The 57,671-nt window shown below is 34.7% G+C and carries 48 protein-coding genes (1 of these 48 only partly in view); 22 read left to right on the top strand and 26 right to left on the bottom strand.

The window, feature by feature from the left end; translation table 11 throughout:
* Positions 1-613: 613 nt before the first annotated feature.
* Positions 614-919 (top strand): hypothetical protein, encoded by a 306-nt coding sequence (locus QLS97_RS08055; protein WP_282715746.1) that lies wholly within the window; start codon positions 614-616, stop codon positions 917-919.
* Between the two features lie 83 nt (positions 920-1,002).
* Positions 1,003-1,482, top strand: a complete 480-nt coding sequence (locus QLS97_RS08050; RefSeq protein ID WP_282715744.1) for a hypothetical protein — start codon at positions 1,003-1,005, stop codon at positions 1,480-1,482.
* 140 nt (positions 1,483-1,622) lie between these two features.
* Here QLS97_RS08050 and QLS97_RS08045 read toward each other — a convergent pair whose 3' ends face one another.
* From QLS97_RS08045 to QLS97_RS08035, 3 genes are all read right to left on the bottom strand, one after another.
* Complete coding sequence (locus QLS97_RS08045; protein ID WP_282715743.1) at positions 1,623-2,975, bottom strand: NAD-dependent succinate-semialdehyde dehydrogenase; 1,353 nt, start codon at positions 2,973-2,975, stop codon at positions 1,623-1,625.
* 258 nt (positions 2,976-3,233) lie between these two features.
* Positions 3,234-5,345, bottom strand: a complete 2,112-nt coding sequence (locus QLS97_RS08040; RefSeq protein WP_282715741.1) for a response regulator — start codon at positions 5,343-5,345, stop codon at positions 3,234-3,236.
* A gap of 245 nt (positions 5,346-5,590) precedes the next feature.
* Positions 5,591-6,547: an aldo/keto reductase gene (locus tag QLS97_RS08035; RefSeq protein ID WP_282715739.1), complete on the bottom strand. Its 957-nt coding sequence runs from the start codon at positions 6,545-6,547 to the stop codon at positions 5,591-5,593.
* 305 nt (positions 6,548-6,852) lie between these two features.
* Between QLS97_RS08035 and QLS97_RS08030 the strand changes: the two genes are divergently transcribed.
* Positions 6,853-7,911: a type I restriction endonuclease gene (locus QLS97_RS08030; RefSeq protein WP_282715738.1), complete on the top strand. Its 1,059-nt coding sequence runs from the start codon at positions 6,853-6,855 to the stop codon at positions 7,909-7,911.
* 120 nt (positions 7,912-8,031) lie between these two features.
* On the opposite strand, the gene QLS97_RS08025 is transcribed toward QLS97_RS08030, so the two are convergent.
* From QLS97_RS08025 to QLS97_RS08010, 4 genes are all read right to left on the bottom strand, one after another.
* Positions 8,032-9,573 carry an acyl-CoA carboxylase subunit beta gene (locus QLS97_RS08025; RefSeq protein WP_282715737.1) on the bottom strand — a complete coding sequence of 514 codons (1,542 nt, stop codon included), beginning with the start codon at positions 9,571-9,573 and terminating at the stop codon, positions 8,032-8,034.
* 177 nt (positions 9,574-9,750) lie between these two features.
* Positions 9,751-11,193 carry an acetyl-CoA carboxylase biotin carboxylase subunit gene (accC, locus tag QLS97_RS08020; RefSeq protein WP_282715736.1) on the bottom strand — a complete coding sequence of 481 codons (1,443 nt, stop codon included), beginning with the start codon at positions 11,191-11,193 and terminating at the stop codon, positions 9,751-9,753.
* A gap of 94 nt (positions 11,194-11,287) precedes the next feature.
* The gene (locus tag QLS97_RS08015) at positions 11,288-11,773 is read right to left on the bottom strand and encodes an acyl-CoA carboxylase biotin carboxyl carrier protein subunit (RefSeq protein WP_282715734.1); all 486 of its coding nucleotides are present in this window, start codon (positions 11,771-11,773) and stop codon (positions 11,288-11,290) included.
* A gap of 99 nt (positions 11,774-11,872) precedes the next feature.
* Entirely contained in the window at positions 11,873-14,065 is a 2,193-nt protein-coding gene (locus QLS97_RS08010; RefSeq protein ID WP_282715732.1) for a B12-binding domain-containing radical SAM protein, read from the bottom strand.
* A gap of 142 nt (positions 14,066-14,207) precedes the next feature.
* On the opposite strand from QLS97_RS08010, the gene bshC reads away from it, so the two are divergent.
* From bshC to QLS97_RS07995, 3 genes are all read left to right on the top strand, one after another.
* Positions 14,208-15,800, top strand: coding sequence for a bacillithiol biosynthesis cysteine-adding enzyme BshC (bshC, locus tag QLS97_RS08005; protein WP_282715730.1), 1,593 nt, complete (start codon positions 14,208-14,210; stop codon positions 15,798-15,800).
* A 16-nt stretch (positions 15,801-15,816) separates the two neighbouring features.
* Positions 15,817-17,088, top strand: a complete 1,272-nt coding sequence (locus QLS97_RS08000) for an acyltransferase family protein (RefSeq protein WP_282715728.1) — start codon at positions 15,817-15,819, stop codon at positions 17,086-17,088.
* 118 nt (positions 17,089-17,206) lie between these two features.
* Positions 17,207-17,626, top strand: a complete 420-nt coding sequence (locus QLS97_RS07995; RefSeq protein ID WP_113634352.1) for a nucleoside-diphosphate kinase — start codon at positions 17,207-17,209, stop codon at positions 17,624-17,626.
* 106 nt (positions 17,627-17,732) lie between these two features.
* Here the strand turns inward: QLS97_RS07995 and QLS97_RS07990 are convergent, their stop codons facing one another.
* Together QLS97_RS07990 and QLS97_RS07985 are read right to left on the bottom strand one after the other, a co-directional pair.
* Positions 17,733-18,029, bottom strand: a complete 297-nt coding sequence (locus QLS97_RS07990) for a DciA family protein (protein WP_282715726.1) — start codon at positions 18,027-18,029, stop codon at positions 17,733-17,735.
* Positions 18,010-18,450, bottom strand: coding sequence for a lipocalin family protein (locus QLS97_RS07985; protein ID WP_282715725.1), 441 nt, complete (start codon positions 18,448-18,450; stop codon positions 18,010-18,012). Before QLS97_RS07985 ends, QLS97_RS07990 begins: the two co-directional genes overlap by 20 nt.
* 240 nt (positions 18,451-18,690) lie before the next feature.
* On the opposite strand from QLS97_RS07985, the gene QLS97_RS07980 reads away from it, so the two are divergent.
* Complete coding sequence (locus tag QLS97_RS07980; protein ID WP_282715722.1) at positions 18,691-19,767, top strand: serine hydrolase domain-containing protein; 1,077 nt, start codon at positions 18,691-18,693, stop codon at positions 19,765-19,767.
* A 2-nt stretch (positions 19,768-19,769) separates the two neighbouring features.
* On the opposite strand, the gene QLS97_RS07975 is transcribed toward QLS97_RS07980, so the two are convergent.
* The 12 genes from QLS97_RS07975 to QLS97_RS07920 all read right to left on the bottom strand — a co-directional run bounded on the left by QLS97_RS07975 (position 19,770) and on the right by QLS97_RS07920 (position 27,984).
* On the bottom strand, positions 19,770-19,946 hold the full coding sequence (locus tag QLS97_RS07975; protein WP_282715720.1) for a hypothetical protein: 177 nt from the start codon (positions 19,944-19,946) through the stop codon (positions 19,770-19,772).
* An 8-nt stretch (positions 19,947-19,954) separates the two neighbouring features.
* A complete protein-coding gene (gene ftsY / locus QLS97_RS07970; protein ID WP_282715718.1) occupies positions 19,955-20,935 on the bottom strand; it encodes a signal recognition particle-docking protein FtsY in 981 nt (326 codons plus the stop codon).
* A gap of 128 nt (positions 20,936-21,063) precedes the next feature.
* Positions 21,064-21,216 (bottom strand): DUF4295 domain-containing protein, encoded by a 153-nt coding sequence (locus QLS97_RS07965; RefSeq protein ID WP_073370281.1) that lies wholly within the window; start codon positions 21,214-21,216, stop codon positions 21,064-21,066.
* Positions 21,217-21,291: 75 nt separating this feature from the next.
* A complete protein-coding gene (gene rpmG, locus QLS97_RS07960) occupies positions 21,292-21,474 on the bottom strand; it encodes a 50S ribosomal protein L33 (RefSeq protein ID WP_017495179.1) in 183 nt (60 codons plus the stop codon).
* 27 nt (positions 21,475-21,501) lie between these two features.
* The gene (gene rpmB / locus QLS97_RS07955) at positions 21,502-21,738 is read right to left on the bottom strand and encodes a 50S ribosomal protein L28 (RefSeq protein WP_024980263.1); all 237 of its coding nucleotides are present in this window, start codon (positions 21,736-21,738) and stop codon (positions 21,502-21,504) included.
* 72 nt (positions 21,739-21,810) lie between these two features.
* Positions 21,811-23,064 carry a competence/damage-inducible protein A gene (locus QLS97_RS07950; RefSeq protein ID WP_282715716.1) on the bottom strand — a complete coding sequence of 418 codons (1,254 nt, stop codon included), beginning with the start codon at positions 23,062-23,064 and terminating at the stop codon, positions 21,811-21,813.
* Positions 23,065-23,235: 171 nt separating this feature from the next.
* Entirely contained in the window at positions 23,236-23,580 is a 345-nt protein-coding gene (locus QLS97_RS07945; protein ID WP_282715715.1) for an Hpt domain-containing protein, read from the bottom strand.
* Complete coding sequence (locus QLS97_RS07940) at positions 23,580-24,191, bottom strand: fumarylacetoacetate hydrolase family protein (RefSeq protein ID WP_282715713.1); 612 nt, start codon at positions 24,189-24,191, stop codon at positions 23,580-23,582. Before QLS97_RS07940 ends, QLS97_RS07945 begins: the two co-directional genes overlap by 1 nt.
* Before the next feature lie 42 nt (positions 24,192-24,233).
* Positions 24,234-25,010, bottom strand: a complete 777-nt coding sequence (locus QLS97_RS07935; protein ID WP_282715711.1) for a 3'-5' exonuclease — start codon at positions 25,008-25,010, stop codon at positions 24,234-24,236.
* Between the two features lie 145 nt (positions 25,011-25,155).
* Positions 25,156-26,448, bottom strand: a complete 1,293-nt coding sequence (locus QLS97_RS07930) for a dihydrolipoamide acetyltransferase family protein (RefSeq protein WP_282715710.1) — start codon at positions 26,446-26,448, stop codon at positions 25,156-25,158.
* 84 nt (positions 26,449-26,532) lie between these two features.
* Positions 26,533-27,696, bottom strand: a complete 1,164-nt coding sequence (locus tag QLS97_RS07925) for a glycosyltransferase family 2 protein (protein ID WP_282715708.1) — start codon at positions 27,694-27,696, stop codon at positions 26,533-26,535.
* A gap of 45 nt (positions 27,697-27,741) precedes the next feature.
* Complete coding sequence (locus QLS97_RS07920) at positions 27,742-27,984, bottom strand: hypothetical protein (RefSeq protein ID WP_282715707.1); 243 nt, start codon at positions 27,982-27,984, stop codon at positions 27,742-27,744.
* A gap of 303 nt (positions 27,985-28,287) precedes the next feature.
* Here QLS97_RS07920 and QLS97_RS07915 point away from each other — a divergent pair, with 303 nt between their 5' ends.
* Together QLS97_RS07915 and QLS97_RS07910 are read left to right on the top strand one after the other, a co-directional pair.
* Positions 28,288-30,150: an ABC-F family ATP-binding cassette domain-containing protein gene (locus QLS97_RS07915; protein ID WP_282715705.1), complete on the top strand. Its 1,863-nt coding sequence runs from the start codon at positions 28,288-28,290 to the stop codon at positions 30,148-30,150.
* A gap of 204 nt (positions 30,151-30,354) precedes the next feature.
* Positions 30,355-30,858: a GNAT family N-acetyltransferase gene (locus tag QLS97_RS07910; RefSeq protein ID WP_282715703.1), complete on the top strand. Its 504-nt coding sequence runs from the start codon at positions 30,355-30,357 to the stop codon at positions 30,856-30,858.
* A 779-nt stretch (positions 30,859-31,637) separates the two neighbouring features.
* Here the strand turns inward: QLS97_RS07910 and QLS97_RS07905 are convergent.
* On the bottom strand, positions 31,638-33,188 hold the full coding sequence (locus QLS97_RS07905; RefSeq protein WP_282715701.1) for an SDR family NAD(P)-dependent oxidoreductase: 1,551 nt from the start codon (positions 33,186-33,188) through the stop codon (positions 31,638-31,640).
* Between the two features lie 169 nt (positions 33,189-33,357).
* Here QLS97_RS07905 and QLS97_RS07900 point away from each other — a divergent pair, with 169 nt between their 5' ends.
* Complete coding sequence (locus tag QLS97_RS07900) at positions 33,358-34,137, top strand: O-methyltransferase (RefSeq protein ID WP_282715699.1); 780 nt, start codon at positions 33,358-33,360, stop codon at positions 34,135-34,137.
* 54 nt (positions 34,138-34,191) lie between these two features.
* On the opposite strand, the gene QLS97_RS07895 is transcribed toward QLS97_RS07900, so the two are convergent.
* Positions 34,192-34,866, bottom strand: coding sequence for a hypothetical protein (locus QLS97_RS07895; RefSeq protein WP_282715697.1), 675 nt, complete (start codon positions 34,864-34,866; stop codon positions 34,192-34,194).
* Positions 34,867-35,245: 379 nt separating this feature from the next.
* Here QLS97_RS07895 and QLS97_RS07890 point away from each other — a divergent pair, with 379 nt between their 5' ends.
* From QLS97_RS07890 to QLS97_RS07865, 6 genes are all read left to right on the top strand, one after another.
* Positions 35,246-35,932, top strand: a complete 687-nt coding sequence (locus tag QLS97_RS07890; protein WP_282715696.1) for an ABC transporter ATP-binding protein — start codon at positions 35,246-35,248, stop codon at positions 35,930-35,932.
* A gap of 153 nt (positions 35,933-36,085) precedes the next feature.
* The gene (locus tag QLS97_RS07885; RefSeq protein WP_282715694.1) at positions 36,086-36,943 is read left to right on the top strand and encodes an ATP-grasp domain-containing protein; all 858 of its coding nucleotides are present in this window, start codon (positions 36,086-36,088) and stop codon (positions 36,941-36,943) included.
* Between the two features lie 29 nt (positions 36,944-36,972).
* A complete protein-coding gene (locus QLS97_RS07880; protein ID WP_282715692.1) occupies positions 36,973-37,542 on the top strand; it encodes a cob(I)yrinic acid a,c-diamide adenosyltransferase in 570 nt (189 codons plus the stop codon).
* 162 nt (positions 37,543-37,704) lie between these two features.
* The gene (locus QLS97_RS07875) at positions 37,705-37,926 is read left to right on the top strand and encodes a DUF2795 domain-containing protein (RefSeq protein ID WP_007138072.1); all 222 of its coding nucleotides are present in this window, start codon (positions 37,705-37,707) and stop codon (positions 37,924-37,926) included.
* 85 nt (positions 37,927-38,011) lie between these two features.
* Entirely contained in the window at positions 38,012-41,353 is a 3,342-nt protein-coding gene (gene secA / locus QLS97_RS07870; RefSeq protein WP_282715690.1) for a preprotein translocase subunit SecA, read from the top strand.
* 422 nt (positions 41,354-41,775) lie between these two features.
* Positions 41,776-44,037 carry a DNA methyltransferase gene (locus tag QLS97_RS07865; protein WP_282715688.1) on the top strand — a complete coding sequence of 754 codons (2,262 nt, stop codon included), beginning with the start codon at positions 41,776-41,778 and terminating at the stop codon, positions 44,035-44,037.
* A 416-nt stretch (positions 44,038-44,453) separates the two neighbouring features.
* Here the strand turns inward: QLS97_RS07865 and QLS97_RS07860 are convergent, their stop codons facing one another.
* Together QLS97_RS07860 and QLS97_RS07855 are read right to left on the bottom strand one after the other, a co-directional pair.
* Entirely contained in the window at positions 44,454-45,275 is an 822-nt protein-coding gene (locus tag QLS97_RS07860; protein WP_282715686.1) for a haloacid dehalogenase type II, read from the bottom strand.
* 125 nt (positions 45,276-45,400) lie between these two features.
* A complete protein-coding gene (locus tag QLS97_RS07855) occupies positions 45,401-46,063 on the bottom strand; it encodes a TrmH family RNA methyltransferase (protein WP_282715684.1) in 663 nt (220 codons plus the stop codon).
* A gap of 187 nt (positions 46,064-46,250) precedes the next feature.
* On the opposite strand from QLS97_RS07855, the gene QLS97_RS07850 reads away from it, so the two are divergent.
* The 5 genes from QLS97_RS07850 to QLS97_RS07830 all read left to right on the top strand — a co-directional run bounded on the left by QLS97_RS07850 (position 46,251) and on the right by QLS97_RS07830 (position 53,547).
* Positions 46,251-46,943 (top strand): SIR2 family NAD-dependent protein deacylase, encoded by a 693-nt coding sequence (locus tag QLS97_RS07850; RefSeq protein ID WP_282715682.1) that lies wholly within the window; start codon positions 46,251-46,253, stop codon positions 46,941-46,943.
* Positions 46,944-47,011: 68 nt separating this feature from the next.
* Positions 47,012-48,358: an adenylosuccinate lyase gene (purB, locus tag QLS97_RS07845; protein WP_282715680.1), complete on the top strand. Its 1,347-nt coding sequence runs from the start codon at positions 47,012-47,014 to the stop codon at positions 48,356-48,358.
* A gap of 183 nt (positions 48,359-48,541) precedes the next feature.
* Entirely contained in the window at positions 48,542-50,782 is a 2,241-nt protein-coding gene (locus tag QLS97_RS07840) for a cation:proton antiporter (RefSeq protein WP_282715678.1), read from the top strand.
* Between the two features lie 256 nt (positions 50,783-51,038).
* The gene (locus QLS97_RS07835) at positions 51,039-51,644 is read left to right on the top strand and encodes an NAD(P)H-dependent oxidoreductase (RefSeq protein WP_282715676.1); all 606 of its coding nucleotides are present in this window, start codon (positions 51,039-51,041) and stop codon (positions 51,642-51,644) included.
* Between the two features lies 1 nt (position 51,645).
* Positions 51,646-53,547 (top strand): monovalent cation:proton antiporter-2 (CPA2) family protein, encoded by a 1,902-nt coding sequence (locus tag QLS97_RS07830; RefSeq protein WP_282715674.1) that lies wholly within the window; start codon positions 51,646-51,648, stop codon positions 53,545-53,547.
* An 80-nt stretch (positions 53,548-53,627) separates the two neighbouring features.
* Here QLS97_RS07830 and guaB read toward each other — a convergent pair whose 3' ends face one another.
* Complete coding sequence (gene guaB, locus QLS97_RS07825; RefSeq protein ID WP_282715673.1) at positions 53,628-55,100, bottom strand: IMP dehydrogenase; 1,473 nt, start codon at positions 55,098-55,100, stop codon at positions 53,628-53,630.
* Between the two features lie 141 nt (positions 55,101-55,241).
* On the opposite strand from guaB, the gene QLS97_RS07820 reads away from it, so the two are divergent.
* Positions 55,242-57,671, top strand: partial view of a cation-translocating P-type ATPase gene (locus QLS97_RS07820; protein ID WP_345956939.1) — the 5' portion only. The gene runs 93 nt beyond the window's last position; 2,430 of the gene's 2,523 nt are visible here — the first part of the coding sequence; it begins with the start codon at positions 55,242-55,244; its stop codon lies off the right edge, out of view.

The following is a 57,671-nucleotide window of genomic DNA, read 5'->3' as shown; positions in this document are numbered from 1 at the left end:
GTTTTAATTAGTAATCTAGTTTGGTTATTATTTTGGTCTTAGTTTATTCTTTTTAAAAAAATTTCATGCTTATAATCAAGAAAACAGCTTTTATATTTGCTTTTTTTAATGTGAAATTTTCTTGTTTCTGAAGCGAATTTATTAACTTTTATTTCACTTGAATTACTATTTGCTACTTTTTTGCCTTGATTCGAAAAGAATTATTAATAACGAAAAATGATCAAAAAATAATGGATATTCCGTATTTTAAAGCATCAATTTTAAAAATTCAATAATGTATTTTTTACAAACAACCCCTATTTATTTTGATTAAACACTAAAACAAAACATATAAATCGCTTTTTTAAGTCGTTTAAAACTAAATTAAAAAACACACCCCTGTGAAAAATACATTAAATTAAAAAAAATAAATTTTGCAATAAAATACAAAATCGTTGATTTTTTTTAAAACTAAGACCTCTATCTAAAGCTTTTTTTATTATGGAAACACAATTCATAACACACTAAAAAAATAATTGAATTAATAATTTCAACTACTAAATCACGCTATTACTAACTCTTAATTTATGAAAATTTTAATAGCGTATAAATTCCTTTTTGTTATATTTAAAATATGATTCATTTATTAATTAAGTTTTCGGTTTTACTATTATTTGTCGCTTTTTCCTCTGTATGGATAAGTGACAAATTTTCCGTTCTTTCTAATGAAAATAAATATGATTTATACGAGCAATCTGAAAAAAATTCTGAAGAAAATAATTTAGAGAGCAAATCAAAAACACTTTTTATAGCTACAATTGAAAGTATCAATTGTTTAGAATACTACTCTTTTGAAAGTAAGAAAATCAATTCTTTTGATTTATTTAATATTAAAGAGTTTGCTTTAAAAAATTTCACTCCTCCGCCAGAAATAGTTTAATCCATATTTCTTTACTAAAAACATTACTAACATATGTCCCAAATTAAAAATGGGTTCCTATACATATACTATTATACAAACACATGAAAAATTTATTTATAGCATTTACTATTTTTTTTACAACTTCATTAATTGCGCAAACACATCAAATTATCAAACATGATGGCGGAACAATTGATATAAACTTTATTAAAACAGAAAATAATTTAGTTTACTACACGCTACCCAAAAGTGTTCAAGAAAAGACAATCAGTCAATATGCAGTAGCACAATTGAATGAAAAGTCAAAAAGTGATTCTGAAATCATATCTAAAAAAATTCAACTAAATGGAAAATCCGATTATAAAAAAGTTGTTGTATTAAAAAAACATCAAACAATCGGATTGAAAGAATCTGGTATGATAACTAGTTTTTACGGAGGAACGAAGGGAGAATCGCCTTTATCGTTTTCTGATAACGGTGAGAAACGATTAAAAGAAAATGCCGCACTTAAAGGATCTCAATTTATCGTGATTCTTTCTAATAAACCAAAAGACTTAAAAGCGGCTATCTATACCTATTAATAAAATGCAAATCAAGCAATGAATCCATAGCTTGACACTTTTATAAATAGAAATAGAGTGAATAAAAAAATCGAGAACAGATTTGTTATAAATACAATTCCTGTTCTCGATTCTTTAATTATAATAAATACCAAATATTATTATTCGATAATCAATGATTTCATATTCATAAATTCCTTGATTCCTATTGTTCCCAATTCTCTTCCGTAACCTGATTTTTTTACTCCTCCAAAAGGAACTCTGGAATCTGATCGTACTAATGAATTAACAAACACATTTCCGGCTTCTATTTTTCGTGCCAGTCTATACGCATTTTCACGGTCTTCAGTCCAAATTGCAGAAGCCAAACCATATCTATGATTATTGGCAATAGTCACAGCATCATTTTCATCTTTAGCTCTAATAATAGTTGCTAACGGTCCAAAAGTTTCTTCCTGAAAAGCAATATTATTTGAATCAACAAAATCAATTAGTGTGGGTTGGAAATTACAATTTTCCCGTTCCCCGCCTACTATTAATTTTGCACCTTGTTGCAATGATTTCTCCAATTGAATTGCTAATTTCTCCGCTAAATCCAACCGAGCGAGCGGCCCCATATTAATTCCTTCCTGTAATGGATTTCCTTGCTGCAAGGCTTTTACTTTTTGGGTAAAAAGCACCGTAAATTCATCTGCCACTTTCTCAGTAACAATGAATCGTTTGGCACAAATACACGCCTGACCTGCATTTAACATTCTAGATTGTGTCGCAACCGTTGCCGCTTTTTCAAGATTTGCATCATTCAAAACTATAAAAGCATCTGAGCCTCCCAATTCCATGACAGATTTCTTGATATGCTTTCCTGCCAATGAAGCCACAGATGAACCCGCCATTTCGCTTCCGGTCAAAGTAACTCCATGCACAATATCTGATGCAATTACACTTTCGACCTGAGGAATATCAATTGTAATTTGTTGAAAAACACCTTTAGGAAAACCAGCTTCCAAGAATGCATTTTCAATTGCTTTGGCACAACCAATAACGTTTGATGCATGTTTTAAAAGAGTTACATTCCCAGCCATAATTGCCGGAGCTGCATAACGCAACACTTGCCAAAAAGGATAATTCCACGGCATTATTGCAAAAACAGCTCCCATTGGATCATAAACGGACATGCTTTTGAAAGGAGTGTCATAATATTCATCTTTCAACATTTGTTCCGCATTTTCGGCATAGAAGTCACAGTTTCCAGCTGATTTTTCCACTTCAGAAATACTTTCAGATAGCACTTTGCCCATCTCATTGGTTATTAATAAACCTAGCGCTGCTTTCTTTTCCCTCAGAATGTTAGCCAACTTTTTCATCATATCCGCTCTTTGCTCAAATGTGGTTTGCCTCCAATTTTTAAATGCTCGCTCAGATAATTGCAGTTTTTGATTCAATTGCGCATTCGTCAATACCTCGTGTTCAGCTATAATTAGTTGAGTAAACGGATTTATCGATTTAAAAATCATGTGTTTGTAATTTAAATTTTTTGAAATATAAGTTTTGGTAAATTAACTAGCAGTTTGAAATTATTTCCAACATCGATTAACTATTCATCTTTCCTTACTAATGTTTTAAATCTAGTAAAATTACAGCTATTAATAGGCGGAACCGTTTAAAAAAATCACAAGAATAAGACAAATCTCTTTCTGAAATTTTGAAAAATTTTAGAAATAAGTAAAGACAACACAGTTAAAAGCAATAATTCAAGTTTAAGTATCCTGAATTTATTTATTGCTTTCCATAAAAACAGTATCCAGCAGTTCGAATACTTTTTCCTTATCTAATGGTTTTGTGATACAGTCCATAAAACCAAATTGCATCATTTTCTCTTTATCTTCAAATGAGGAGTAAGCAGTTTGGGCAATAACGGGAAGTTCTGGTTTTATCACTTTTATTTTTTCGTAAGCTTGATAACCATCTAAAACAGGCATTTTTATATCCATAAACACCAAAGTAATGTTTGGATTTTCTGTACAAATATCTACTGCTTCCTGTCCGTTTTTAGCTCTTATAACGGTATGATTTTTTGATTCTATAATTTTTTTCAGCAGCAAGAAATTAATGGTATCATCTTCTGCAACTAAAATAATTTCATTGTCATAATTCCTGTAAAAAGATTTTACTTTTTTGGGTTTTATTGCTTTTACCGTTTGATCTAATTTTAATGGTATTGTAAATGAAAAAATGGAACCCAACCCAATTGTAGAACTTACCTTTATTTCTCCGCCCAACATTTCTACGTAAGCTTTTGTAATTGACAAACCCAATCCTAATCCTGATAATTCGATAGATCCATCGCCTTCTATTCTTCTAAACCTATCAAAAATTACTTTTAAATAATTTTCGCTGATTCCCATACCAGAGTCTTCTATCTTAAATTCTAAAACTTCTTTTTCTTTGTTTATTGAATATCCAAAAGCGACGAAACCTCTATCGGTAAATTTTAAAGCATTAGTAATTAAATTAACTATAATCTGTTTCAATTTTGTTTCGTCTGTTAAAATATTTCCTTGAAGTTTATCCGGATTTTCAAGAATATAAAACTGGATTTCTTTGTCTTTAGGAATCGTAATCTTAATGGAATCATACAATTCTGTAATGCACTTTTCTAAATCTAATCCTTTATAATTAGGCATAATTTGTTTTGCATCGATTTTAGACATTTCGATAAGGTCTTCGATAATCGAAACCAGACTTCCACCGCTATTTTTTATAATTTTCAAATACTCTAATCTCTCGGCTTCCTTCAAATCTGAATCATGAAGTAAATCACTAAATCCCATTATAGCATTCATAGGAGTTCTGATTTCATGCGATAAATTAGCCAAAAAAGAGGATTTTAAGGTATCACTTTCTTCTGCTTTTTGTTTAGAAATTTCTAATTGTTTCCGTTGATTGCTGTTTTCTTCAAATAGGTTTCCAATGTATCCAAACTCCCCATCAGATCTTTTTAAACTATTTATATAATTTACATTACCCGTTTCCAAAATACTTTTAATTAACTTTAATGGATTATAAACCCATCTTTTCGTATAATAAACGTAGACAAAAATGTTAATCAAGGAAACGAGAACAACAATAAAAAGAATCTCTTTTGTGTTTGTATAATTTAAATTGAAAGGTCTTCTAAAAAGCAATTTGGCAACAACTTCATTTTTCCAATCTTTTAAATCTAAACCTACAATAACAAAATCATCTTCATTTGCAATTACATAATCACTTGAAGCTAAATTTACTTTTGAGCTGCTTATATTTCCCAAAGCATTAAAAAAGGGCTCGTCTAAAAGTCTGGCCATAAAAAAATAGCCGGAAGGTTTCGTTTTATTCTTTTTAGGATCATTAGAAGGATGAATTGTCGCACCAAAAACCTCAACAATACCTTCAGGGATTTTTATATAAAATCTTTTAAGTTTAGACTTATAAAGTACTGACATCATCTCTTTTGGAATAAAATCAAGACTTTTAATCTTTGACGAAGCTATTTTATTTATTAGTTTTTGATCTAAACCATAAATACCAATGTAATCAGCTTCATACGATTCAAATTCACTTAAAATATATTTATCATACCACTTTTCATCTTTTGTTTTTGTAAAATGGACCAACTCATCCCAATAGGTAACATCAATAATAGTGGCTGTAGGCGTTTTAGAATTAAGTCTAAACAAAGACTTAACTTCCTTGTCATATTGATTGTAAGTGGTTTTGTAAAAATGATGTTCTTCTTGAACAGTATAAAGATAGAGCGAGATGTAAATTAGAAAAAAGAAAATACTTGTTGAAATTATCAACAACAGTAGTTTAGAATACGTATTTAAATTAATCAATCTCTTCATGAAATACACTCAAATCTAAAAAATAAAACTAAAATACAATTTCCATTTTTGTAAGATATATCACTTTTTTTATTTGGCGCAAGTTAACATTTTTTTATCATAAAAAAAACTCCATCTATGCAAGACGATGGAGTCTATTGCAATAAAGGTTTATTTATCAACGGAATACTTTCGCAAAAGCGATCAAACCTCGATTCTTGCTCTTCTAAATCTTTAATTTTCTATTTCCGATCAAAAATTTCTAATTATCCTAAAATATTCTCAATCTCCAATAATTCAGCTGCGGAAAAATCCAGATTTTGCAAACTGTTTATATTATTATTTAATTGACCTACAGAACTAGCACCAATCAAAACAGAAGTGATTCGGTTGTCTTTTAATAGCCAAGCCAAAGCCATTTGTGCCAATGATTGGTTTCTTTGCTGTGCAATGGCATTAAGCTGAATGATTTTTTGGATTCTTTCCTCCGAAACCTCATCTGTTCTTAGATGCCCGTTAGGATTAGAGGCTCTCGAATTTTCCGGAATCCCTTTCAGGTATTTATCTGTTAAAAGTCCTTGTGCCAAAGGCGAAAAAGCAATACAACCCACTCCTTTTTCTTCGAGAACATCTAATAAACCCGCTTCAGGTTCTCGAACAAACATCGAATATTTCACTTGATGAATCAAGCAAGGTGTTCCTAATCGTTTCAAAATCTCGGTAGCTTCTCTGGTTTGCTCTGCATTGTAGTTAGAAATCCCCGCATATAAAGCTTTTCCGCTTCGTACGGCATAATCCAAAGCCATCATAGTTTCCTCCAAAGGCGTTTCCGGATCAAAACGATGCGAATAAAAAATATCGACATATTCCAGATTCATACGCTTCAAACTCTGGTCTAAACTTGATAACAAATATTTTCGGGAACCCCAGTCACCATAAGGACCGTTCCACATGGTGTAACCAGCTTTCGTCGTAATCACGATTTCATCACGTAGGTTTCCTTGAAAATTATTTTTCAATATTCTACCAAAATTAGTCTCTGCTGAACCAGGAACCGGACCGTAATTATTGGCCAAATCAAAATGGGAAATTCCTTTATCAAAAGCGGCTTTGACAATGCTCTCCCCATTTTCAAAATTATCCACCGAACCGAAGTTGTGCCATAATCCTAAAGATATTTGTGGCAGTAATAAACCGCTTTTCCCACATCTGTTGTATTTCATTTAATTGTCTTTTTAATTAATTCTAGTTTAATTTTTTAGTCAGCTGCGAAAGATACTAAAATGTCAAATGATACTAAAAATACACCAACCGGTTTTTAAAGCAATTCACTAATTAAAAAATTATCACTCATTTACGGGAAACCGTAAAGTATAGCAAAAAAAGAGGTTTTAATTTGTTTAACAATAAAAGCATTTCATTTAACTAAATCTATTTTAGTTATTTATACACAAAAAATGCAAAGTCACTAAATATACTGATTAGCATAATTATGGTTTAAAATTAACAACAAATACACTATAAAATCATGGATTTAAAAGACCAAATTAAAGTAATTGCAGACAGAACAAAACACAAAGACCAAATACAAACTGAAGAAGCCACAAAAAATGCATTTGTGATGCCATTTTTGCAAAGTCTAGGTTATGATGTTTTTAATCCCTTAGAAGTTGTTCCCGAGTTTATAGCAGATATTGGAATTAAAAAAGGTGAAAAAATTGACTATGCAATTTTTAAAGATGGAAATCCAACAATACTGATTGAGTGTAAACATTGGGCACAAAACTTAAACATTCACGACGGACAACTATTACGATATTTTCATGTTTCAAAAGCCAAATTTGGAATTTTGACAAATGGAATAGTGTACCGATTTTATTCCGACTTGGTTTCTCCAAACAAAATGGATGAAAAACCGTTCTTGGAATTCAATATTACAGATGTTAAAGACAATCAAATTGAAGAATTGAAAAAATTTCATAAAACCAATTTTGATGCTGAAAGCATTGTAAATACTGCAAGTGAATTAAAATTCATGAACGAACTAAAACATATTTTAAATCAGGAGCTTACAAATCCAACACCCGAATTTGTAAAACATTTTGCAAAACAAGTATATCCAAGTGTTGTAACAGCTAAAGTTTTAGAACAATTCACAGAATTAACAAAAAAATCTATTCAGCAACATATTAGCGATTTAATAACCGAAAGATTAAAAACTGCATTATCAAAAGAAGATGAAAAAAATAGTGAGGTTAACATTTCAACAGAAAAAAATTTAGAAGATATAAGTAAAGTAAACACAACCGAAGAAGAATTAGAAGGTTTTATGATTGTTAAAACAATTTTGCGTCAAAAAACTTCTGTTAACCGAGTAACTTTTAGAGATGCTCAATCTTATTTTGCTGTTTTCCTTGACGACAATAATCGAAAAGCAGTATGCAGACTATACTTAAATGGAAGTAGAAAATTTATTGGAACATTTGACGAGGTAAAAAAAGAAACTAAAAACGAAATTAGAAATTTAGATGAAATTTTTAATTATTCTGAACTGCTATTAAAAACAATAGAATCGTATGAAAAATAAACGAAAATTTTGTTGAGACTAGAATAATTCCAACAGACGAGAATTTTGAAGTGAAATATCTAATAAAATTTAACAAAAAAACCACCTATATCAGGTGGTCTTTTCAATTTTCATAAAATGCTACAAAGGAATATTCCCGTGTTTTCTATTAGGAGTAATGCTTACTTTATTTTCGAGCATACTAAATGCTTTTATCAGTTTACGTCTAGTGTCTTGCGGTAAGATTACCTCATCTACAAAACCACGTTGTGCTGCTGTATACGGATTCGCGAACAAATCAGCATATTCCGCTTCTTTTTCCAAGAGTTTTGCTTCATGATCTTCGGCTTCATTAATTTCTTTCTTGAAGATAATTTCAGAGGCGCCTTTGGCTCCCATCACGGCAATTTCAGCAGTTGGCCAGGCAAAATTCATGTCGGCACCAATGTGTTTGGAGTTCATTACATCATACGCACCACCATAGGCTTTACGTGTAATCACGGTTACTCTTGGCACGGTTGCTTCGCTAAAAGCATACAACAGTTTCGCACCGTGAACGATAATCCCGTTCCATTCTTGATCGGTTCCCGGTAAAAAGCCGGGTACATCCACCAAAACCAATAACGGAATATTAAAACAATCGCAAAAACGGGTAAATCGAGCCGCTTTTTTCGAACTGTTCACATCAAGACAACCAGCTAAAATCATTGGTTGGTTTGCTATAATTCCAATGCTTTTCCCTCCCAATCGAGCAAAACCTACCAGGATATTTTCGGCATAATTTTTATGAATTTCAAAAAACGAATCTTCATCAATAATTCCACCAATCACTTCGTGCATGTCGTACGGTTTGTTGGGATTATCCGGAATAATAGTCGCTAATTTGGTACGAACCTCATCATTGAGTTCGTAAGGTAAATTGTGTGCTTTTTCTTTGTTGCTTTGTGGCAAATAACTCAACAAGCGTTTCAAATCCTCCAGACATTCCACATCATTTGTCGACGTGCAATGTGCCACACCAGATTTAGTAGAATGCGTACTCGCCCCACCCAATTCCTCCGAAGTCACGGTTTCGTTGGTTACGGTTTTTACCACATTTGGTCCGGTAACAAACATGTAACTGGTATCTTCAACCATCATAGTAAAATCAGTCATCGCAGGAGAATATACGGCTCCACCGGCGCAGGGTCCCATAATCGCAGAGATTTGCGGAATAACTCCTGAAGCTTGTACATTTCTATAAAAAATATCGGCATAACCTCCCAAAGAACGAACACCTTCCTGAATACGGGCTCCACCAGAATCATTCAGTCCAATCATGGGCGCTCCCATTTTGACTGCCATATCCATGACTTTACAGATTTTCTCGGCATGGGTTTCAGATAATGAACCACCAAAAACCGTGAAATCCTGTGCGAAAATATAGACCAATCGTCCGTTTATGGTTCCGTATCCCGTAATGACACCATCACCGTAATACAGTTCTTTTTCCATTCCAAAATCAGACGTTCGGTGCGTCACCAGCATCCCGATTTCTTCAAAAGAACCTTCGTCCATCAAATACTCGACACGTTCTCTCGCTGTTAGCTTTTTATTGGAATGTTGTTTTGCAATTCTATTTTTACCTCCACCCAAATGAGCTTCGGCAATTTTATCGTTTAGTGTTTTTATTTTAGATTCCATACTTTATTGAATTGGATACTATTGTTTTTTAAAATTTCGTCACTTCGAGTGGTTTTGAACAGTAATGCGGTAGCTTTACTGTTTAAAATTGTATCGAGAAGCCTTATGAAATGTAAAGTTCTCGATACTTCCCAAAGGTTTTTTGTTCAAAACCTTTGCTCAACTCGAACTGACGTTTTAAGAGTTTAATAAGCGTACTATTTTTTGATCTTCAAAATATTGTTTCAAAGCCACCAAAGCGGCGATTTCGGCTTCTTGCGCCATTTGTTTTTTCAACACATCGGCATTGTAATAATTCTTCACGAAATGCGTGTCAAATTTCCCGGAACGAAACGCTTCGTGTTCAAAAACAAATTTCCCGAAAGGCAGTGTCGTCTGCACACCTTCCACATGATAATCTTCAATTGCCTTAATCATAATTTGAATAGCCTCTTCACGGGTTTCACCATAAGTGATTAATTTGGCCAACATCGGATCGTAATAAATAGGAATATCCATGCCTTGCTCAAAACCATTATCCACACGAATTCCTTCACCAACAGGCAATTGATACACGTCTAAGTGGCCTACACTCGGCAAGAAATCATTCATCGGATCTTCGGCATACACACGTAATTCCATCGCGTGTCCTTTTATTTTCAAATCTTCTTGTTTGATTGTCAATGCTTCTCCTCTTGCCACTCTGATTTGCAGTTCTACCAAATCGGTTCTGGTAATCCATTCTGTAACGGGATGTTCCACCTGCAAACGGGTATTCATTTCCAAGAAGTAGAAATTATTATTTTCGTCCAATAAAAATTCAACGGTTCCAGCTCCTAAATAATCACAGGATTTAGCCACCAAAACAGCGGCTTCACCCATTTTTTTACGCAATTCCGGTGTTAAAACCGAAGAAGGCGCTTCTTCAATTACTTTTTGGTGACGACGCTGGATACTGCATTCTCTTTCGAATAAATACAACACATTCCCATGACTGTCTGCCATAATTTGAATTTCGATATGTCTTGGCGAACCCACATATTTTTCGATAAAAACGGAACCATCTCCAAAAGCAGCAATGGCTTCACTAATGGCGCGATCCATTTGGGATTCGAAATCAGCTTCACTTTCTACCACACGCATTCCTTTTCCACCACCACCTGCTGATGCTTTAATCAGTATAGGGAAACCAATTTTTTTAGCAACTACTTTTGCTTTTTCGACATCAGTAATGGCTTCGTCAAAACCGGGAACCATTGGAATATTGTATTGTTTAACGGCATCTTTAGCCGCTAATTTACTTCCCATGATTTTTATCGCTTTCGACTTTGGACCAATAAAAATGATGTTGTTTTTCTCCGCTTCTTCGGCAAAATCCGCATTCTCACTCAGAAATCCATAACCTGGATGAATGGCATCTACGTTTAAGGATTTCGCAACCTCTATAATTTTACTTCCTAATAAATACGATTGGCTCGAAGGCGCTTCTCCGATCCAAACCGCTTCATCGGCAAATTTTACGTGCGGTGCATTTCTGTCGGCAGTAGAATATACTGCTACGGTTTTAATGCCCATTTTTTGTGCGGTTTTCATCACCCTAATGGCGATTTCCCCTCTATTGGCAACTAATAATTTTTTCATTTTTTATTTTTTAACCGCAGATTCGCTAATTTTAAATCTCTTCCTTTGAATAATTCAATATTCTATTTTTAATTAGCGAATTAGCCGTATTTTATTATTCAAACTCAATTAACAACTGTCCTTTATCCACAGCATCTCCCATAGCAACCGAAATGGTTTTGATAACGCCATCTCTCGGGGAAAGAAAACTGTTTTCCATTTTCATGGCACCCAAAATAATCAGGTTGTCGTTCTCTTTTACAGTTTGTCCTACCACAACACTGATTTCTAGAATCAATCCGGGCATAGGTGCTTTGATAAAATTGACTTGTTTGGTAAGTCCCGTTTCGAATCCCATTTCCTTAATCAAAATATCCAAAGGATTTGAAATGGCAACGGTATAGGTGTTGTTGTTTACCTTGACGGTATAGTTTTTTTGAAGAAAATCAGAAGTGACGATTTCCGCTTGATAAGGTGTGTTTTCGTGTAAAATATGGAACTTGTTCGTCTCCACACTCACTACATCTAGTTGTGAAACACTTTCCTTTTCCAAATCAAAATGAAAAGTGTCGTTTACATTAACTTTATAACCAATACTCATTTGTTTCTATTTTAGAATCGTAAAAATAAGTAAAAGAAAACGTTTTCGTAAACCTAAAATTAAGTTTTATGCTAAATAGATATAGTTAGAGAGAAAAACTTATAATACTAATAATCCAAACTCTCTAAGGGTTTTAATAGGTTTTGAGTACCAAAATAATTCAAAGTCTTCAAGATGTGATTCGAAATTAGCTTTAACTTCTTGGTAATTATAAATTTTAGCATTCGAAACGGAAATTTTTAGCAGCATTTCAACCAACCATTCTCCTTCCTTTTTATTGGTTTGAATGGAGAAACTTTCTTTTTTATCATGAAAAGTCAAAGTCATCATTTCCCAAGAATTCCCTTTTTTAGATTTTGTAAAATGTTCAATAAATGGCTTCCCACCTAACCAAACGATTTTAGCCGTAGGTTTGATATTGAAATCATCGTCTTCCTGTAAGGCATCAAAAATAAAATCGGGTGAAATTTTAGTCTTTGGAATTTTAAACTCAAACCAATCCTGCAATTCATAATCAAAACAGATTCCGTGCATAAAATTGAATAAGGATTTCTTGAGTCCAAAACTGAATTTATCATGATCGATTCCTGTTGCATCGGTATAATTAATATCGTTATTGGCGAAAGTTCCAATTGCTTCGGTTTCTTTTATTACACCAAATTTCTCCGGATACAAACCCACTGGACTGTGCGCGGTCATCGCAAATTGATGCCAGAATCCCGATTGTAATACCCCAACTTCAAATAATTGACGCACCATTTCGAGACTATCCACCGTTTCCTGAATGGTTTGTGTAGGATAACCGTACATCAAATACGCATGAACCATAACGCCTGCTTCAGTGAAATTTCGGGTCACTTTCGCAACTTGTTCTACCGTTACACCTTTGTCTATTAATTTTAACAATCTATCGGAAGCGACTTCGAGACCGCCAGAAACGGCGATACAACCGGATGCTTTTAGAAGCAAACACAAGTCTTTGGTAAAGCTTTTTTCAAATCGAATGTTGGTCCACCACGTCACTGCTAATTTCCTGCGAAGGATTTCGAGAGCCAAAGCGCGCATCAAAGCCGGAGGTGCGGCTTCATCAACAAAATGAAATCCATTCTCGCCTGTTTGGGCAATCATTTCCTCCATTCGGTCGCACAATAAATTGGCAGCAACGGGTTCGTAAATTTTGATATAATCCAATGAAATATCACAAAACGTACATTTCCCCCAATAGCAACCGTGCGCCATGGTGAGTTTGTTCCAGCGGCCATCGCTCCACATACGGTGCATTGGATTCACAATTTCGATAACCGAAATGTATTTATCCAAAAGTAAATCAGAATAATCGGGAGTTCCCACTTGCGATTGTTTGTAATCGTGTTTTAGAGAATTATTTTTGTAAACTACTTTTCCTTCTTCCAATAGAAAGGTTCGTTTGTAGGAATTGTAATCTGGATTTTCAATATTGGAAATTAATTCTTCAATTGGCATTTCACCATCATCCAACGTAATAAAATCGAAAAACTCAAACACTCGGGCATCTGAAAGCGAACGCAATTCGGTATTGGGAAAACCACCTCCCATCGAAATCTTGATATTTGGATGATGCTTTTTCACCCATTGGGCGGAACGAAAAGCCGAATATAAATTCCCTGGAAACGGAATCGAAATTAGGAATAATGTAGGTTGAATAGTTTCTATTCGTTCTTTTAGAATAGAAAGAAGTAAATTATCAATATAAGTAGGTTCCTGCTGTAAAGCTTCGTACAATTCGTCAAAAGAATTCGCACTTCGTCCCAAACGTTCCGCATAGCGGCTAAAACCAAAATTAGCATCAACACATTCCACAATAAAATCCGAAATATCTTCCAGATACAAAGTCGCTAAATGCTTGGCTTTGTCTTGTGTTCCCATCGTTCCAAAAGCCCAATCGAGTTCTTCCAATTGTGCAAAACGGGACGCTTCCGGCAAGAAATCTTCCTGACATATTTGAAGTGCCAAGGTTGGATTTTTCCCTTGTAAAAAAGAAATTACGGGATCAATCGTTTTAAGGTATTCATCTTGTAAAGCGGAAATTCTTTGGCTATTGGGTGTTGGGTATTGGGTTTTGGATCTTGAGTAATTAAACAAATCTTCAAGTCCTTTTTTCGAAAACAATTTCAAAATCACTTCAATACCCAAATCCGCCTGCACAGACTCAATGTTTTTGGTGTTCAGAAACCCTTTGATATATGCGGTTGCCGGATACGGTGTATTCAGTTGGGTAAAAGGAGGCGTGATTACGAATAATTTGGTTTTCAAAAGGAATAAGTTTGGTGCAAAAATAAAGGTTAAAAATGGATTCTTAACAATTTAAAAATAGACATTTCCTAAACATATCTTAAACCAAAAAAACATAACTTTACTTTTTCTTACTTTAGCGACAAATTTAGAAACTCAAAACATGCCAACCGACTGTATCAGCTATCAGAATTCCGGATATTTTTCTGCTCTAATGAATGATTATTTAGAGGAAAAAAGCAATCTTCACTCTTTATACCATCGTTTTCCCAATCTTGGAAATTTTGAATCGCAAATTCAGGAGAAGCAAGCTAATTTTGATGATACTTCCAGAGCTACTTTAGTTTCTGTTTTGCAAAAACAATACAATACCGTTGAAACTTCGGCTTTAACAAATCAAAATATTGCCTCTTTAGCAAATTCCAATACATTTACCATTACCACTGGTCATCAATTGAATTTATTCAGTGGGCCATTGTATTTTTTGTACAAAATTATTTCAACCATTAATTTAACAACCGAATTAAAAGCAAAATATCCTGATTCAAATTTTGTCCCAATTTATTGGATGGCAACCGAGGATCATGATTTTGAAGAAATCAATTATTTTAATTTTAAAGGTAAAAAATTCCGTTGGAACAAAGAAAGCACTGGTCCTGTTGGTAGATTATCTACTGAAGGTTTAGCTGATTTCCTTGAAGTATATGCGCTGGAATTAGGTTCCAGTACAAATGCAAATACACTCAAAAAACTATTTGAAGATTCTTATCTCAATCACGATAATTTAGCCGATGCTACGAGATTTTTGGCCAATGCCCTTTTTGGCGCGTATGGCTTAGTCATTTTGGACGCAGATAATCAGGATTTAAAACGCAACTTCATTCCTTTTGTAAAAGAAGAATTATTGCAACAGTCATCCCATAAATTAGTATTGGAAACTGCTGAAAAATTAAAAGACTACACGGTTCAAGTCAATCCACGGGAAATTAATTTGTTTTATATCGAAGATGACATCAGAGAACGCATCATCTTTGAAAATGATACTTACAAAGTAAATCACACTAAAATCGAGTTTTCTGAAAGTGAAATTCTAACACTTTTAGAGAATCATCCAGAGAAATTCAGTCCTAACGTGATTATGCGTCCGTTGTATCAAGAAGTTATTCTACCTAATTTATGCTACATTGGCGGAGGCGGAGAAATCGCATATTGGTTAGAACTAAAATCCTTTTTTGCTGCTGCAAAAATAACTTTTCCAATCCTTCTACTTAGAAACTCTGTTCTATTAGCAACCGAAAAGCAAACTAAAAAAGCAGACAAATTAGACTTGAATTGGGCCGATTTATTTTCAAAACAGGATGATTTAGTGAATACTAAAACCAAACAATTATCAGATTTCCCAATCGATTTAACGCATTTGAAAACCCAATTGCAAAAACAATTTGAAGCGCTTTATGAAGTAGCAAATAAAACAGATAAATCTTTTATTGGAGCTGTAAAAGCACAGGAAGTAAAACAAACTAAAGGATTAGAAAATCTGGAGAAACGTTTGCTTAAAGCACAAAAAAGAAAATTAAGTGATGTTTTACAACGCATCACAGACTTGCAAAACGAATTATTTCCCAACCAAAGTTTACAGGAACGCCAAACTAATTTTTCGGAATTTTATTTAGAAAATGGTGACAATCTGATTCCAACATTGGTGAATCAACTCAAGCCTTTACAGTCTAATTTTGATATAATTACACTTCCTTAAAACCACCCAAAAACTAATGATCAAAGAACGCCTGATTTCACTGGATGTATTTAGAGGATTTACTATTTTATTAATGACCATTGTCAACAATCCAGGAAGCTGGGCGACAGTCTATCCTCCTTTATTACACTCTGATTGGAATGGTTGCACTCCCACCGATTTAGTTTTTCCGTTTTTTATTTTCATTATGGGCGTAGCTGTTTCTTTCGCAATGCCTACAAAAACTTTTGACAGTACAACTTTTAATAAAATAATGGTTCGCTCACTGCGCATGTTTTGTTTAGGGGTCTTTTTTAATTTTTTTGGAAAAATACAACTCTTCGGACTGGAAGGAATCCCGTTATTAATAGGACGATTAATCATAACAATTGGCGTAGGCTATGCACTTATGGGAAGTTTCAATCCAAAAGTCAAAACCTATTTAGCCGTTGCTATATTTGCTGTTTATGTATTCTTAGCTTACAGTGGTATTGAAGCTTATCAAGACGTGAGACTTCCCGGCGTTTTACAGCGCATTGGAATTGTATATTTTATAATATCTCTTTTGTATTTAAAAACTACCCAAAAAACACAACTTATAGTAGCTTCAACAATTTTATTAGGATATTGGGCAATAATGACACTGATTCCTGTTCCTGGAATTGGTCTAGTAAACCTTGAAAAAGGAACTAATTTAGCATCATGGATTGACAGTATTTTATTAAAAGATCATGTATGGGCAGTTACAAAAACTTGGGATCCAGAAGGAATTCTAAGTACTATTCCTGCAATAGCTTCCGGAATAATAGGATTGCTTATTGGTCAATTGCTAAATCGTCCATTACCAAAACTGGAAATTGCAAAAAGAATGGGAATCGCTGGGATCATTCTTATTATTCTTGCACTTTTATGGTCTATCGTATTTCCACTAAACAAATCATTGTGGACGAGCTCTTTTGTTTTATACACATCCGGTTTGGCAATACTTTCTTTGACTCTTTTTTATTATGTAATTGATATTGCAAACTATAAAAAATGGACAAAGCTATTTCTTATTTGGGGCGTAAATCCAATGATTGTATTCTTCTTTTCGGAAATAATCCCACAAGGATTGGAAATGATCCAATTTCAAAATCCTGAAATACCAACAGAACAAATCAATCTTCAAAATTATCTGTATAGTTTTTGGATTGCACCGGTTTTCAATAATCCTATGACGGCATCCTTAGCCGGAGCTTTGATTTATGTAACTATTTGGTCTTTCATTTTAGGGCTTTTTTATAAACATAAATTAATCTTTAAGGTTTAATTTTTAAAAAATCCTAATTAATCTTAAATAAACTCCTTTTAATTGGTGATTTATTAAAATAAACACATAAAAAAAGTTTACTTTTGCACCCAATTCGAAAAATTTAAAAAACAAAAAAATGGCTACTAATAGAACATTTACAATGATCAAGCCTGATGCTGTTGCTAACGGACACATCGGAAACATACTTGCAATGATTACTAATGCAGGTTTCAAAATCGTTTCTTTGAAATTAACGCAATTAACTGTTGCTGATGCTCAAGCATTTTATGAAGTTCACGCTGCAAGACCTTTCTACGGTGAATTAGTTGAATTCATGTCAAGAGGACCAATTGTTGCTGCTATTTTAGAAAAAGATAACGCTGTTGAAGATTTCAGAACTTTAATCGGTGCTACAAACCCAGCTGAAGCTGCTGAAGGAACTATCCGTAAAGCTTACGCAACTTCTATCGGAGAAAATGCAGTTCACGGTTCTGATAGCGATGAAAACGCAGCTATCGAAGGTGCTTTCCATTTTGCTGGAAGAGAGCAATTTTAATTCATGAATTAAGATTTAGAAAATCGTATAAATAAAAAATCCCGTTTCAAAATTGAAACGGGATTTTTTTATGACCAGGAAATCTTTAATCTTTAGTCTAAAATCATTATCTTAAAACCACATCCTTTACCACATCTCGACGCAGTTCTTCATTAATCATAGCCACAATTTTTGATTTACCATGACTTAATTCTTCCCGTAATACTGAAGAACTCAATTCCACATACAAAGTACTTCCTTTCAAAACCACATTTTTAGTGTAATTATTCACACCATTTCCCATCAGATTTTTCCATGCGTCTTTAACGTCAATTTGATCCATTCCAGGTTGCAGTTTATTCACTTGGATAATTTGTTTCAAAACATCCCCTATTGTACTTTGATTATTTAGCCGTTTTGCCATCGCCCAGTAAATTTATTGGTGTTGTTTTCTTGTAATGATATTCTATTTTTTCCTTGTTCAACAATACTAATTCTTCTGCTGACAAAGCAATTAACTCTTCACTCCATTTCATATAAGGTGTCGAATAATCCAAAAACACTTTGTCATCGGCAAATCGCACCGTTACGCTTTCATAAACATCATTCACTAAAAAAGTCCCGTCCAATTGCGGCATCACTTTCTTACGAATCCCTTTATTATTATCTATTTTAAAAAAATCATAACTTTCATTCATCCCGTAATTCTTGTCTTTCCCAGCATCAAAAACAACTTTTTCAATTTCCCAATATCCGTTTATTTTAGAAATGTCTACAGGCTTAATATTTTGCTGACATCCCACAAAAAGGAATGCTATAAAAAGAATGCTAAATGTGTTTTTCATATATTTATTATTTTTAGGAGCTGTTTCCTGCTTTTCGCTGCAATCTTTTTATCCGCAAAAAAAGCGGCTAAAAAGGATTTCCGCTTCCATCAGGGCTAGGCATTTTGAAGATACAACTCTTTTATTTTATACTACAAAGTTACTCTTATTAAATTCAAAGAAAACAAAAATAGCAGAAACACATTAAACTATTTTCTATATTTTTGGTCTTAAAGGAATTAGAAATAAATCAGTAACAAGATGTCAAAAATAATCTATAGTCTCCTCATCGTATTATTGTGTAGCAGCTGCAGTTCCGATACTACCGAACCAACTCCTACTCCAACACCTGCAGAAACAATCTATTTCCCGCCTTTAACTGGTACAACTTGGGAAACAAAATCTATTGCAAGTTTAGGTTGGAAACAATCCGCAGTTCAACCACTATTAGATTATTTAGAACTCAAAAATTCTAAATCTTTCATCATTCTTGTCAACGGAAGAATCGTAATGGAACATTATTTCAATGGTCATGACGCCAATGCTTTTTGGTATTGGGCAAGCGCCGGAAAAACGCTGACATCAACTGTAACAGGAATTGCACAACAAGAAAACCTCATCAACATCAATACTAAAGTTTCGCAATACATAGGAACCGGTTGGACCAGCTTGCCTTTAGCAAAAGAAAACTTAATTACAAACAAACATTTACTCAATATGACTTCCGGTTTAGATGATAGTACGGATGATGTTGATCCAGCAAGCCTAAAATATAAAGCGGATGCAGGAACACGTTGGGCGTATCATAATGCATATGTAAAATTACAGGATGTGGTTGCTCAAGCCAGCGGTCAAACCTGGAATTCCTATTTCAATACCAAATTGAAAGATAAAATAGGAATGGATGGCACATGGTTTCAATTAGGCAATAATTCCGTTTATGGAAGTACAACCCGCTCCATGGCACGCTTTGGTTTGTTAATATCCAACAAAGGAAAATGGGAAAGCAATACCATATTGAATGAGAACTATCTTAATGAAGCCACAAACACTTCACAAACTATAAATCTGGGCTATGGTTATTTATGGTGGCTGAATGGAAAATCAAGTTATCATTTGCCACAAAGCCAACTTCAGTTCAATGGTAGTTTAATACCAACTGCTCCAGCCGATATGTATATGGCGTTAGGCAAAAATGATCAGAAAATCTATGTTATTCCAAGCAAGAAAATGGTCGTTATCAGAATGGGAGATGTTGCAAATCCAGATAATCCAACTTTTGCTTTATCCGATTTTGATGAAACGTTATGGCAAAAAATTAGTGCTTTATACCAATAAATCTACTTGGTTTTCAAACGTCTCATAAAACCTAAAACAAAGAAAACCAATCCTATTATCAACAAAAAATAATAGAAACCAAGGCTTTTATCTCGAATAAGATTTGCCAATATAAAAGAAATGATACTCACTAAATAGAGATACATCGGAGGTGTGTTTTTTAAAGAAGAAAAATCCATTCTGATTATTATTTAAAAAAACTATCTACAAACTCATACTTATTAAAAACCTGAAGATCCTCAATTCCTTCTCCAACACCAATGTACTTTACTGGAATTTTAAATTGATCTGAGATTCCTATTACAACGCCGCCTTTTGCAGTTCCGTCCAGTTTAGTAACTGCTAAACAAGTAACCTCAGTAGCTGCTGTAAATTGTTTTGCTTGTTCAAAAGCATTCTGACCGGTTGATCCATCCAAAACCAATAATACATCATGTGGCGCATCACCAACGACTTTTTGCATCACTCGTTTTACTTTGGTCAATTCGTTCATTAAATTAATTTTATTATGCAAACGACCTGCAGTATCAATAATAACGACATCGGCATTTTGTGCCACTGCTGATTGTAAGGTATCAAAAGCTACCGAAGCAGGATCACTTCCCATATCTTGACGAACAATAGGAACGCCTACTCTATCCGCCCATATTTGTAACTGATCGATGGCAGCCGCACGAAAAGTATCGGCTGCACCAAGAACCACATTATAACCTGCTTTTTTAAACTGATAGGCTAATTTACCAATGGTAGTCGTTTTTCCGACACCATTTACCCCAACCACCATTAAAACATAAGGTTTCGTCTGGATTGGAATTACAAATTCAGTAGCTTCACCAGTATTTGTCTCTGATAATAAAGCAGCAATTTCTTCTCTAAGAATTTGATTGAGTTCTTCTATACCAAGATATTTATCTGAAGCAACACGATTTTCGATTCTGGTAATTATTTTTAATGTAGTATTCACACCAACATCTGAGGCAACAAGGATTTCCTCTAAATTATCTAAAACCTCCTCATCAACTTTTGACTTTCCGGCAACAGCTTTGGTTAACTTCGAAAAGAAATTTGTTTTTGATTTTTCAAGACTCTTGTCTAATGTTTGCTTCGCCTGTTCACTTAGGCTCGGGTCATTTTTCTCTGATGAAAATATTCTTTTGAAAAAACTCATTGTATAAATAGTATTAAGAATGAAGTATTTAAGTCCAAAGAACCAATACGTTTTTCTAACGGTAAATATAGAAAATAAAAAAGCTACTTCCGAATGAAAGTAGCTTTTCTATATAATGTGATTGCTAATTATTTCTTTTTCAAGAATTCATCAACAGCTTCAGGGGCCATAATAGATTCTACGAATGTATATGCACCTGTTTTTGGAGATTTCACCATTTTGATGGCTTTTGATAATCTCTTAGAAGATGTTTGTAACGATGCTACGGTTTTCTTTGCCATGATTCAAATGTTATTTAAATTTAAATAAAATCTCCAAATGTGACCATTTGAGATTTTTATTAAAATCTCTAATTATTATTTAATTTCTTTGTGAACAGTTACACGTTTCAAGATTGGATTAAATTTCTTAATCTCTAATCTGTCTGGTGTATTTTTTTTGTTCTTTGTTGTTATGTATCTTGAAGTTCCTGCAACACCCGAAGTCTTGTGCTCAGTACATTCTAAAATTACCTGGATTCTATTACCTTTCTTTGCCATCTTGCTATTTTTTTATTTTGGAATGGATTATTTAATAAATCCTTCTGACTGCGCTTTTTTCAAAACTGCAGCGATTCCATTTTTATTAATTGTTTTTATCGTAGATGCAGCTACTCTTAGAGTAATCCATCTATCTTCTTCTGGAAGATAAAAACGCTTTTTAACTAAGTTTACAGAAAATTTTCTCTTAGTTTTGTTCATAGCGTGAGAAACGTTATTTCCTACCATCGCTCTTTTACCTGTAAGGTCACAAACTCTTGACATTATACTTATCTTTTATCGTTATTCAAAATCAGGGTGCAAAGAAAAGAAAAATAAACCTATTAAGCAACAAATTTATTGCACATTTTTTAAAATTTCTTTCTGTAATAGTTCTAAACTTTTAATTACAGCTCTATCTATCACTTTTTCACGGGGTTGACCAAAATTAAATTCTTCAACAATTACTTCGCTTGGTGTTGCCAATGCAATAAAAACTGTTCCAACTTCTGCATTTGAGTCTCCTTTTGACGGTCCAGCGTTACCGGTTGTCGCAATTGCATAATCTGTTTTCATCATGTTTTTTACATTCAAAGCCATCGCCGAAACTACTTCTCTACTCACCACAGAATTTTCTTTTATGAGGCTTTCCGGAATGCCTAAAACATCGATTTTAACTTCAGTTGCATACGAAACCACACTTCCTTTAAAATACTTTGAAGCCCCAGAAACCGATGTTAATACTGCTGCAATCTTACCTCCGGTACAACTCTCGGCAGTGGAAATCGTTTTATTTTGCTTTGTAAGCATTTTTCCTACCACAACCTCTAAAGTTTCATCATCATCAAAACCAACGATAATATCATGGATTATAGCATCCAGTGTGTTTACATTTTCTTCGATAGCAGCTTCTAATTTTTCTTTATCTGTGCCACGGGCCGAAAGGCGCAAACGAACTCTTCCAGGCGCAGGCAAGTAAGCCAACTTAATAAATTCCGGAAGATTATTTTCCCAATCCTCTATCCGTTCCGCCACCATACTTTCACCTTGTCCGTACGTAAGAATTGTTTTATGGATAATATAAGGTCGTTTGTATTCCCGAACTACTTTTGGGATGATTTCATGCTCCACTACATACTTCATTTCATAAGGAACTCCTGGAAGCGAAATAAAAACGGTGTTTTCCTTTTTCATCCACATTCCTGGCGCAGTACCCACCTGATTGTGAAGCACCGTGCATTTTGACGGAACCAGCGCCTGATCTTTATTGATTTGGGTAATTGTTCGCTTATAAAAACCTTCTATAAGTTGCGTAACATGAGCCAGCACTTTTTGATCAACAATCAATTCATCATCAAAATAATCACAAAATGTTTTCTTGGTAATGTCATCTTTTGTCGGTCCTAAACCTCCAGTTATAATCACCAAATCGACTTTATTTTGAAGTACTGCAAACGTATCTAAAATGTGTTTTTTATCATCACTAATCGAAATCATTTCATTGATTTCAACACCAATTTTATCTAACGACTTGGCAATAAAACCAGAATTCGTATCGACAATTTGACCTATTAAAATTTCGTCACCAATGGTAACTATGGTTGCTTTCATTTTTTTGTGATTTTTTTATGGGATTGCAATCTTAAAAAAAGAAATGTATAAAATAGCACATTCAGTTTTTTTTTGCGTGAGGGATAAAAGTGAAAATCCTCTCTCGTTTTTTAACGAGAGAGATTGTAACGGATAGCCCGACCCGCTTTTTTAGCGGGTCACGCCCCAATATTACAAATCGAAATCTTTTTTGATTTCTTTGATAGCGTCGTTAACTTGGTTTTTTACGCTCTTAAAAGTTTCTTTGATGTCTTTCTTTTTACCTTCGGCTTTGGTCCAGGCTTCGATTTGGAGAATCTCTTCAAAAGCCATATTTAAACCCATTAAATCAAGCGTAGGTTTTATCTTGTGTGCATAAGCATAAGCATGCTTGTGATCTTTCTTTTTTATTCCTTCTTTAATTTGAAGTAAATCGTCTGGAACTTCGGTAACAAATAAAGTCAAAATTTCATTTACAAATTCCGCATCGTTGTCTGAAAGTGCGTACACTTTTGAAAGGTTGTAGTTTATAGCCATTATTTTACTTGTATTCTAAATAGTTGTTGTCCTTCTAAAAATCCTTCCAAAACATCATCTGGCTTTACAGCAGCTACTCCTTCTGGAGTTCCCGTAAAAATAATATCTCCAATTTTTAAGGTGAAGAATTGAGAAACGTATGAAATTAGTTCGTCAATTTTCCACAACATGTGACTGGAATTACCCTTTTGCACCGTTTTATTGTTGTTGGTTAATTCAAAAGTAATATTTTCTAATGAACTAAATTGATTTTTCGGCAAAAATTCACCTATAACTGCCGAGCCGTCAAATGCTTTTGCTTTTTCCCAAGGCAAGCCTTTTGCTTTTAATTTTGCCTGTAAATCACGAGCTGTAAAATCAATTCCAACACTAATTTCGTCATAATATTTATGCGCAAACTTAGGCTCGATGTATTTACCAACTTTATTTATTTTGACAATAATTTCAATTTCGTGATGAATATCTTCCGAAAATTCCGGAATTACAAATGGATGTTGTTTCAATAAAACGGCCGAATCCGGCTTCATGAAAACTACAGGCTCAGTTGGTCTTTCATTGTGTAATTCCTTTATATGATTGGTGTAATTTCTACCGATGCAGATGATTTTCATTTCTTATTAATTAAAAAATTTAATGATTGAAAAATTCAAAAATTAGCTTAATTTATTATTCAGTTTTCGAAGTTTAATTGCAGTCAAAACTTTTTTGGTGTATAACGGAAAATCAGCATTTTGTATCCAGCTGAAATAACCAGGTTCAGTTTCCAGAATTTTATCGACTTTTACCCCTTTGTGTTTTCCAAAAGTAAAAATCTCTTCATCATCCTTGTCAAAAGCAATCATTCCTGCGAAATCAGCGATTTTCTTTCTTGTAGTAAACTCCGACAATGATTTCATATCATTTTCCAGTTCAGGATAACGATCCAGTTGCGCTTTCAAAATTTCGTAAGTCGCCATGGTATCTGCTTCTGCTGAATGTGCATTCTCAAGCGTTTTTCCACAATAAAACTTGTGAGCTGCACTTAAAGTACGTTCTTCCATTTTATGAAAAACGGTCTGTACATCAACTGAAACTCTGTTTTTCATGTCAAAATCTACTCCGGCACGTAACATTTCCTCTGCCAATAACGGAATATCAAAACGATCTGAATTAAATCCAGCCAAATCACTGTCTTTAATCATATTATAAACCTGTGCTGCCAGCTCATTAAAAGTAGGTTCATTCACTACTTTCTCATCGGTAATTCCATGAACCGCTGTTGTTTGTGGCGGAATTGGAATCGTTGGATTCACTAACCACGTTTTACTTTCTTTGTTTCCGTTTGGAAAAATTTTGAATATTGAGATTTCTACAATTCTATCTTTTCCGATATCGATTCCTGTGGTTTCAAGATCGAAAAAGCAAATTGGTTTATTGAGTTTAAGTTCCATTTTTAAATTTTGTGTGACTACAAATATAGAAATTTGGGTTTAATTTCATTTAAAGTTCAACGTTTAAAGTTCCAGAAAACCTCAAAAAAAGAAAACCCGATTGATTTTTAAAAATCAATCGGGTTTTTATTGTAATTATAAACTTTTAAACATCTCTGTTTACATCAAAAGCTTCTAAGTATTCTGCAACTCTTTTTACAAAACTACCTCCTAATGCTCCATCAACTACTCTATGATCATAGCTGTGCGATAAGAACATTTTTTGACGAATTCCGATAAAATCTCCTTCAGGAGTTTCAATTACTGCCGGCATTTTACGGATTGCTCCAAGAGCTAAAATCCCCACTTGCGGCTGATTGATAATTGGCGTTCCGAAAACACTTCCAAAAGTCCCCACATTCGTAACCGTATAAGTTCCACCTTGCGTGTCGTCCGGTTTTAGTTTTCCAGCTTTTGCGCGACCTCCTAAATCGTTTACCGCTTTTGCCATTCCTACTAAATTTAGTTGGTCTGCGTTTTTAATAACAGGAACAATTAAATTTCCGTTTGGTAACGAAGCAGCCATTCCTAGGTTGATGTTTTTCTTTTTAATGATATAATCACCATCTACAGAAATATTCATTCCAGGGAAATCTTTCAGCGCTTTAGCAACTGCTTCCATAAAAATTGGCGTGTATGTCAATTTCTCCCCTTCTCTTTTTTCGAAAGTAACTTTATTTTTCTCTCTCCATTTTACAATATTCGTCACATCCACTTCAATAAATGATTGTACGTGAGCCGAAGTTTGCACAGAAGCGACCATATAACCCGCAATCAGCTTGCGCATTCTGTCCATTTCTATAATTTCATCCCCACCGCTTACTGATACCGGAGCCGCTTTTTGAGCCACTGGAGCCGCTACTGTTTTTTGAACTGGAGCCGCAACTACAGGTTGGCTTGTTCTATTTTTTACGTATTCTAAAATATCATTTTTAGTTACTCTTCCTTCTTTTCCTGTTCCAGAAATCGCTGCTAATTCAGCTACAGAAACACCTTCTTCTTTGGCAATGTTTTTTACCAAAGGCGATAAGAATTTTTCAGAATCAGAGAAATCAGCAGGAACCGCAACCGCTTCTTTGGCTACTTCAACTGTTTTTTCAATAATTGCAACTTCAGCAGGAGCAGCAACTTCTTGAACTGTTTCAGTAACAGCTGCGCTATCCGTTTCAATAATGGCAATCGTTTGCCCTACTTGAACTAAATCATCTTTACCGAACAGTTGTTCGACTAAAATACCCGAAACTTCGCTTGGCACTTCACTGTCTACTTTATCAGTAGCAATTTCAAGTACCGCTTCATCGGCTTCAATTTTGTCTCCAACTTGTTTCAACCAATTTGTAATGGTCGCTTCTGCAACGCTTTCTCCCATTTTCGGAAGCTTTAATTCAAATCTTGCCATATTGTTAACCTAAAAGGTGATTTTGATTTTCAGTTTGCGAAATTACTAAATATTTTAAACATAAATTACATTAAATGTAATTTTTTACTCTATTTCTATAATCTCACCTCTCTCGTTACTATTGTTACTTCCTATTAAAAATTTAGCGTTTTTTGGTATAATTTTAAAGGTAAACCTTTTATTCCTTGAAGATTCGAGAATTGCAATACATTCTTTAAAAGAAATGAATTCGTTATCTAAAATAACTTCTGTGCTTATTTTACTTTTAATAGAAGACGAAATTACCATTTTTTCTGTTTTCAAATCGTGAAACAGGACTTTTTTTTGCAAAACTAAACGGAGTTTATCTACTAATTTTTCGTTAGCCGAATACAATAGATATGATTTTGGAGCGATTTTTATTCCTGGTTTCCCTTGAAACATTTTTACCAAAGAGAAAAAGACAATTCCTATTTTCATAAAAAGCGAAAACAATAAAGAAATTTCAAAATGCTTTTTGTAAAAGAAATGCATCGCTTCCTGAAACCGCTTCATATACGTTTCGTCCTTATTGGTACTTTCTCCTTTATAATGGATTACAGTGGTGTCATGGAAGTAATAATTAGACTTTCCTTCTTTCAAAACTCGATACGACAAATCAATATCATCAGAATACATGAAACAATCTTCATCAAAACCGCCCAATTCAAGGTATAAATCTCTTTTCATAAACATAAAAGCACCCACAAGAATGTCTACTTTTCCAGTTTGGTTTTCGTTTAAATGTTGTGCGTAATACTTCCCGAATGTTCCCGACTTGGGAAATAATTTGTACAAACCCGTGATTTTGGTAAAAGCGACCCAAGGTGTAGGAACGCTACGCTTGCTTTCCGGCAGAAATTTTCCGGTTCCATCGATGAGTTTGCAACCCAAGATTCCTAAATCAGGTTGTTTTTGGGCGAAAGCCAATACTTTGGTAAACGTATCTTCGGCGACAACGGTATCCGGATTGAGAATGCAGATGTATTCTCCTTTGGCTTGGGCTACACCTATATTATTGCCTTTTGGAAAACCTACATTTTCATTGTTTTGAATGAATTTTACGTTTGGAAAACGCTGTTTCATCATCGCACAACTGTCATCAGGGGAATTATTATCAATTACAATGATTTCGCTGTCAATGGTTTCTAAAGCACTTTGAACGCTTAAAACACATTGCTCGAGAAAATAGCGAACGTTGTAATTGAGAATGATGACGGATAGTTGCATTGAGCAAATATAATTAGAAAACTTGCCAATTAAAAAATTAGAAAATTATCCTACTATTTTTCTTTTTACCTCTTCACTCGGATAGGTTTCTAACTTCCCTTCATTCAATTGATCCAAAGCCTCATGAATATCCTTTATATACTCTTTTTCAGGAATTGGGTTTCCATCTGTGTCATAACCTACACTATTTTCTTCATCAAGAAGTTTTGCTATTTTACTAAGAATCTTATTGTCGTTACTATTTAAGATTCTTTGCGTGATGTTGATTTTTAAAGTCTCCGTTTTCATGATACAAATTTTTAACTACTCAAATTTACGCTATTTTATTGAAGATTAAAAAACATGTTTCTTCTTAGCCCCGATAGAGCCGGTATCCTTTGAGAGGAACGAACAAAGATAAAGGCGAAAGCGGGAACGATAGCCACAAATAAGACCAAATCTTTCGCTCCTAAAAAATAGGCTGCCGTTTTTAGTTTTAACATTACTTAAACCACAAAAACTTGAAACTTGATGTAAATGAATTACTTTTGCAAAAAAGTTATGTTTCGCAACGCAGGCATAGCTTTCAATTTATAACTCATATCTTACAAAGTGAATTACCTTTCTGTTGAAAATATCTCGAAATCTTTTGGTGAACGTACGTTGTTTAAAGACATCTCGTTTGGAATTAATAAAGATCAAAAAATTGCCTTCATAGCCAAAAACGGTTCTGGAAAAACAACTATTATGAGTATCATTAATGGTCTTGAAGAATCCGATACCGGACAAGTCGTGTTGAGAAAAGGCATCAAAATGGCATTTCTTTCGCAAAACAATAATTTACAGGAAGAATTAACGATTGAAGAAAGTATTTTCGCATCGGATAACGAGACTTTGAAAGTGATTGAAGCGTATGAAAAAGCATTAGAAAATCCCGAAGATGAAGAAGCCTACCAAAAAGCTTTTGACGGAATGGATCAGCACAATGCCTGGGATTTTGAAACGCAATACAAGCAAATTTTGTTCAAGTTGAAGTTGGAAAATTTCAAACTGAAAGTAAAAAATCTTTCAGGTGGACAGAAAAAACGTTTGTCACTGGCTATTATTTTAATTAATCGTCCCGACTTATTAATTCTGGATGAACCTACGAATCACTTGGATTTAGAGATGATTGAATGGCTGGAAAGCTATTTTGCCAAAGAAAATATTACGTTGTTTATGGTGACGCACGACCGTTTCTTCTTGGAGCGCGTTTGTAACGAAATCATCGAACTGGACAACGGAAAATTATACCAATACAAAGGAAATTACTCGTACTATTTAGAGAAAAAAGAGGAACGCATCGCATCCGAGAATTCGAGTGTGGATAAAGCACAGAATCTTTTTGTGAAAGAACTGGAATGGATGCGCCGTCAGCCAAAAGCGAGAACGACAAAATCGAAATCGCGTCAGGATGATTTTTATGAAATTAAGGAAAAAGCACAAAGTCGCCGTCGTGAAAATAAAGTAGAGCTTGAAATTAACATGGAACGCATGGGAAGCAAGATTATCGAGCTTCACAAAATCTCCAAAAAATTCAAGGATCATGTCATCATGGATAATTTCAGTTTTGATTTTCAACGTGGCGAACGTATTGGAATCATTGGAAAAAATGGAACCGGAAAATCAACTTTCTTGAATTTATTAACCGGAACTATTCCTCTTGATGGTGGAAAAGTGGTGATTGGCGAAACGATAAAAGTAGGTTACTACACGCAAAGCGGAATCAACCCAAAGCCGGGTCAGCGCGTTATTGATGTGATTAAGGAATACGGAGAATTCATTCCGTTGATGAAAGGGAAATTGATTTCGGCTTCGCAATTGTTAGAGCGTTTCTTGTTTGATGCTAAAAAACAATATGATTTTGTGGACCGATTGAGTGGTGGAGAATTGAAACGTTTGTACTTGTGTACGGTTTTGATTCAGAATCCTAACTTTTTGATTCTGGATGAGCCTACCAATGATTTGGATATTGTAACCTTGAATGTTTTGGAAAGCTTCCTTTTGGATTATCCGGGTTGCCTTTTGGTGGTTTCTCACGACAGGTATTTCATGGATAAAATTGTGGATCACTTATTCATTTTTAGAGGTGATGGTGTGGTCGAAGATTTTCCTGGAAACTATTCTGACTTTAGAGCCTACGAAGACAGTACTGATGTAGCTCAAAAAGAGGAAAACAAAGCCGAAAAGAAAGACTGGAAACAAAATAATCCAACTGGAAACCTGACGTTCAACGAGCAAAAAGAATTCCAGAAAACAGAGAAAGAAATCAAGGATTTAGAGCTTCAGAAAGTAGCTATTGAGCAATTATTCTCAGACGGAAAAATTGGGGAAAGCGACATTGAAAAGAAAGCTAACGAATTGAGAAACATCATCAATAAAATTGAAGAGAAAGAGGAACGATGGTTTGAGCTGAGTGCGAAGATAGAAGGATAATACTTTATTTTATACTATTTACAACCCCAACACTTTTAGCGGTAACGCTGGAAATGTTGGGGTTATTTTTTTTTAGGCAAAAAAGAAAAAGGAATTCCTAAACTTACAACAGATAGAAAGTCATTTTAATGATTTGTAAGAATAATTAAATATATTTGAAAAAACAAAACACAGCTACGGTTTTTTCATAATGCTCCTAATTCTATGGAAAATATAATTACAGATAGACTTTTGCTAATACCTTTTACAAAAGAAATTGCTAATATCATTTTAAGCGGTGATTTTACTAAACTTATTGAAATGGGGTTTCATTTAGGGAAAGGATATCCGGATGAGGAAACTTTAGATACAATTCCTAAAATACTGCATAATCTGAATTTAGTTCAAGAACCCACAGGCTTTGAATCTTGGATGATCGTTTTGAAAGATGAAATGACAATTATTGGTGATATCGGATTTAAAGGCATACCTAATCATTTAGGAGCAATAGATATTGGTTATGGCATAATTGATAGTGAAAGAAAAAAGGGTTATGCTAGTGAAGCCACTCGTGGTTTAATTAAATGGGCTTTTTCAAACTCCGAAGTTACTTTAATAACAGCTAAATGTCTTTTAGAAAATATCGATTCTTCAAAGATATTAACTAAATTAAATTTTAAAGAAGTAGGAAGGGATAATGAAATGATTCACTGGGAGCTACAAAATTAAATTTTAAAATTTCACAAAACGCTTCAATTGTTTAGGTATATAGACGTTTTTATAGCAATGATTTTTTGTCAACAATATTAAAGACACAAATCCAAAAAAACAAAAAAACCACAACCGAAATCGAATTCTGTTGTGGTTTTTTGTTCTATAAATCTGAAGGTTCCACCAAGGAATAGGATTACAATCCCGGATTTTTCTACCAATCTATTTTTTCAATAAATATTATATGCAATCAAAATAATTTCTAAATAGAAAGTACTTTGCATTTCAAAGTTGCGTATATTTGTAAAGTAAAAACACTGAAAGTGAACCTTATTAAATATTGAAAACTACACTTTCGAATTATGCACAACCAAATTAATCTATAAAACTAAAAATTATGATTATGGAAAACAAAAGACTCATTGGCATTGTCCTCACAGTAGTTTTTTTACTGTTCATCCCATTAATAGCAATGCAATTCACAAATGAAGTAAACTGGAATCGGTCCGATTTTGTAGTCGCTGGCGTTCTATTACTCGGTACAGGTCTTATCTGTGAGCTTGTAATGAGAAAGGTAAAAAAAACCAATCATCGAATCATTCTCTGTACAATTATTCTGGTAGTGCTTCTCCTTATTTGGATAGAACTTGCAGTTGGCCTTTTCGGGACACCGTTCGCCGGATCGTAAACAGTAAACCGTGATTGCGGATTTGTAAACTGTACACAAAGCGAAACAATAAAAAACCACAACAGAATTAGATTTTGTTGTGGTTTTTTATTTTATAAATCTGAAGGTTCTACCAAGGAATCGGATTGTAATCTTTCAAAAACTTTCCACACCAATGTTTTCCCGTATTGATACCGTCAAACAACGGATCCATAACTCGCGCTGCTCCATCCACAATGTCTAATGGCGGCTGAAAATCCTCTTCTTCCTGTTTTCTTTTGGCTAATTCTGCCGGATCTTCGTCGGTTACCCAACCGGTGTCGACCGCATTCATAAAAATGCCGTCTTTTGCCAAAGTTCCCGAAGAAGTGTGCGTCAGCATATTCAAAGCGGCTTTGGCCATATTGGTATGCGGATGGCGGTCTTCCTTGAAAAAACGATGAAACTTTCCTTCCATTGCCGACACATTGATGATATGTTTTTTTCCAGTGTTGTCTTTCTTCATCACTTCCGAAAGGCGGTTACACAATACAAAAGGTGCTACGGAATTCACTAACTGCACTTCTATCATCTCCGTGGTTTCTATTTGTCCCAATCGCAAACGCCAGCTGTTGGTTTTTCTCAAATCGACTTGTTGCAAATCGGCATCGAGTTCTCCTTCCGGAAAAACTTCGTTTGCCACGAGCGCATTATCAAACGAATACGGAATCTGGGATAATTTGGCGGAAGCCCGCAACCCAATCCCAGGCTCTGGTCCGTGCCAAGTCACCGGCATATTTTGATTTGGAGAAGCTCCAGATGTCAATACTTTTAATTCATCCAAACAATTGGTATGATCCAATAATAATTCTTGCGCTTGTTTGGGCAAAGAAGCGATAGAACGCTCTTCGTTTTCCATTAAATGCGTATAGAATCCGGCAGGACGTCTCACGGTTTGCGCTGCATTATTGATTAGAATATCCAATCGCTCGTATTTTTGCTCAATAAAGTTGCAAAAAATCTCCACACTCGGAATGTGTCGTAAATCCAACCCATGAATTTTCAAACGATGTCCCCAATCCATAAAATCAGCTTCCTTAGAGAAACGCAAAGCGGAATCCACCGGAAAACGAGTCGTTGCAATAACGGTTGCTCCACCACGCAACAACATCAACGTAATGTGATACCCAATTTTTAGACGAGAACCTGTAATAACGGCAACTTGTCCGTTTACGTCAGCAGTTTGAAAACGTTTGGCATAATTAAAATCACCACAATCGGTACACATCGTATCATAAAAGTGGTGCATTTTAGTAAATTCCGTTTTACAAACGTAACAATTTCGTGGAGTTTCCAGTTCTAATTGCTCTTTGTGAGCGAGATCATGTGAAGCCAATAATTTTGGTGCCACAAAAATACTCGCTTCACGCGCATGCCGTATCCCGGTTTCCTTTCGGGCGGTTCGGTCCCGTTTTTCCATTTTGCGCTTAGCAGCCACTTTTCCGTCTTTTTTTCTTCGGGAAAGCTCGTCACGATCGGGTCTGGAAAACATTCCTGCCGCTTTGATTAAGGCTGTTCGTTGTTCTTTCGGGATATCAAATATTTGGTCGGTATCGGTATTTAATTGTGCCAAAATAGCGATGCATCGGTCAATTTCTTCTGAGCTTATGGCCCTTTTATGTTCTATTTGTTCAATCATCATCGTAAAAAATGGATATTATCCTTGGTGCAAATTCCAAGGGCGCAAAGATAGGCTTTAAAGTGAATAGTGAGTGGTGAATAGTAATAATTCGGGCACTAAGCCATTCACGATTCACTTCTCACTCCTTATGACTTTTTTGTATCTTCGCGCCTACCTTGCAACTATCACTATGCTGTTTCAAATAAAATCGTATTTACAATTCCTTTGGCACTCAAAAAACGAGCATGCTGTACATTCTCCGTTTGTATTTAGTTTACTGACAAAATGTTTTTATGATAAAAAATCAAAACCCGAATATGCTATTTTAAGAAAGTACCGAAACTCGCTTTTAGCAAATAACAATACGATTGAAGTAACTGATTTTGGTGCGGGTTCGAAAGTTTTCAAATCGAATACAAGAGTTATTTCCAAGATTGCTAAAACAGCAGGAATTTCTTCGAAGCGAGCCGAATTATTATTTAGAATCACCCATTATTTTCAGCCCCAAAGTATTTTAGAAATCGGAACATCGTTAGGATTGGCAACTGCTGCGCTTTCTTTAGGGAATTTGAAAGCAAAAATAATCACTTTAGAAGGTTGTCCTAATACAATGGCAATTGCAAAAAGTCAATTACAATTGTTCCCTTTTGATAATGTAAATTCAATCGTAACCGAATTCAGTAGTTATTTGAATGACTTTCGACTTTCGACTTTCGACTTTAAACTCATTTACTTCGACGGCAATCACTCCAAGAAAGCAACACTAGACTATTTCGATTTATTACTTCCTACTATTACAAACGAAACCGTTTGGATATTCGATGACATTCATTGGTCACCAGAAATGGAAGAAGCTTGGAAAATTATCAAAAAACATCCAAAAGTGACTGTAACTATTGATACGTTTCAATGGGGATTGGTGTTTTTTAGAAAAGAACAACCCAAAGAGCATTTTGTGATTCGTATCTAAAAAAAAATGACAGCCATCCCTGACTGTCATTTCTAACATTGAATTAATTATTCCTTATTCTTTAGCTTTTTTCATTTCTCCTGATTTTGCTCCCATTCTGTTCACAGTGTACATTGGTGCAAATTTCAATTTTAAACTAGCAATTTTTCTGTTATCATCACCTGAAAGTCCTTCTTTTTCAACAGTATTTTTTCTGCTGTCCAATGCTTCATACATCAATTTAATTTCATCCCAGTCTTCACGAGAATAAGCATCTTTATTTGTTTCAACAGTACTTACAAATTGTTGATAAACACCAAGAATATTGTCTTTGTTTACCCAAGTAAAGCTCATGTCATCCCCTATTTTTCCTTCACCAAACAAAGCATTTCTTAGTTGTTGTTTTGGGTTTGCAGCTACAGCAGCTTGAGCATTCTCTTGCATTTCAGCTTCATATTTAGCTTTCAAAGCTTCGTATTTAGCAGTTGCAGCATCAAGACGTTCTTGCGCTTCTGCGTTATCTTTCATATTAGCTAAAGCTGCTTGAGCATCTCCGCTTCTTAATTGATACGTAGCTTCAATTCCTTGCCAGTTTGCTTTAGCATCCTCTGAAGCAACATTTCCTAATGAATCAACATACATTACATACGTATCTACCGTTTTTTCTGCTTGTTGAGCTTTTTCATCTTTACATGAAGTAAATCCTAAAGCGATTACCGCTATTCCTAACACCATTTTTGTACTTTTCATAACTACTTGATTTGATTAATATTATTATGTAAATTTAAGCAACATTATTCGATTCATAATTATAATCCAAAAATATTATAAATATTACATATAATTATGAAATAACAAGAAATAAAGTGTGAATTACATAAATTAACCCTGAAATAGTATAAATAATTACGGCTGATTTTATGTATTAAAAATCACATTTTAAAAGAAATAAGCAAAAATTGCAAGTGTTTGATTTTAAAAAAGTTAGCTTGTATTTAAAATTGAAGCCGAAAATGTAACAAATTTTAAAAAACAACTACTTATTAATAATTGAAAAGTCTTTTGTACTTTTAAAATCTAATTTAATAGCACCCTACGCACAGTCGAAGGTCAAAAATCATATATTCTAATGGCAAACCCGCTAATAAAAATAACCAATATCAAACGAGATTTTGTACTTGGAAATGAAATCGTTTATGTACTTAAAGGCATTGATTTAGAAATAAATAAAGGAGAATATGTAGCATTGATGGGACCTTCAGGATCTGGAAAATCAACTTTAATGAATTTATTAGGCTGTTTAGACACGCCAACTTCCGGGAGTTATATCTTGAACGGAAAAGACGTCAGCCAGATGAAAGATGATGAATTAGCCGAAATTCGAAATAAAGAAATAGGATTTGTTTTCCAGACTTTCAACCTTTTACCCAGAACCACCGCATTAGACAACGTGGCTTTACCCATGATTTATGCCGGATTTTCAAAATCGGAAAGAAAAGCACGAGCTACCGAAGTTTTGGAACAAGTAAATCTTGCAGACAGAATGGATCACCAGCCCAACCAACTTTCGGGAGGACAACGCCAGCGTGTGGCAATTGCGCGTGCTTTGGTCAACAAACCGTCCATCATTCTTGCCGATGAACCTACCGGAAATCTGGACAGTAAAACGTCATTAGAAATCATGAAACTTTTTGGAGACATCCATAGTAATGGAAACACGGTAATTCTGGTAACGCACGAGGAAGAAATTGCCGCTTATGCACACCGAATCATTCGTTTGCGTGACGGACTTATAGAAAGCGACACTACCAAATAGTTTTTTCAGGAGCTTTTTCCGGCTATCCGCTTGTATCTCTTTCTTACCATTCTTCCTTCGTCTGAATGACAAGAAAGAGGATACCGCTTTTATCCGGGCTAGGAAATCCAAATTACAATTGCGTTTAAAATTCCAAATAATACCTATCAAAAAATGAAAATCGCCATCCTAACCTGCGAAAAACTTCCCGATTTAAATCCAGAAGATCAAAAAATAATTCCTGCATTAGCCAACCATAATATAGAAGCCAGCGCCGCTATTTGGAGTGACACAACCATTAACTGGAGTGATTTTGACTACTTGATTTTCCGTAATACTTGGGATTATTTCGAGAAAGAAACCGAGTTTAAAATTTGGCTAGACCAAATAGAAAAACTGGGAATCAAAACACTAAATCCTATTGAAATAATCAAGCAAAACATCCATAAGTTTTACTTGCGTGAAATGGAACAGCAAGGAATTACAATTTTGCCAACCGTTTTCATTGATAAAACAGATCATCTTAATCTTGCAGAACTGATTCCCTCACACTGGAAAAAAGCGGTTATAAAACCGGCATTTTCAGCAGGATCCTATCTCACCGAAGTTTTTGAAGTCTCAGAAATTCAAGCAGTAAGCGAAAAATATAAAAGTATAGCTGCTGAAAAAGAGTTGCTTTTACAGGAATTCATGCCAGAGATTCAAACATTGGGAGAAACTTCCTTTATCTTTTTCAATAAAAAATTCTCACATGCGGTGAATAAAAAACCCGTGGATGGCGATTTTAGAGTACAATCTCTTTTTGGAGGAAAATACAATTTGGTTCAACCCAATTCAGAAATGATTGAGAAAGCCCAAAAAGTAGTAAATACATTTCAAGAAAAATTACTGTATGCGCGAGTAGACGGAATTCTTATTGAGAACGAACTCTATTTAATGGAAATTGAATGCATTGAACCTGATTTATATTTCAATCTCAGTGAAAATTCACTGGAACGATTTGTTGCAGCAATAGTGGAATTAATACGCTAAATTTGTTTTTTAAATCAAATAAACGGTAGATGAAAGTATATACAAAGACTGGAGATAAAGGAACAACAGCACTTTTTGGCGGAACCAGAGTCCCAAAAGACCATGCTCGAATTGAAAGTTACGGAACCGTTGACGAGTTGAACTCTCATGTTGGTCTGATTCGCGATCAGGAAATGAATGCGCATTACAAAGAAATCCTTATCGAAATCCAAGATCGTCTATTTACTGTTGGTGCTATATTAGCAACGCCACCGGAAAAAGAAGTGATGAAAAACGGTGAACTTCGTTTGAAAAATTTGGGAATTATAGAATCTGACATTGAATTATTGGAAAATGAAATTGACGCTATGGAAGAAGCATTACCGCCAATGACTCATTTTGTACTTCCAGGCGGACATACCACTGTGTCATATTGTCATATTGCGCGTTGTGTTTGTCGCAGAGCAGAGCGTTTAGCCGTCCATTTAAGCCACAATGAACCCGTTGCTGAAATCGCAATCAAGTACTTAAACCGACTTTCTGACTACCTTTTTGTGTTGGCACGAAAGTTGTCTCATGATTTGAACGCTGCCGAAGTTCAATGGATTCCGAGGAAGTAGTTGGCAGTTTACAGTTGTAAGTTTGCAGTTAAAAGCTGAACACTAAATACCGAACACTGAACACTAAATAAAACGTTCTTAACTTTAACTAAAAATAAATGTTTTTTTACTTGTCTTTTTCAGTAAAAAATTTATTTTTGCACAAAACTAAATCGACAACACATGTATTGGACATTAGAATTAGCATCTTATTTAAGCGATGCACCGTGGCCTGCTAACAAAGACGAACTTATTGACTACGCTATTAGAGCAGGAGCTCCATTAGAAGTAGTAGAAAACCTTCAATCTATAGAGGATGAAGGCGAGATATATGAATCAATGGAAGAAATTTGGCCAGATTATCCTACTGACGAAGATTATCTTTGGAATGAGGATGAATATTAAAAGGTAAACCAATAAAAAAGTCTCAAAAGAGGCTTTTTTTTGGTTTAAATTTACAGAAGTACACAATTAGAAATAAAAACATATCATGAGTTTCATAAACAGTATTATTAAAGTCTTTGTTGGCGATAAGTCACAAAAAGATGTCAAAGCTTTACAACCTTATCTCAACAAAATAAAAACTTTTGAGGAACCACTAATGGCATTATCCCATGATGAACTTAGAGGTCGAACAAACTTTTTTAAGGACAAAATAAAAGAAGCTCGTTCAGAAAAAGACGCAAAAATTACTGCGCTGAAACTGGAAGTAGAAAGCATTGAAGACATTGACAAAAGAGAAGATATTTATGTTGCTATTGATGCACTTGAAAAAGAAGCTTACGATATCTCTGAGAAAACCTTAATGGAAATTCTTCCGGAAGCCTTTGCCGTTGTTAAAGAAACAGCAAGACGTTTTAAAGACAACACCCAAATAGTGGTAACTGCAACTGCAAAAGACCGTGAACTTTCGGCTATTAAAAGCTACATTACCTTAGATGGTGACAATGCAATTTGGGCAAATTCATGGAGTGCTGCAGGAAAAGAAATTACTTGGGACATGATTCACTATGACGTACAATTAATTGGCGGAATGGTTTTGCATGAAGGAAAAGTAGCTGAAATGCAAACAGGTGAAGGAAAAACATTGGTGGCAACTTTACCGCTTTACTTAAATGCATTGACAGGAAATGGTGCGCATTTAGTAACTGTGAATGATTATTTGGCAAAAAGAGATAGTACTTGGAAAGCGCCATTATTCGAATTTCACGGTATGACTGTAGAATGTATTGACAATTACCAACCAAGTTCTGAAGGAAGAAAAAAAGCGTACGATGCTGATATCACTTACGGAACTAATAATGAATTTGGTTTTGACTATTTGAGAGATAACATGGCACATTCGCCAGAAGATTTAGTGCAAAGAAAACACAATTACGCTATTGTCGATGAGGTCGATTCTGTTTTAATTGATGATGCCAGAACACCATTGATTATTTCAGGTCCGGTTCCGCAAGGAGATCGTCATGAATTCATGGAAATGAAACCAAAAATTGAAAACTTAGTTAGTTTACAACGCCAGTTGGCAAACGGTTTCTTATCTGAAGCAAAAAAATTAATAAAAGAAGGAAATACCAAAGAAGGTGGATTCCAATTATTAAGAGCTTACAGAGCATTACCAAAAAACAAGGCATTAATTAAATTTTTGAGTGAAGAAGGAATCAAACAATTGCTTCAAAAAACGGAGAATCAATACATGCAGGATAACAAAAGAGAAATGCACAAGATTGATGAGGCATTGTATTTTGTTATTGAAGAAAAAAACAATCAGGTTGAATTGACAGACAACGGAATTAAATACCTTTCTGGAGATACGGACTCTGACTTTTTTGTACTTCCGGACATTGGAACTGAAATTGCCGCTATCGAAAAGAAAAAATTAGATAAAGACACTGAAGCCGAAGAAAAAGAACAATTGTTTCAAGATTTTGGTATAAAAAGTGAGCGTATTCACACGTTGACACAACTCTTGAAAGCCTACGCTTTATTCGAAAAAGATGTAGAATATGTAATCATGGATAACAAAATCATGATTGTTGATGAGCAAACCGGTCGTATTATGGACGGTCGTCGTTATTCTGACGGATTGCACCAAGCAATTGAAGCCAAAGAAAATGTAAAAATCGAAGCCGCTACACAAACATTTGCAACCGTTACGTTACAGAATTATTTCAGAATGTACAACAAACTGGGAGGAATGACTGGAACAGCCTCGACTGAAGCAGGTGAGTTATGGCAAATATATAAATTAGACGTTGTAGAAATTCCTACGAACAGAGGAATGGCCAGAAAAGACAAAGAGGATTTTATTTATAAAACTACTCGTGAAAAATTCAATGCCGTTATCGAAGACGTAACTGAATTATCTAAAGCAGGAAGACCGGTTCTTATTGGTACAACTTCTGTAGAGATTTCAGAATTATTAAGCCGAATGTTGAAAATGAGAGGCGTTGCACACAATGTCTTGAATGCAAAAATGCACAAACAAGAAGCGCAAATTGTTGAAGAAGCAGGGAAACCTGGTGTGGTAACTATTGCAACGAATATGGCTGGTCGTGGTACCGATATTAAATTATCTGCCGAAGTAAAAGCCGCTGGTGGATTAGCAATTGTAGGAACAGAACGTCATGATTCCCGTCGTGTTGACCGTCAGTTACGTGGTCGTGCAGGACGTCAAGGTGATCCTGGAAGTTCCCAGTTTTATGTTTCTCTTGAAGACAACCTAATGCGTTTGTTTGGTTCTGAAAGAGTGGCTAAAGTGATGGACAGAATGGGATTGCAGGAAGGTGAAGTGATTCAGCATTCTATGATGACTAAATCTATCGAACGTGCTCAGAAAAAAGTAGAAGAAAACAACTTTGGTGTTCGTAAACGTTTATTGGAATATGATGATGTAATGAACGCACAACGTGAAGTAGTATACAAACGTCGTCGTCATGCATTGTTTGGAGAGCGATTGAAATTGGATATTGCGAACATGCTTTATGATACTTGTGAATTGATTGTTGATGAAAACAAAGCAACAAATAATTTCAAAAACTTTGAATTCGAATTGATTCGTTATTTCTCTATTACTTCACCAGTTACTGAAAGTGAATTCAGTAAATTGAGTGAAATGGAATTAACCGGTAAAATATACAAAGCTACGCTGGAATATTATACGGAGAAAACCGAAAGAAGTGCCAGAGAAGCATTCCCAATCATAAAAAGTGTTTACGAAGATAAAAACAACCAATTTGAGCGTATTGTAGTTCCTTTTACAGACGGAATCAAATCGTTGAATGTAGTTACTGATTTAAAAAAAGCCTACGAAACTGAGGGAGCTCAACTTGTTGCTGATTTCGAAAAAAACATCACTTTATCTATTGTAGATGAAGCTTGGAAGAAACACTTACGTAAAATGGATGAGTTGAAACAATCGGTTCAACTTGCGGTTCACGAACAAAAAGATCCATTACTTATTTACAAACTGGAAGCGTTCAATTTGTTTAGAGCAATGATTGACAATGTAAACAAGGAAGTGATTTCATTCTTGTTCAAAGGGGACTTGCCGGCTCAAGAGAATCAACAAATTCAAGAAGCGAAAGAAGTTCGTCAACAAGAAGACTATAAATTAAGTAAAGACGAAATTCCAAATAGTGAAAGTGCTAATCGTGAAGCGGGGGAAACGCAACAACGACAAGTTACCGAAACTATCGTGAGAGATATGCCAAAAATCAATCGTAATGATAACGTAACGATTCAAAACGTGGCCAACGGACAAATACAAGAAATGAAATACAAAAAAGCCGAAAGCTTAATCGCTTCAGGACAATGGGTTATCGTTAACTAATAACCGTTTCAATTCCTTATTATTACATTCCCCAATTACGAAAGTAGTTGGGGAATTTTTTTTGGAGCTATTCCCGCCATACGTTTCAATCTTGTGGGGCTAAACGAAAGCCCCACAAGGATTTTCACTACTGTCGGGGCTAGGGATTTTTCGATAAATAACTCTGTTTACGGTTTTACGTACTAATGCTACAATGAAAGAATATATTTTTAACGATTTAATTACTTGTTCAAATTTATAAGTATTTTCAGCGATTAATTTATATATTTGAAAATCAATAAAGTCTGATGTTTATCAGACCTATCTACCCTTTTTTGGGGTGACAAGTCGCATATCGTCAGACCATATACTCGTTATAGGCAAGGCCCGAAACTGACACTATAAGAACATACTGGTATTAAAACAGACACATTTGAAAACTGATGAACGATAAAATAACAAGAGAGAAATTATTTGGACAACTTGATTTTAAGACAATAGCAACTGACCCAGACTTTAAAGAAGATAGTGTTAGAGAGGTAATTATTCTTCCTATTTTAAAAGAACTTGGTTACACGCAAGAAAATATTGTTCGTAGTAAAACTTTGCAACACCCATTTTTGAAAATTGGGAGCAAAAAAAGGCCAATAAATCTTATTCCAGACTACACATTGAAAGTTGAGAATAATTTTGCTTGGGTACTAGACGCAAAAGCACCAAATCAAAAAATTATCAATGACGATAATGTAGAGCAGGTTTATAGCTATGCAACACATCCCGAAATTAGAAGTAATTATTTTACACTTTGCAACGGCTTGGAGTTTTCAATTTACAGGACTTCAGACACAGACAAACCAGTTTTGTTTTTTGAAATCGAAAATATTGAAAGGCATTGGGAAGATTTAAAATTATTTCTATCCCCGTCCAGTTTTCAAATTGGTAAAAACTTTACCTATGGTGCAACTACGGCAACCGCAAAACCTAAAGGGGATTTTGACTACAACACAAGACCGTTACTTGAAGAAATCCCTGTGAAAAAGCAATCCGCTAAGCGACACTTTGGTGTTCACGGTTACTTTACAAAACAAACTTGGAATGTAGTTGCTGACTACATAAAAAATTTCAGTAAACCAGGAGACTTGGTACTTGACCCTTTTGGAGGTAGTGGTGTTACTGCAATAGAAGCATTGATGAATAGTAGAAGTGCAGTAAACATTGACTTAAATCCAATGGCTGTTTTTATTGTTCAAGCTCTTATTGCACCCGTCAATCAAACTGACTTAGCACGAGCCTTTGAAGAAGTAATAGAAGAATATAAAAAGAAAGAACCAACTACAGAAGCAGAAATCAAAAAAGCCTTAAAAAAATATCCTGGGCCAAAACCGATTTCATTACCTAAAGGTTCAGATGTTGAAACGGTTGACCAATTATTTAGCGATAAACAAACGGCACAATTAGGTTTGCTAAAATCAACTATAAAAAAACAGACAAATGAAAATATACGCAATTCATTATTGCTTATGTTTTCAGGGCTTGTTACAAAAGTCAATTTGACTTATCATACCACCCCCAATAAACCGAAAGCAGGACAAGGAGACTGTTCTGCTTTTCGTTATTATCGGTATAGAATTGCTCCAAGTCATGTTGATGTAGATGTTATGTATTACTTTGAACTTCGGTTCAAAAAAGTAAGAGAAGCAAAAAAAGAAATGGAGTATTTCATTAATGAAAACACCATTTCCAACGCACAGATTATCAAAGGCACAGCAACCAACTTGAAATTTATTCCAAAAGAAAGTATTGATTACATTTACACAGACCCACCTTATGGGAAGAAAATCCCTTACCTCGATTTATCAGCAATGTGGAACGCTTGGCTTGACTTGGAAGTAACCGAACAAGACTTTAAAGAAGAAGCTATTGAAGGTGGTGAACACAATAAGAGTAAAAATGAGTACAATGAGTTAATAGTACAAAGTATAAAAGAAATGTATCGTGTTTTAAAATTTGACCGTTGGCTTTCATTTGTTTTTGCTCATAAAGACCCTGAATTTTGGCATTTAATAATTGATACTGCAGAAAATTGTGGTTTTGAATATGTTGGTGCAGTTCCTCAAAAAAATGGACAAACAAGTTTTAAGAAAAGACAAAATCCTTTCACTGTTTTATCAGGACAATTGATTATCAATTTCCGTAAGATTCGTAATCCAAGATCAATAATGAAGGCTAATTTAGGAATGGACATTGCTGAAATTGTAATGCAAACTATTGAGGGTGTCATTGCAAAGAACAACGGAGGAACTTTAGAGCAAATCAATGACGAGTTAATCATTAAAGGTTTGGAACTGGGTTTTCTTGACTTACTTAAAAAGGAATATTCAGACCTTACTCCTATTTTGCTTGAGAACTTTGACTATAATGAAACAACAGAGCAATTCACTATAAAAAAGAATACTAAATTTCAAACGCACCTTGACGTAAGACTTCGAATTAAATACTACTTAATTAGCTATTTACGAAGAATGGAAAGAGAAAATAAATCCTCACATTTTGACGAAATGGTTTTAGCAATTTTACCTCTTTTAAAAAATGGAACAACTCCGGAAAGTCAAACAATTTTAAATGTACTAGAAGATATTGCTGAACATATTGGACAAGACGAATGGAGGTTAAAGCGTGAAGGACAAACAACACTATTTGACTAATGGGGAGAAGTCCGCTCTGCAAAGGGTCTCTGAAAACACATGAATTTTTCGTAAAAGCTGCGCAAATGTCTCTGACTTTGCGCAATTTTTAGAACTTGATAGTATATTAAAACGTAATAAAGTGGCTGACTTTCATCAACCCGATTGCGCGTATTTGCAGTCCGTGACCACAATGATAAGCACTTATCAAAAGAAAATACTAGGTGTGATTGCTTCGTTCCTCGCAATGACTCAGCAAACCGTTAAAATCTAATTTAAGCGTTCGTTTACACTACCTTGGGTTTTCCTCAAAATACCGTTCTTCAATTCGTTTAATGGATTTTTTGGCCCAAGCCAAACGCTTTTCTAAGATTTCATTTTTGGATAAATGCCAATCAATGTTTAAATTACACAATCGGTTCTTTAATTTTCAATGATTACAACTGCTGAAACGGTATTGAAATTAGCTTCTGAGCAACTGATAAAATATTCTCTTTATTAATTTCAGGTAAATTTGCAAGAGGAAACAATTGCTGTCCAGGACGGCTAACAAATGCCGTTTGCCAACCAGCCCAATTTGCACCGGCAACATCCCAACCGTGGGCAGCTATCAACATACATTCATTCGGTTTTAATCCCATTTTTTTGGCAGCCCAATTATAAGTATCTGCATGAGGCTTGAATTTACTTACATCTTCTATACTTAACACATCGTCAAATAGATCATGAATCCCTGCATATTTAAGTTGCGTTTCTACCGCTTTATTGGATGAGTTAGTGAAGGCAACTAATTTAAAACCTTCTCTTCTTAAAAGTAAGAGAGCTTCTTTCACTTCTGGATGTGCAGGCAATGATAAAATTGGAGCAACAGCATCTTTAGCTTGTTTATCCGTTATATCAATTCCATTTTTGTGGGCAACCATTATAAGTGCAGCGGCTCCAATTGTTCCAAAATCATGATATTGATTTGCTACTGTTGTAACCAATGAATACTGAAGCATTGTAGTGAACCACAAGGACATCAATTCAGGATGACCTCCTAGCGCTGCGCCAATACTTTTTTTCATGCTATTAAGATCCAGCAACGTTTCATTTACATCAAAAAATAAAACCTTGGGTCTTTGTAAATAACCAGCGCTGTACTCCTCATTATTGTCTGTCTCCTCTTTTAAAATTAAAATAGGCGCGCTAATTTCTTCTTCTCCAACAGTCAATGTGGTATTTACTAAACCTTGGTTGCTATTTTTAAATTCTTTCATTGTTTTTCTTTTTAAATCATGCGTTAAATAAAATATACGACAAAGTATCTTGTTTCGTGAAAATAGTACAAGTTACATGATATTTTTTAAAATAAAAAACATTAGCGTACCATTATATGAAAGAACTATTTCACGTTTTCAGAAAAATACCGTTCTTCTATTCTCTTAATATCTTTTATGGAATTTTTGGCCCAAGCCAAACGCTTTTCTAAAATTTCATTTTCAGATAAATGCCAATCAATGTTTGAATTGCGCAATCGATTGGTCAGGTTTTGAATGATGATTGCCGCCGAAACCGAGATATTCAAACTTTCGGTAAAACCTACCATCGGGATTTTAAGAAAACCATCGGCACGTTGTAAAATTTCTTCAGACAATCCGTCTCTTTCTGTTCCAAAAAATAAAGCGCTTGGTTTCGAAATATCAAAATCATCCATCAAGCAATCATTCTCATGTGGCGTAGTGGCAATGATTTGATACCCCTTATTTTTTAACGTATCCACACAATTCGTAATACTGTCGAATGTATTGATATCAACCCATTTTTGAGCGCCCATGGCAATTTCCTTATCGATACTTTTTCCGTAACGCTGCTCGATAACATTCAATTCCTGAATTCCAAAAATCTCACAACTGCGCATCACCGCGCTCGTATTGTGCATCTGGAAAATATCCTCAACAGCAATCGTAAAATGCTTGGTTCTGTTTTCCAATACTTTCAGAAATTTTTCTTTGCGGTTATCCGTTAAGATATTTTCAAGAAAATTAAGATAATCAATGTCAATCATTGCGGGTTATTTTTTTGGCAAAAATACTAAAAAAGAGTAGTTTTATTTTTTAATAAAAGCTAAAATAAAATAGAACACAGATGACACAGATTTAACGGATTTTCACAAATCACTTTAAATAAATTTTAAAAAATCCGTTTTAATTTGTTTAATCCGTGTCATCTGTGTTCCTTAATATTTAAAAATAATGAAAAAGAAATTAGTGGTTTTGACTGGTGCCGGAATCAGTGCCGAGAGTGGTATAAAAACTTTCCGTGACAGTGACGGACTTTGGGAAGGTCATAACGTTATGGACGTCGCAACTCCCGAAGGCTGGCATAAAAACCCGGCTTTGGTGCTGGATTTTTACAATCAAAGACGAAAACAACTCAAGGAAGTAGAACCTAATTTGGGTCATCAAATTCTCGCTGAATTAGAAAAGGATTTTGAGGTGCACATTATCACACAAAATGTAGATGATTTACACGAACGCGCCGGAAGTACTAATGTGTTGCATTTACACGGCGAATTATTAAAAGTGAGAAGTACCAAAAATCCAAATTACATTCTGGATTGGCAGGACGATTTGAATTTTGGTGATTTCGATGAGAATAAAAATCAATTGCGTCCGCATATCGTTTGGTTTGGTGAAGAAGTTCCAGCGCTTGATGAAGCGATTTCAATAACCCAAAATGCGGATTATTTTGCTGTTATAGGAACGTCATTACAAGTGTATCCTGCGGCTGGATTAATCGATTTCACAGCGCGAGAAACACCTATTTTTTATATTGATCCAAAACCCATAAAAATCCCAAATCTTCGAAATCCATTAGATGTGATTCCAGAAGTGGCTTCTGAAGGAATGAAAATACTAAAAAAGAAGCTTACAGCGTTTATTTAAAAAACCATTCGTTTTCTATTTTGTCTCGAAAGGTTTATATTTGTGCCTTTCGAACAAACAACTAAACAATGACTACTTTAAACGAATTGAATGCTATATCGCCAATCGACGGAAGATATAGAAACAAGACTATTTCACTGGCTCCATTTTTCTCTGAAGAAGCCTTAATCAAATACCGCGTATTGGTTGAAATTGAATATTTCATTGCTTTGTGCGAAGTGCCTTTGCCACAACTAAAAAACGTAAACCCAGATTTATTCGAAAGCTTACGCAACATTTATAAAAACTTCTCTACTGAAGATGCCCTTTGGATCAAAGAAACAGAGAAAGTAACCAACCACGATGTAAAAGCGGTGGAATACTTCATCAAAGATGCTTTTGAAAAACTAGGATTATCAGAATATAAAGAGTTTATCCACTTTGGATTGACTTCTCAAGATATTAATAATACGGCGATTCCGCTATCTACAAAAGAAGCTTTCGAGAAAGTATACATGCCTTCTTTGATTACTTTAACTTCAAAATTGAAAGATTTAAGCATCGAATGGAAGGATATTCCAATGCTTGCCCGTACGCATGGACAGCCGGCTTCTCCAACGCGTTTGGGTAAGGAAATTGGTGTTTTTGTAGAGCGTTTAGAAGAGCAAATGCGTTTGTTGTTTAATGTTCCTTTTGCAGCTAAATTTGGCGGAGCAACAGGAAATTACAATGCGCATCACGTGGCGTATCCTCAAATTGACTGGAGAAAATTCGGCGGGAAATTTGTGGAGGAAAACCTTGGTTTACACCACTCCTTTCCTACTACGCAAATTGAACATTACGATCATTTCGCTGCATTTTTTGATGCTTTGAAAAGAATAAATACGATTATCATCGATTTAGACCGAGATATTTGGACGTATGTTTCAATGGAATATTTCAAACAAAAAATCAAAGCGGGAGAAATAGGTTCTTCGGCAATGCCACACAAAGTGAACCCAATTGATTTTGAAAATTCAGAAGGAAATTTAGGAATTGCCAATGCTATTTTCGAACATTTATCAGCTAAATTACCGTTATCAAGATTACAACGTGATTTAACGGATAGTACGGTTTTGAGAAATATTGGTGTACCAATTGGACACACGCTAATCGCTTTTGAAGCTACTTTGAAAGGATTGAACAAATTGTTATTGAACGAACCAAAATTCCATGAAGATTTAGAGAAAAACTGGGCAGTCGTTGCTGAAGCGATTCAAACTATTTTACGTCGTGAAGCATATCCTAACCCGTATGAAGCTTTGAAAGGCTTAACAAGAACTAATGAAGCGATTGATAAAAAAGCAATTCACGGTTTTATAGCAACTTTAGAAGTTTCGGATGAAATTAAAGCAGAGTTGATGCAAATCACTCCAAGTAATTTCTTAGGAATATAAGTTTTAAGAAATTATTCTAATTTATAAAAACCCGTTGAAAAGAGATAAAAATTCTTTTCAACGGGTTTTTTATTGCTAAAAAAATCATAAAAAGCGACATTTAGCTCTAATAATGCTTAAAAAATTAAAGTTTTTTTATATCTTACCAATATACTCAAAAACCTTAAAAATAAGTAAACGCCTATGAATACCGCAGAAACAGTAGCAAATGTATCACACCACTTACAACCTTTAATTAGTGATTTAGGATTAATTCTTATGACAGCTGCTGTAGCAGTTTTGTTATTTAAAAAAATAAAACAGCCTCTCGTTCTGGGGTATTTAATTGCCGGATTTTTGGCAGGAAATCATTTTGATTTTTTCCCTTCGATAAAAGACATTAAAAGCGTAGAAGTTTGGGCAGAGATTGGAGTAATCTTTTTATTATTTAGTTTGGGGCTGGAATTTAGTTTTAAGAAACTGATGAAAGTGGGTGGAACTGCATCTATTACTGCTGTAACACAAATTATTTCGATGGTTGCCATCGGGTATTTAGCCGGCCAATGGATTGGCTGGAAACAGATGGACAGTATCTTTTTAGGAGTTATTCTTTCAATTTCATCTACCACTATTATTCTGAAAACATTTGATGAACTCGGAGTAAAAACCCAAAAATTTGCGGGAATAGTTATCGGTTCTCTCATTGTTCAAGATCTAGTTGCCATTTTGATGATGGTATTACTTTCTACAATTGCCGTGAGTCAACAGTTTTCGGGTGGAGAGCTGTTACAATCCGTTCTTAAACTGATCTTTTTCTTGACAATATGGTTTGTTGGAGGTATCTTTTTTATCCCGACTTTACTTAAAAAAGCCAAAAACATATTGACTGACGAAATGCTTTTAATCATCTCACTTGCTTTGTGTTTAATGATGGTTATTCTTGCTGCCAATGTTGGTTTTTCTCCTGCATTAGGTGCTTTCATCATGGGTTCCATCATTGCCGAAACAACTCAGGCGGAGCACATCGAGCATTTAGTTAAACCTGTTAAAGACCTTTTTGGTGCGGTTTTCTTTGTATCGGTTGGTATGCTAATTAATCCAGATACATTGACCGAATATGCTTTGCCTGTCGCTATTTTGACATTCGTAGTGATTATAGGACAATCCGTAAGTTCAACAATTGGTGCTTTACTTTCAGGGCAACCTCTGAAACAATCGGTGCAAACCGGAATGAGTTTATCGCAAATTGGGGAATTCTCCTTTATTATTGCAACACTGGGAATGACATTGAATGTAACCAGTGATTTTCTTTATCCAATTGTAGTGGCTGTATCAGCAGTGACGGCTTTTACGACTCCTTTTATGGTCAAATTCTCCACTCCATTTTCGGAATATCTGGAAAAAAAACTGCCTAGAAAATGGATTAAAAAAATTGAAAGATATAGTGCTAATGCGCAATCCATAAAATTAGTAAGCAACTGGCAAATAGTCGTACGTGCGTTTCTGACGCAGGTGATTATCCATTCCGTAATTATCGTGGCTGTCATTTTACTTTCATCAAAATTCATTCTGCCTTTAGTTCAAGGATCACAATTTGGAAACATATTCGCGGCATTAATTACAATCGTAATAATATCTCCTTTTTTATGGGCGTTATCCTTGCGACGTGTAGCGGCAAAAGAAGTAGCTATTTTGAGAGAAGAACGTAAATATCGCGGACCAATACTGATGATGATTTTGCTACGAATGGTATTAGCCCTTTTTTATATTGGATTTTTATTAAATATCTTTTTCTCTCCTGGAATCGCTTTTATAATGCTGATTGCTGCCGTTGTGGTTTATTTTATTTTTCCAAAAAAATTAAATGCGCAATATCACAAAATTGAAGATCATTTTTTGAAAAATTTAAATGCCAGAGAAATTAAAAAAGCGGTAAGAAGTCGTAGTGATTTAACACCTTGGGATGGTCACATGACTACTTTTGAAGTTGCTCCAACCTCAAATATTGCTGGAAAAACATTAGAAAAATTAAGTATTCGGGAACAATTAGGAATTAATATCGCTTTCATCAAGCGTGGTGAAATTACCATTAATATTCCCAGCAGAAACGAAAGATTATTTCCCGGAGATGAAATTTGTGTCATTGGAACCGACTTACAAGTGGCCGCATTTAAAAAATATTTGGATCAAAATGAAATTGATATTCCACCAACCCCCACTCAATCTGATATTGTTTTACAGCAGTTAGAACTTATAAATGAAGCATTTATTGGAAAAAGCATACGGGATTCTGAATTACGTGAAAAAACACGTGGCTTGATTGTTGGTTTGGAAAGAGGAGGAAAAAGAATTCTCAATCCAGAATCAAAATTGATTTTAGAAAAAAACGATATTCTTTGGATTGTGGGCAGTAAAAAATTATTAGCTAATCTTTCCAAAAATTAAATAAAGGAGATTTATTTTTTTGAATTCTATTCTTTAGATTCTTGTAATACAAAAGATAGCTTTTAAATATATCCCGTCTGAACTAAATTTTAGATTTTGTTTTGACGGGATTTTCTGTTTATTACTTTAAAAAAAGTATTTGAACGATTGTAAATTATTAAGATTAAGCAATATTTTATACCTTAGACCAGTTTTATTTTCATTAAAACATTGTAAATCGATACAATAATTCTTTTAAATAGTTAAAATAAATTTCATGCCAAAAAATAAAATCTTAATCCTATTTTCGCATCCGCTATTCGAGAAATCTCATGCGAATAAAGCTTTGGTGGAGAATATTCCCGATTCAGAAAACATCACTTTTCATGATTTATATGAGCAATATCCCGATTTTGATATTGATGTAAAATACGAACAGGATTTATTAAGTAAGCATGATATTATTATTTGGCATCATCCCATGTACTGGTATAGTTGTCCGCCATTGATGAAGCAATGGATTGATATGGTGCTGGAACATAACTGGGCTTATGGAAAAAAGGGTAAAGCGCTACAGGATAAAATTATTTTTCAGGTCATTACAACTGGAGGCAATAAGGAAAATTATTGTGAAACGGGTAGTGATCGCTATAGTATTCTTGAATTATTGGAACCCTTTAACCAAACTGCAAAAGTGTGTAATATGATTTATTTACCACCTTTTGTAGTACATGGAACACATAATATGGAAAAGGAAGATTATGAAAAAAATGGTTTGATTTATGGTTATTTTTTGGACTATTTAGAAAACAATAATTTAGATACGGATGAAATTTTGCAACACCACTATTTGAATGAATGGTTTGCAACAATACTGACTTAATATGGATACGAATTTTTTACTTCAGGCAATCATTTATTTAACAGCTGCGGTAATTTGTGTACCTATTGCTAAAAAATTAGGTTTGAGTTCTATTTTAGGCTATTTATTGGCCGGAATAGTGATTGGTCCCTATGTACTTGGTTTTATTGGTCAGGAAGGTCAGGATATTATGCATTTTGCTGAATTTGGCGTTGTAATGATGTTATTTTTAATTGGTTTAGAATTAGAACCAAGCAAATTTTGGAAAATGCGGAAGTTTATTCTTGGAATGGGATCTTTGCAATTGATAGGAACCACTCTTATTCTATTTATCGGATGTCTTTTTTTTATGGACTGGAAGTGGGAAACTACATTAGCAATTTCACTGGCATTAGCTTTGTCTTCTACTGCTATTGTATTGCAAACTTTAAAAGAAAAAGGATTGTCAAATACTTCCGTGGGACGCTCCTCATTTGCTGTTTTACTTTTTCAAGATATAGCAGTAATCCCAATTTTAGCCTTTTTACCACTTTTGTCAACAGTCAATCTTGAAGCAACAAATGATGCACCACAATCATTAATTACGGGATATGCGAGTTGGTTACAAACGGTAATCGTAATTGGAATTATTTCGACAATCTATTTTGCAGGTCGCTTTTTATTTGTCCCCTTATTACACATAATTGCAAAAACCAGGTTACAGGAATTGTTTACCGCTTCAGCATTACTATTGGTCGTTGGTGTTTCATACATGATGCAATTAATTGGATTAAGTCCTGCGCTTGGTGCTTTTATGGCGGGAGTAGTATTGGCTAACTCCGAATTTCGTCATGAATTAGAAGGTGATATTGCACCATTTAAAGGATTGCTTTTGGGATTGTTTTTTCTGGGTGTCGGTGCCTCAATAAACTTTCAATTAATTATTGACAATCCATTTTTCATTTTTGTCTTTGGAGCGATTCTAACTTTAGTAAAATTCATAGTGCTATTTTTCACCAGTCGATTTTACAAAAAGAAATTGGATCAAAATCTGCTTTTTGCTTTTGGCTTAAGCCAAGCAGGAGAATTTGGTTTTGTAATCATGAGTTTTTGCATGCAATTGAATATTGTACCTAATGTTTTAGCCAATCAAATTATGGCGGTCATAGCCATGAGCATGGTTGCAACTCCTTTTTTGCTTCTAATAAATGAGCGAATAATTTATCCAAACACCCGAACTCAGGAAAAAGAAATAAAAAAAGATAATGATTATATTGACGAAGACAATCCCGTTATTATAGCTGGTTTTGGACATTTTGGAAGTACAGTGGGGCGATTATTAAGAGCAAACCAAATAAAATCAACAATTCTGGATTATGATTCAGACCGAATCGATTTATTACGGAAGATGGGCTTTAAAGTCTATTATGGAGATGCAACCCGGCTAGAACTATTGAAAGCTGCCGGTTGTGAAAATGCTAAAGTTTTCATCGCTGCTATAGATAATCCAACCGTAAATCTTCAAGTCATTGAAACCTTAAAAAAGCACTTTCCAAATTTAAAAATCTTAACTCGTGCCCGAAACCGAAATGATGCTTACGAATTAATCGATCATAAAGTGGAACATATTTATAGAGAAACTTTATATAGCGCTGTAAATATGGGTGTTGATGCATTAGTAGAATTAGGTCTTCGAAAATATACGGCTACCAGACAAGGTCAACAATTTATAAAATACGATGAAATTACCACACGTAAACTGGCCGAAAAACGTCATGATAAAATGGCGTATATGATTACCATTAGGGAAGAACTTGAACTACAAGAACAATTATTAAAGAGTGATATTTATTCCCAAGTTGCCGCAACCAATCACAGTTGGGACAGTCAACATTTGAAAAATAATTTGGCTGACTTGTCTGATTCCTCTGAATTACAGGACTAAAGTTTAAAGCAATAAAAAAGCATAATTAAAACCCTAAAACGGAATTAATTATGCTTTTTTTATGATTTTAAAACTATAAATTATCTTGAATAATTCGGAGCTTCTTTTGTAATAGTTACATTATGAGGATGACTTTCGTTGATTCCGCTTGCGGTAATACGAACAAAACGTCCCGTTTCTTGTAATGTAGGAATATCTTTTGAGCCACAATATCCCATTCCGGCACGAAGACCTCCAATGAATTGTTGCATGCTTTCGTTCAATTCTCCTTTATAAGGCACACGTCCTACAATTCCTTCCGGAACTAATTTCTTAACATCATCTTCCACATCTTGGAAATAACGGTCTTTTGAACCTTCTTGCATCGCTTCAACAGAACCCATTCCACGGTATGATTTAAATTTTCTTCCTTCGAAAATAATAGTTTCACCAGGAGATTCCATAGTACCCGCCAGTAATGAACCTAACATCACACAATCCGCACCTGCAGCAATCGCTTTAGGAATATCACCTGTATAACGAATTCCACCATCAGCAATTACTGGAACGCCAGTACCTTTAATCGCTGCAGCTACTTCAAGTACTGCAGAAAACTGAGGAAAACCAACACCCGCAACAATACGAGTTGTACAGATAGAACCTGGTCCAATCCCTACTTTTACCCCATCTGCGCCATTTTCAACAAGATATTTGGCTGCTTCAGCAGTGGCAATATTACCAACAATAACATCTAAGTCAGGAAATTTAGCTTTCACTAATTTTAGTACATCTACCACTCCTTTTGTATGTCCGTGAGCGGTATCGATTATAACCGCATCTACTCCAGCGTTAACCAAAGCAGTCGCTCTTTCAACAGCATCTGCAGTTACACCTAATGCAGCAGCTACACGTAAACGTCCGTATTTGTCTTTATTTGCATTTGGTTTTTGAGTTAATTTAGTGATGTCTCTAAATGTAATCAAACCAACTAATTTATATGCTGCATTTACAACAGGTAATTTTTCGATTTTATGACCTTGCAAAACGACTTCTGCTTGTTCCAGAGAAGTACCTTCGGCAACAGTTACTAAGTTTTCACTGGTCATTACCTCAACAATAGGTCTTGAACTATTTTTTTCAAAACGCAAATCTCTATTGGTAACGATTCCTTTTAATATTTGATTTTCATCTACAATTGGAATACCTCCAATACCGAATTCTTTCATCGCATTTTTAGCATCTGCAACAGTAGAAGTCAATGGCAAAGTAACTGGATCGATAATCATTCCAGACTCCGCACGTTTTACTTTTCTAACTTTCGCAGCTTGTTGCTCGATTGTCATATTTTTATGCAAAACACCAATTCCACCTTCTTGCGCCATAGCAATTGCCATTGCACTTTCGGTAACTGTATCCATAGCAGCAGATACAATAGGAACATTAAGTGTAATATTTCTTGAAAATTTTGATTGAATACTCACTTCGCGAGGAAGCACATTTGAGTAGTTAGGAACTAATAGAACATCATCGTAAGTTAATCCTTCACCGATAATCTTAGAGTTGTGTGCGATCATTGCAATTGTAGTTGGAGTTTAATTGCGTGCAAATATAGACAATCTTATGCAAAAAAACGAGTAAATTTTATAATAAATGATTAAATTGCATTATAGAGTTTTCTCTAATCCAACTTCTTCCGTTTTTATAATCTGTGAAATTTGATTCATTTATTTTTTGCCATGACAGAACCGCAACAACAAATAAAAGGACTTTCAAATGATGAAGTCTTGCAATCAAGAACAAAATATGGAGTAAATTCCATAACACATCAGGACAACAATAATTTCTTTACTTCTCTAATCGAAATGGTTAAAGAACCTATGTTTTTGTTGCTTTTGACGGCTACCAGCATTTATTTTATTACTGGCGATTTTGGCAACGGAATTTTTATGGCGGTCGCTATTATATTAGTTTCTACGATATCGCTTTATCAAGAATCAAAAAGCCGAAACGCAATCGAAGCTTTAAAAAAATTATCCCAACCCAAAAGTAAAGTCATTCGCAATAGCGAAATTATAGAAATCCCGAACGAGGAAATTGTCTTAGGCGATTTCATCCAAACGGAAGAAGGAACCTTTATCCCGGCAGATGGTATCATTATCAAGTCTAATGATTTTTCAATAAATGAATCCATTCTTACCGGTGAATCGCTGGCTGTCTTTAAAAATGAAACGTCCGAAAACAACCAGGTATATCTTGGAACAATTGTCACAAGCGGTTTAGCCATTTGTGAAGTAATAGCCATTGGGAACCAAACCCAATTAGGAAAAATAGGCAAAAGTCTGGAAACAATTATCGAAGAAAAAACGCCTTTGCAGATACAAATTGGGAACTTTGTAAAAAAGATGTCTTTTGTAGGATTGGGAATTTTTGGTATTGTTTGGATCATAAATTATTATAATTCCAAAGATGTTCTGGACAGTTTACTAAAAGCCTTAACCTTAGCAATGAGTATCATTCCTGAAGAAATTCCAGTGGCCTTTACCACTTTTATGGCGCTTGGAGCCTGGCGCTTGATGAATATGGGAATAATTGTCAAGCAAACAAAAACTGTAGAAACTCTGGGCAGTGCCACCGTAATTTGCACCGATAAAACGGGAACAATTACCGAAAACAAAATGAGTTTGGCGCAATGGTATACTTTTTCATCGAATGAAATATCTAATCCAAAGAAGCAGTTAAATAATGATGAACTCGAATTATTAACGCTTTCCATGTGGGCCAGTGAACCTATTCCGTTTGACGCAATGGAAATTGCATTACATGAAGCCTATTCAAAATTAGAAATCCCAGATGAACGAGCCAATTTCAAATTAATACATGAATATCCATTGTGTGGAAAGCCTCCAATGATGACCCATGTTTTTGAAAACCAAAATGGAACCAGAATTATTGCTGCCAAAGGTGCTCCCGAAGCATTAATTGCATGCTCTAATCTATCCGAAAAAGAAACACAACAAATTCTTGCAGCAATGACAACTATGGCAACGGAGGGATTTCGAGTGCTGGGTGTTGGCGTTGCTAAATTTTCAGGAACAGATTATCCCAAAACGCAACAGGAATTTTCTTTTGATTTCAAAGGGCTGGTCGCTTTTTATGACCCGCCAAAAGAGAATATAAAAGCAGTTTTTGAAACATTTTATAAGGCAGGTATTCAAGTAAAGATAGTTACTGGGGACAATGCAGCGACAACAGCCACCATAGCCAAACAAATTGGTTTTCGAAACGCAGAAAAAACACTAAATGGAGATGAATTAATGGCAATGGACGATACCACTTTGAAAGAAAAAGTAATGGAAACTGCCATTTTCACAAGAATGTTTCCTGAAGCCAAACTCAAAATCATAAAAGCGTTGAAAGACAACTATCAAATTGTAGCCATGACTGGCGATGGTGTAAATGACGGACCCGCTTTAAAATCAGCGCACATAGGAATTGCAATGGGCAAAAAAGGAACTGAAATTGCCAAACAAGCCGCAAATCTTATCCTTATTGAGGATGATTTTTCAAAAATGATTGATGCCATTGCGATGGGCCGTAAAATATATAATAATCTAAAAAAAGCCATACAATACATTATTTCTATACATATCCCAATCATCATGATTGTCCTTATTCCTTTGGCTTTAGGATGGATTTATCCAAATATTTTTTCTCCGGTTCATGTCATTTTTCTGGAGATAATTATGGGACCTACGTGTTCTATAATTTATGAAAACGAACCCATGGAACACAATTTGATGCTACTCGAACCAAGACCATTTACCACTACCTTTTTTAAACTGAAAGAAATAACGATAAGTATTATTCAAGGACTTGTAATTACGTTGGGACTTTTATTTGTCTACCAATATTGTGTGGCTGACAATTGCTCCGAGAGTGCCACAAGAACTGTTGTATTCCTCACTTTGATTGCTTCCAATATTTTCTTGACACTCACCAACCGTTCTTTTTACTATTCTATATTTACAACATTAAAATATAAAAATAATTTAGTCTTAATGATTATCGGCGCAACCATTCTAATCACTGTTTTATTGTTGTTTGTTCCTTTATTTGCTCATTTTTTCGAGTTCGAAAGGGTTTCT

This window comes from Flavobacterium yafengii (assembly GCF_030010375.1).
Classification (GTDB): domain Bacteria; phylum Bacteroidota; class Bacteroidia; order Flavobacteriales; family Flavobacteriaceae; genus Flavobacterium; species Flavobacterium yafengii.
This window is presented reverse-complemented; position numbering and strand designations above follow the sequence as displayed.

Excerpts from the sequence above, each read along its gene's own strand:
- QLS97_RS08055 (WP_282715746.1), top strand. The coding sequence starts at position 614 with ATGATTCATTTATTAATTAAGTTTTCGGTTTTACTATTATTTGTCGCT.
- QLS97_RS08050 (WP_282715744.1), top strand. The coding sequence starts at position 1,003 with ATGAAAAATTTATTTATAGCATTTACTATTTTTTTTACAACTTCATTA.
- QLS97_RS08045 (WP_282715743.1), bottom strand. The coding sequence starts at position 2,975 with ATGATTTTTAAATCGATAAATCCGTTTACTCAACTAATTATAGCTGAA.
- QLS97_RS08040 (WP_282715741.1), bottom strand. The coding sequence starts at position 5,345 with ATGAAGAGATTGATTAATTTAAATACGTATTCTAAACTACTGTTGTTG.
- QLS97_RS08035 (WP_282715739.1), bottom strand. The coding sequence starts at position 6,547 with ATGAAATACAACAGATGTGGGAAAAGCGGTTTATTACTGCCACAAATA.
- QLS97_RS08030 (WP_282715738.1), top strand. The coding sequence starts at position 6,853 with ATGGATTTAAAAGACCAAATTAAAGTAATTGCAGACAGAACAAAACAC.
- QLS97_RS08025 (WP_282715737.1), bottom strand. The coding sequence starts at position 9,573 with ATGGAATCTAAAATAAAAACACTAAACGATAAAATTGCCGAAGCTCAT.
- accC (WP_282715736.1), bottom strand. The coding sequence starts at position 11,193 with ATGAAAAAATTATTAGTTGCCAATAGAGGGGAAATCGCCATTAGGGTG.
- QLS97_RS08015 (WP_282715734.1), bottom strand. The coding sequence starts at position 11,773 with ATGAGTATTGGTTATAAAGTTAATGTAAACGACACTTTTCATTTTGAT.
- bshC (WP_282715730.1), top strand. The coding sequence starts at position 14,208 with ATGCCAACCGACTGTATCAGCTATCAGAATTCCGGATATTTTTCTGCT.
- QLS97_RS08000 (WP_282715728.1), top strand. The coding sequence starts at position 15,817 with ATGATCAAAGAACGCCTGATTTCACTGGATGTATTTAGAGGATTTACT.
- QLS97_RS07995 (WP_113634352.1), top strand. The coding sequence starts at position 17,207 with ATGGCTACTAATAGAACATTTACAATGATCAAGCCTGATGCTGTTGCT.
- QLS97_RS07990 (WP_282715726.1), bottom strand. The coding sequence starts at position 18,029 with ATGGCAAAACGGCTAAATAATCAAAGTACAATAGGGGATGTTTTGAAA.
- QLS97_RS07985 (WP_282715725.1), bottom strand. The coding sequence starts at position 18,450 with ATGAAAAACACATTTAGCATTCTTTTTATAGCATTCCTTTTTGTGGGA.
- QLS97_RS07980 (WP_282715722.1), top strand. The coding sequence starts at position 18,691 with ATGTCAAAAATAATCTATAGTCTCCTCATCGTATTATTGTGTAGCAGC.
- QLS97_RS07975 (WP_282715720.1), bottom strand. The coding sequence starts at position 19,946 with ATGGATTTTTCTTCTTTAAAAAACACACCTCCGATGTATCTCTATTTA.
- ftsY (WP_282715718.1), bottom strand. The coding sequence starts at position 20,935 with ATGAGTTTTTTCAAAAGAATATTTTCATCAGAGAAAAATGACCCGAGC.
- QLS97_RS07965 (WP_073370281.1), bottom strand. The coding sequence starts at position 21,216 with ATGGCAAAGAAAACCGTAGCATCGTTACAAACATCTTCTAAGAGATTA.
- rpmG (WP_017495179.1), bottom strand. The coding sequence starts at position 21,474 with ATGGCAAAGAAAGGTAATAGAATCCAGGTAATTTTAGAATGTACTGAG.
- rpmB (WP_024980263.1), bottom strand. The coding sequence starts at position 21,738 with ATGTCAAGAGTTTGTGACCTTACAGGTAAAAGAGCGATGGTAGGAAAT.
- QLS97_RS07950 (WP_282715716.1), bottom strand. The coding sequence starts at position 23,064 with ATGAAAGCAACCATAGTTACCATTGGTGACGAAATTTTAATAGGTCAA.
- QLS97_RS07945 (WP_282715715.1), bottom strand. The coding sequence starts at position 23,580 with ATGGCTATAAACTACAACCTTTCAAAAGTGTACGCACTTTCAGACAAC.
- QLS97_RS07940 (WP_282715713.1), bottom strand. The coding sequence starts at position 24,191 with ATGAAAATCATCTGCATCGGTAGAAATTACACCAATCATATAAAGGAA.
- QLS97_RS07935 (WP_282715711.1), bottom strand. The coding sequence starts at position 25,010 with ATGGAACTTAAACTCAATAAACCAATTTGCTTTTTCGATCTTGAAACC.
- QLS97_RS07930 (WP_282715710.1), bottom strand. The coding sequence starts at position 26,448 with ATGGCAAGATTTGAATTAAAGCTTCCGAAAATGGGAGAAAGCGTTGCA.
- QLS97_RS07925 (WP_282715708.1), bottom strand. The coding sequence starts at position 27,696 with ATGCAACTATCCGTCATCATTCTCAATTACAACGTTCGCTATTTTCTC.
- QLS97_RS07920 (WP_282715707.1), bottom strand. The coding sequence starts at position 27,984 with ATGAAAACGGAGACTTTAAAAATCAACATCACGCAAAGAATCTTAAAT.
- QLS97_RS07910 (WP_282715703.1), top strand. The coding sequence starts at position 30,355 with ATGGAAAATATAATTACAGATAGACTTTTGCTAATACCTTTTACAAAA.
- QLS97_RS07905 (WP_282715701.1), bottom strand. The coding sequence starts at position 33,188 with ATGATGATTGAACAAATAGAACATAAAAGGGCCATAAGCTCAGAAGAA.
- QLS97_RS07900 (WP_282715699.1), top strand. The coding sequence starts at position 33,358 with ATGCTGTTTCAAATAAAATCGTATTTACAATTCCTTTGGCACTCAAAA.
- QLS97_RS07895 (WP_282715697.1), bottom strand. The coding sequence starts at position 34,866 with ATGAAAAGTACAAAAATGGTGTTAGGAATAGCGGTAATCGCTTTAGGA.
- QLS97_RS07890 (WP_282715696.1), top strand. The coding sequence starts at position 35,246 with ATGGCAAACCCGCTAATAAAAATAACCAATATCAAACGAGATTTTGTA.
- QLS97_RS07885 (WP_282715694.1), top strand. The coding sequence starts at position 36,086 with ATGAAAATCGCCATCCTAACCTGCGAAAAACTTCCCGATTTAAATCCA.
- QLS97_RS07880 (WP_282715692.1), top strand. The coding sequence starts at position 36,973 with ATGAAAGTATATACAAAGACTGGAGATAAAGGAACAACAGCACTTTTT.
- QLS97_RS07875 (WP_007138072.1), top strand. The coding sequence starts at position 37,705 with ATGTATTGGACATTAGAATTAGCATCTTATTTAAGCGATGCACCGTGG.
- secA (WP_282715690.1), top strand. The coding sequence starts at position 38,012 with ATGAGTTTCATAAACAGTATTATTAAAGTCTTTGTTGGCGATAAGTCA.
- QLS97_RS07865 (WP_282715688.1), top strand. The coding sequence starts at position 41,776 with ATGAACGATAAAATAACAAGAGAGAAATTATTTGGACAACTTGATTTT.
- QLS97_RS07860 (WP_282715686.1), bottom strand. The coding sequence starts at position 45,275 with ATGAAAGAATTTAAAAATAGCAACCAAGGTTTAGTAAATACCACATTG.
- QLS97_RS07855 (WP_282715684.1), bottom strand. The coding sequence starts at position 46,063 with ATGATTGACATTGATTATCTTAATTTTCTTGAAAATATCTTAACGGAT.
- QLS97_RS07850 (WP_282715682.1), top strand. The coding sequence starts at position 46,251 with ATGAAAAAGAAATTAGTGGTTTTGACTGGTGCCGGAATCAGTGCCGAG.
- purB (WP_282715680.1), top strand. The coding sequence starts at position 47,012 with ATGACTACTTTAAACGAATTGAATGCTATATCGCCAATCGACGGAAGA.
- QLS97_RS07840 (WP_282715678.1), top strand. The coding sequence starts at position 48,542 with ATGAATACCGCAGAAACAGTAGCAAATGTATCACACCACTTACAACCT.
- QLS97_RS07835 (WP_282715676.1), top strand. The coding sequence starts at position 51,039 with ATGCCAAAAAATAAAATCTTAATCCTATTTTCGCATCCGCTATTCGAG.
- QLS97_RS07830 (WP_282715674.1), top strand. The coding sequence starts at position 51,646 with ATGGATACGAATTTTTTACTTCAGGCAATCATTTATTTAACAGCTGCG.
- guaB (WP_282715673.1), bottom strand. The coding sequence starts at position 55,100 with ATGATCGCACACAACTCTAAGATTATCGGTGAAGGATTAACTTACGAT.